Annotated in this window: 53 protein-coding genes and 1 tRNA gene (1 of these 54 only partly in view); 23 read left to right on the forward strand and 31 right to left on the reverse strand. The window is 69.8% G+C overall.

Translation table 11 applies throughout. From position 1 onward, the window contains the following. Positions 1–306 precede the first annotated feature (306 nt). The 3 genes from ORV05_RS35660 (at position 307) to ORV05_RS35670 (ending at position 8,052) form a co-directional block, all read left to right on the forward strand. Positions 307–2,856 carry an ATP-dependent Clp protease ATP-binding subunit gene (locus tag ORV05_RS35660; protein ID WP_268756259.1) on the forward strand — a complete coding sequence of 850 codons (2,550 nt, stop codon included), beginning with the start codon at positions 307–309 and terminating at the stop codon, positions 2,854–2,856. A 135-nt stretch (positions 2,857–2,991) separates the two neighbouring features. Then, positions 2,992–4,887, forward strand: coding sequence for an Hsp70 family protein (locus tag ORV05_RS35665; RefSeq protein ID WP_268756261.1), 1,896 nt, complete (start codon positions 2,992–2,994; stop codon positions 4,885–4,887). A gap of 24 nt (positions 4,888–4,911) precedes the next feature. After that, positions 4,912–8,052 carry a BTAD domain-containing putative transcriptional regulator gene (locus ORV05_RS35670; RefSeq protein WP_268756263.1) on the forward strand — a complete coding sequence of 1,047 codons (3,141 nt, stop codon included), beginning with the start codon at positions 4,912–4,914 and terminating at the stop codon, positions 8,050–8,052. Between the two features lie 16 nt (positions 8,053–8,068). On the opposite strand, the gene ORV05_RS35675 is transcribed toward ORV05_RS35670, so the two are convergent. Both ORV05_RS35675 and ORV05_RS35680 read right to left on the reverse strand, forming a co-directional pair. Continuing rightward, positions 8,069–8,869 carry an ABC transporter permease gene (locus ORV05_RS35675; protein ID WP_268756264.1) on the reverse strand — a complete coding sequence of 267 codons (801 nt, stop codon included), beginning with the start codon at positions 8,867–8,869 and terminating at the stop codon, positions 8,069–8,071. Continuing rightward, a complete protein-coding gene (locus ORV05_RS35680) occupies positions 8,866–9,816 on the reverse strand; it encodes an ATP-binding cassette domain-containing protein (RefSeq protein ID WP_268756265.1) in 951 nt (316 codons plus the stop codon). The genes ORV05_RS35675 and ORV05_RS35680 overlap by 4 nt, the downstream gene beginning before the upstream one ends. A 208-nt stretch (positions 9,817–10,024) precedes the next feature. On the opposite strand from ORV05_RS35680, the gene ORV05_RS35685 reads away from it, so the two are divergent. Further along, positions 10,025–10,939 (forward strand): endonuclease/exonuclease/phosphatase family protein, encoded by a 915-nt coding sequence (locus tag ORV05_RS35685; RefSeq protein WP_268756266.1) that lies wholly within the window; start codon positions 10,025–10,027, stop codon positions 10,937–10,939. On the opposite strand, the gene ORV05_RS35690 is transcribed toward ORV05_RS35685, so the two are convergent. Continuing rightward, the gene (locus ORV05_RS35690; RefSeq protein ID WP_268756267.1) at positions 10,926–11,750 is read right to left on the reverse strand and encodes an SIR2 family NAD-dependent protein deacylase; all 825 of its coding nucleotides are present in this window, start codon (positions 11,748–11,750) and stop codon (positions 10,926–10,928) included. The genes ORV05_RS35685 and ORV05_RS35690 overlap by 14 nt on opposite strands. Further along, positions 11,747–12,061, reverse strand: coding sequence for an antibiotic biosynthesis monooxygenase family protein (locus tag ORV05_RS35695; protein ID WP_268756268.1), 315 nt, complete (start codon positions 12,059–12,061; stop codon positions 11,747–11,749). Before ORV05_RS35695 ends, ORV05_RS35690 begins: the two co-directional genes overlap by 4 nt. A 67-nt stretch (positions 12,062–12,128) precedes the next feature. Here ORV05_RS35695 and ORV05_RS35700 point away from each other — a divergent pair, with 67 nt between their 5' ends. Further along, on the forward strand, positions 12,129–12,902 hold the full coding sequence (locus ORV05_RS35700) for an alpha/beta fold hydrolase (protein ID WP_268760047.1): 774 nt from the start codon (positions 12,129–12,131) through the stop codon (positions 12,900–12,902). Positions 12,903–12,964: 62 nt separating this feature from the next. Here ORV05_RS35700 and ORV05_RS35705 read toward each other — a convergent pair whose 3' ends face one another. Continuing rightward, the gene (locus ORV05_RS35705; protein ID WP_268760048.1) at positions 12,965–13,825 is read right to left on the reverse strand and encodes an HhH-GPD family protein; all 861 of its coding nucleotides are present in this window, start codon (positions 13,823–13,825) and stop codon (positions 12,965–12,967) included. A gap of 70 nt (positions 13,826–13,895) precedes the next feature. Next, positions 13,896–14,489, reverse strand: a complete 594-nt coding sequence (locus ORV05_RS35710) for a TetR/AcrR family transcriptional regulator (protein WP_268756269.1) — start codon at positions 14,487–14,489, stop codon at positions 13,896–13,898. A gap of 153 nt (positions 14,490–14,642) precedes the next feature. Between ORV05_RS35710 and ORV05_RS35715 the strand changes: the two genes are divergently transcribed. Then, a complete protein-coding gene (locus tag ORV05_RS35715) occupies positions 14,643–15,776 on the forward strand; it encodes an MFS transporter (protein WP_268756270.1) in 1,134 nt (377 codons plus the stop codon). A 392-nt stretch (positions 15,777–16,168) separates the two neighbouring features. Here ORV05_RS35715 and ORV05_RS35720 read toward each other — a convergent pair whose 3' ends face one another. Together ORV05_RS35720 and ORV05_RS35725 are read right to left on the reverse strand one after the other, a co-directional pair. Continuing rightward, positions 16,169–16,660, reverse strand: a complete 492-nt coding sequence (locus tag ORV05_RS35720; RefSeq protein ID WP_268756271.1) for a beta-class carbonic anhydrase — start codon at positions 16,658–16,660, stop codon at positions 16,169–16,171. A gap of 78 nt (positions 16,661–16,738) precedes the next feature. Beyond that, the gene (locus tag ORV05_RS35725) at positions 16,739–17,839 is read right to left on the reverse strand and encodes a LacI family DNA-binding transcriptional regulator (RefSeq protein ID WP_268756272.1); all 1,101 of its coding nucleotides are present in this window, start codon (positions 17,837–17,839) and stop codon (positions 16,739–16,741) included. Positions 17,840–18,034: 195 nt separating this feature from the next. Between ORV05_RS35725 and ORV05_RS35730 the strand changes: the two genes are divergently transcribed. The 3 genes from ORV05_RS35730 to ORV05_RS35740 are packed head-to-tail and all read left to right on the forward strand — an operon-like array spanning position 18,035 to position 20,615. Continuing rightward, positions 18,035–18,940: a metal ABC transporter solute-binding protein, Zn/Mn family gene (locus ORV05_RS35730; RefSeq protein ID WP_407652650.1), complete on the forward strand. Its 906-nt coding sequence runs from the start codon at positions 18,035–18,037 to the stop codon at positions 18,938–18,940. Continuing rightward, positions 18,937–19,731 carry a metal ABC transporter ATP-binding protein gene (locus tag ORV05_RS35735; protein ID WP_268756273.1) on the forward strand — a complete coding sequence of 265 codons (795 nt, stop codon included), beginning with the start codon at positions 18,937–18,939 and terminating at the stop codon, positions 19,729–19,731. The genes ORV05_RS35730 and ORV05_RS35735 overlap by 4 nt, the downstream gene beginning before the upstream one ends. Next, the gene (locus ORV05_RS35740) at positions 19,731–20,615 is read left to right on the forward strand and encodes a metal ABC transporter permease (RefSeq protein WP_268756274.1); all 885 of its coding nucleotides are present in this window, start codon (positions 19,731–19,733) and stop codon (positions 20,613–20,615) included. Before ORV05_RS35735 ends, ORV05_RS35740 begins: the two co-directional genes overlap by 1 nt. 39 nt (positions 20,616–20,654) lie before the next feature. Here the strand turns inward: ORV05_RS35740 and ORV05_RS35745 are convergent, their stop codons facing one another. Next, positions 20,655–21,875 carry a DUF445 domain-containing protein gene (locus ORV05_RS35745; RefSeq protein WP_268756275.1) on the reverse strand — a complete coding sequence of 407 codons (1,221 nt, stop codon included), beginning with the start codon at positions 21,873–21,875 and terminating at the stop codon, positions 20,655–20,657. Between the two features lie 33 nt (positions 21,876–21,908). After that, positions 21,909–23,084 (reverse strand): DUF445 family protein, encoded by a 1,176-nt coding sequence (locus ORV05_RS35750; protein ID WP_407652817.1) that lies wholly within the window; start codon positions 23,082–23,084, stop codon positions 21,909–21,911. A gap of 291 nt (positions 23,085–23,375) precedes the next feature. Between ORV05_RS35750 and ORV05_RS35755 the strand changes: the two genes are divergently transcribed. The 3 genes from ORV05_RS35755 (at position 23,376) to ORV05_RS35765 (ending at position 27,194) form a co-directional block, all read left to right on the forward strand. Next, on the forward strand, positions 23,376–24,581 hold the full coding sequence (locus ORV05_RS35755) for a hypothetical protein (protein WP_268756277.1): 1,206 nt from the start codon (positions 23,376–23,378) through the stop codon (positions 24,579–24,581). A gap of 133 nt (positions 24,582–24,714) precedes the next feature. Further along, positions 24,715–25,344 (forward strand): TMEM175 family protein, encoded by a 630-nt coding sequence (locus tag ORV05_RS35760; protein WP_268756278.1) that lies wholly within the window; start codon positions 24,715–24,717, stop codon positions 25,342–25,344. Between the two features lie 224 nt (positions 25,345–25,568). After that, positions 25,569–27,194 (forward strand): APC family permease, encoded by a 1,626-nt coding sequence (locus ORV05_RS35765; RefSeq protein WP_268756279.1) that lies wholly within the window; start codon positions 25,569–25,571, stop codon positions 27,192–27,194. Here the strand turns inward: ORV05_RS35765 and ORV05_RS35770 are convergent. After that, the gene (locus ORV05_RS35770; protein WP_268756280.1) at positions 27,183–27,626 is read right to left on the reverse strand and encodes a hypothetical protein; all 444 of its coding nucleotides are present in this window, start codon (positions 27,624–27,626) and stop codon (positions 27,183–27,185) included. The genes ORV05_RS35765 and ORV05_RS35770 overlap by 12 nt on opposite strands. A 94-nt stretch (positions 27,627–27,720) precedes the next feature. Here ORV05_RS35770 and ORV05_RS35775 point away from each other — a divergent pair, with 94 nt between their 5' ends. Beyond that, entirely contained in the window at positions 27,721–28,083 is a 363-nt protein-coding gene (locus tag ORV05_RS35775; RefSeq protein ID WP_268756281.1) for a MerR family transcriptional regulator, read from the forward strand. Positions 28,084–28,089: 6 nt separating this feature from the next. On the opposite strand, the gene ORV05_RS35780 is transcribed toward ORV05_RS35775, so the two are convergent. Together ORV05_RS35780 and ORV05_RS35785 are read right to left on the reverse strand one after the other, a co-directional pair. Beyond that, complete coding sequence (locus ORV05_RS35780; protein WP_268756282.1) at positions 28,090–29,004, reverse strand: aminoglycoside phosphotransferase family protein; 915 nt, start codon at positions 29,002–29,004, stop codon at positions 28,090–28,092. After that, the gene (locus tag ORV05_RS35785) at positions 29,001–29,297 is read right to left on the reverse strand and encodes a PASTA domain-containing protein (RefSeq protein WP_268756283.1); all 297 of its coding nucleotides are present in this window, start codon (positions 29,295–29,297) and stop codon (positions 29,001–29,003) included. Before ORV05_RS35785 ends, ORV05_RS35780 begins: the two co-directional genes overlap by 4 nt. A gap of 165 nt (positions 29,298–29,462) precedes the next feature. Between ORV05_RS35785 and ORV05_RS35790 the strand changes: the two genes are divergently transcribed. Further along, positions 29,463–30,710, forward strand: coding sequence for an alpha/beta hydrolase (locus tag ORV05_RS35790; RefSeq protein WP_268756284.1), 1,248 nt, complete (start codon positions 29,463–29,465; stop codon positions 30,708–30,710). Positions 30,711–30,734: 24 nt separating this feature from the next. Here the strand turns inward: ORV05_RS35790 and ORV05_RS35795 are convergent, their stop codons facing one another. Beyond that, positions 30,735–31,229 carry a cupin domain-containing protein gene (locus ORV05_RS35795; protein ID WP_144586810.1) on the reverse strand — a complete coding sequence of 165 codons (495 nt, stop codon included), beginning with the start codon at positions 31,227–31,229 and terminating at the stop codon, positions 30,735–30,737. Positions 31,230–31,281: 52 nt separating this feature from the next. Here ORV05_RS35795 and ORV05_RS35800 point away from each other — a divergent pair, with 52 nt between their 5' ends. Genes ORV05_RS35800 through ORV05_RS35810 form a run of 3 tightly spaced genes read left to right on the forward strand, consistent with a single transcriptional unit; the run spans position 31,282 to position 33,351 of the window. After that, positions 31,282–31,458, forward strand: a complete 177-nt coding sequence (locus tag ORV05_RS35800; protein WP_268756285.1) for a CopG family transcriptional regulator — start codon at positions 31,282–31,284, stop codon at positions 31,456–31,458. Continuing rightward, entirely contained in the window at positions 31,458–31,799 is a 342-nt protein-coding gene (locus ORV05_RS35805) for a VOC family protein (protein ID WP_268756286.1), read from the forward strand. Before ORV05_RS35800 ends, ORV05_RS35805 begins: the two co-directional genes overlap by 1 nt. 4 nt (positions 31,800–31,803) lie before the next feature. Continuing rightward, positions 31,804–33,351 carry an MFS transporter gene (locus ORV05_RS35810; RefSeq protein ID WP_268756287.1) on the forward strand — a complete coding sequence of 516 codons (1,548 nt, stop codon included), beginning with the start codon at positions 31,804–31,806 and terminating at the stop codon, positions 33,349–33,351. Positions 33,352–33,408: 57 nt separating this feature from the next. On the opposite strand, the gene ORV05_RS35815 is transcribed toward ORV05_RS35810, so the two are convergent. From ORV05_RS35815 to ORV05_RS35860, 10 genes are all read right to left on the reverse strand, one after another. Next, positions 33,409–34,071, reverse strand: a complete 663-nt coding sequence (locus ORV05_RS35815) for an HD domain-containing protein (protein ID WP_268756288.1) — start codon at positions 34,069–34,071, stop codon at positions 33,409–33,411. Between the two features lie 129 nt (positions 34,072–34,200). Then, positions 34,201–34,617, reverse strand: a complete 417-nt coding sequence (locus ORV05_RS35820; RefSeq protein WP_268756289.1) for a DUF3885 domain-containing protein — start codon at positions 34,615–34,617, stop codon at positions 34,201–34,203. 517 nt (positions 34,618–35,134) lie between these two features. Then, positions 35,135–35,464 carry a hypothetical protein gene (locus ORV05_RS35825; protein WP_268756290.1) on the reverse strand — a complete coding sequence of 110 codons (330 nt, stop codon included), beginning with the start codon at positions 35,462–35,464 and terminating at the stop codon, positions 35,135–35,137. A 289-nt stretch (positions 35,465–35,753) separates the two neighbouring features. After that, on the reverse strand, positions 35,754–37,187 hold the full coding sequence (locus ORV05_RS35830) for an MBOAT family O-acyltransferase (RefSeq protein ID WP_268756291.1): 1,434 nt from the start codon (positions 37,185–37,187) through the stop codon (positions 35,754–35,756). 147 nt (positions 37,188–37,334) lie between these two features. Next, positions 37,335–38,291, reverse strand: a complete 957-nt coding sequence (rlmB, locus tag ORV05_RS35835) for a 23S rRNA (guanosine(2251)-2'-O)-methyltransferase RlmB (RefSeq protein ID WP_268756292.1) — start codon at positions 38,289–38,291, stop codon at positions 37,335–37,337. Positions 38,292–38,297: 6 nt separating this feature from the next. Further along, positions 38,298–39,689 (reverse strand): cysteine--tRNA ligase, encoded by a 1,392-nt coding sequence (cysS, locus tag ORV05_RS35840; RefSeq protein ID WP_268756293.1) that lies wholly within the window; start codon positions 39,687–39,689, stop codon positions 38,298–38,300. A 34-nt stretch (positions 39,690–39,723) separates the two neighbouring features. Then, the gene (locus tag ORV05_RS35845; protein WP_268756294.1) at positions 39,724–40,410 is read right to left on the reverse strand and encodes an HAD family hydrolase; all 687 of its coding nucleotides are present in this window, start codon (positions 40,408–40,410) and stop codon (positions 39,724–39,726) included. Between the two features lie 107 nt (positions 40,411–40,517). After that, the gene (gene ispF, locus ORV05_RS35850) at positions 40,518–40,988 is read right to left on the reverse strand and encodes a 2-C-methyl-D-erythritol 2,4-cyclodiphosphate synthase (protein WP_268756295.1); all 471 of its coding nucleotides are present in this window, start codon (positions 40,986–40,988) and stop codon (positions 40,518–40,520) included. After that, positions 40,985–41,650, reverse strand: coding sequence for an IspD/TarI family cytidylyltransferase (locus ORV05_RS35855; RefSeq protein ID WP_268756296.1), 666 nt, complete (start codon positions 41,648–41,650; stop codon positions 40,985–40,987). Before ORV05_RS35855 ends, ispF begins: the two co-directional genes overlap by 4 nt. Before the next feature lie 102 nt (positions 41,651–41,752). Continuing rightward, positions 41,753–42,244: a CarD family transcriptional regulator gene (locus ORV05_RS35860; protein WP_144586914.1), complete on the reverse strand. Its 492-nt coding sequence runs from the start codon at positions 42,242–42,244 to the stop codon at positions 41,753–41,755. A gap of 294 nt (positions 42,245–42,538) precedes the next feature. Here ORV05_RS35860 and ORV05_RS35865 point away from each other — a divergent pair, with 294 nt between their 5' ends. Together ORV05_RS35865 and radA are read left to right on the forward strand one after the other, a co-directional pair. Next, positions 42,539–43,102 (forward strand): copper chaperone PCu(A)C, encoded by a 564-nt coding sequence (locus ORV05_RS35865; RefSeq protein ID WP_268756297.1) that lies wholly within the window; start codon positions 42,539–42,541, stop codon positions 43,100–43,102. A 54-nt stretch (positions 43,103–43,156) separates the two neighbouring features. Then, positions 43,157–44,515, forward strand: coding sequence for a DNA repair protein RadA (gene radA, locus ORV05_RS35870; RefSeq protein ID WP_144586912.1), 1,359 nt, complete (start codon positions 43,157–43,159; stop codon positions 44,513–44,515). Between the two features lie 63 nt (positions 44,516–44,578). Here radA and otsB read toward each other — a convergent pair whose 3' ends face one another. From otsB to ORV05_RS35890, 4 genes are all read right to left on the reverse strand, one after another. Continuing rightward, entirely contained in the window at positions 44,579–47,110 is a 2,532-nt protein-coding gene (gene otsB / locus ORV05_RS35875) for a trehalose-phosphatase (protein WP_268756298.1), read from the reverse strand. Between the two features lie 48 nt (positions 47,111–47,158). Continuing rightward, positions 47,159–48,637 (reverse strand): alpha,alpha-trehalose-phosphate synthase (UDP-forming), encoded by a 1,479-nt coding sequence (locus ORV05_RS35880; protein ID WP_246127627.1) that lies wholly within the window; start codon positions 48,635–48,637, stop codon positions 47,159–47,161. 54 nt (positions 48,638–48,691) lie between these two features. Continuing rightward, positions 48,692–50,212, reverse strand: a complete 1,521-nt coding sequence (locus tag ORV05_RS35885) for a threonine/serine exporter family protein (protein WP_268756299.1) — start codon at positions 50,210–50,212, stop codon at positions 48,692–48,694. Between the two features lie 128 nt (positions 50,213–50,340). Continuing rightward, a complete protein-coding gene (locus ORV05_RS35890; protein ID WP_268756300.1) occupies positions 50,341–50,778 on the reverse strand; it encodes a MarR family winged helix-turn-helix transcriptional regulator in 438 nt (145 codons plus the stop codon). A 212-nt stretch (positions 50,779–50,990) separates the two neighbouring features. Between ORV05_RS35890 and ORV05_RS35895 the strand changes: the two genes are divergently transcribed. Beyond that, positions 50,991–51,066, forward strand: a tRNA-Thr gene (locus ORV05_RS35895). A gap of 63 nt (positions 51,067–51,129) precedes the next feature. On the opposite strand, the gene ORV05_RS35900 is transcribed toward ORV05_RS35895, so the two are convergent. After that, positions 51,130–51,258 carry a hypothetical protein gene (locus tag ORV05_RS35900; RefSeq protein WP_268756301.1) on the reverse strand — a complete coding sequence of 43 codons (129 nt, stop codon included), beginning with the start codon at positions 51,256–51,258 and terminating at the stop codon, positions 51,130–51,132. 286 nt (positions 51,259–51,544) lie between these two features. Between ORV05_RS35900 and ORV05_RS35905 the strand changes: the two genes are divergently transcribed. The 3 genes from ORV05_RS35905 (at position 51,545) to sigJ (ending at position 54,808) form a co-directional block, all read left to right on the forward strand. Further along, the gene (locus ORV05_RS35905; protein ID WP_268756302.1) at positions 51,545–52,573 is read left to right on the forward strand and encodes a WD40 repeat domain-containing protein; all 1,029 of its coding nucleotides are present in this window, start codon (positions 51,545–51,547) and stop codon (positions 52,571–52,573) included. Between the two features lie 127 nt (positions 52,574–52,700). Then, positions 52,701–53,891: an NAD(P)/FAD-dependent oxidoreductase gene (locus tag ORV05_RS35910; protein WP_268756303.1), complete on the forward strand. Its 1,191-nt coding sequence runs from the start codon at positions 52,701–52,703 to the stop codon at positions 53,889–53,891. After that, positions 53,888–54,808, forward strand: a complete 921-nt coding sequence (gene sigJ / locus ORV05_RS35915) for an RNA polymerase sigma factor SigJ (protein ID WP_268756304.1) — start codon at positions 53,888–53,890, stop codon at positions 54,806–54,808. Before ORV05_RS35910 ends, sigJ begins: the two co-directional genes overlap by 4 nt. 85 nt (positions 54,809–54,893) lie before the next feature. On the opposite strand, the gene ORV05_RS35920 is transcribed toward sigJ, so the two are convergent. Continuing rightward, the gene (locus tag ORV05_RS35920) at positions 54,894–55,862 is read right to left on the reverse strand and encodes a hypothetical protein (protein WP_268756305.1); all 969 of its coding nucleotides are present in this window, start codon (positions 55,860–55,862) and stop codon (positions 54,894–54,896) included. A gap of 55 nt (positions 55,863–55,917) precedes the next feature. Then, a protein-coding gene (locus tag ORV05_RS35925; protein ID WP_268756306.1) for an RNA polymerase sigma factor crosses the window boundary here: on the reverse strand, positions 55,918–56,276 show its 3' portion. Its footprint extends 961 nt past the window's final position; the window shows 359 of its 1,320 coding nt (coding positions 962–1,320); its start codon lies beyond the right edge, outside the window; the stop codon is at positions 55,918–55,920.

Genomic DNA, 56,276 nt, shown 5'->3' on the forward strand with positions numbered 1-56,276 from the left:
ACTGTTAGGTGTGCCTTACCTTACTAGGTTTCCCGGCGGCGCTCAGCGGGGCGCCAAGGTCGTGTTCGCGGTGAGCGGACAAAGGTCGTCCGGGGAATCCGGAAGGCGGGGAGTGCGTTGTCCCCAACGTCAGTTACCAGCGAAGACGTCGGGCCGAAGGATGGTCGGCGCACTGACTTCTGTGAGCTAATCCGCCCTGGTGGTCCTCCGGTGGGACCGGTTGGCTACTACAGTGGACCTACGGTGCTGGATCCATCGACCTCGTGATGGAGAATCACCGCCGGCGCAGCAGTCGAGGGAGTGGGAATGTTCGAGAGGTTCACCGACCGCGCGAGGCGGGTGGTCGTTCTGGCTCAGGAAGAAGCCAGGATGCTCAACCACAACTACATCGGCACCGAGCACATCCTCCTGGGCTTGATCCACGAGGGTGAGGGTGTCGCCGCCAAGGCGCTCGAATCGTTGGGCATCGCGCTGGAGGGCGTCCGCCAGCAGGTCGAGGAGATCATCGGCCAGGGCCAGCAGGCTCCGAGCGGGCACATCCCCTTCACTCCGCGGGCCAAGAAGGTGCTTGAGCTGTCCTTGCGCGAGGCGCTGCAGCTCGGCCACAACTACATCGGCACCGAGCACATCCTCCTCGGCCTCATCCGTGAGGGCGAGGGCGTGGCCGCTCAGGTGCTCGTCAAGCTCGGCGCGGACCTCAACCGCGTGCGCCAGCAGGTGCTGCAACTGCTGTCCGGCTACCAGGGCGGCAAGGAAACCGCCGAAGCCGGTGGCCGCAGCGAGGGCACTCCGTCCTCGTCGCTGGTGCTCGACCAGTTCGGCCGCAACCTCACCGCCTCCGCCCGTGAGGGCAAGCTCGACCCGGTCATCGGGCGCAGCAAGGAGATCGAGCGGGTCATGCAGGTGCTTTCGCGCCGCACCAAGAACAACCCCGTGCTGATCGGCGAGCCCGGCGTGGGCAAGACCGCCGTGGTCGAGGGCCTGGCCCAGAACATCGTCAAGGGCGAGGTCCCCGAGACGCTGAAGGACAAGCAGCTCTACACGCTGGACCTCGGCTCCCTGGTCGCGGGCTCCCGCTACCGCGGTGACTTCGAAGAGCGGCTGAAGAAGGTCCTCAAGGAGATCAAGACCCGCGGCGACATCATCCTGTTCATCGACGAGCTGCACACGCTGGTCGGGGCCGGTGCCGCCGAGGGCGCGATCGACGCGGCCTCCATCCTCAAGCCGATGCTGGCCCGCGGCGAGCTGCAGACCATCGGTGCCACCACGCTCGAGGAATACCGCAAGTACATCGAGAAGGACGCCGCACTGGAACGCCGCTTCCAGCCGATCCAGGTGGGCGAGCCCTCGCTCGAGCACACCATCGAGATCCTCAAGGGTCTGCGCGACCGGTACGAGGCGCACCACCGGGTGTCGATCACCGACTCCGCGCTGGTCGCCGCCGCCACCCTGGCCGACCGCTACATCAACGACCGGTTCCTGCCGGACAAGGCGATCGACCTGATCGACGAGGCGGGCGCGCGGATGCGGATCCGCCGGATGACCGCTCCGCCGGACCTGCGCGAGTTCGACGAGAAGATCGCCGCGGTGCGGCGCGACAAGGAGTCCGCGATCGACGCGCAGGACTTCGAGCGGGCCGCGCGGCTGCGTGACGAGGAGAAGACCCTGCTGGGCCAGAAGTCCGAGCGGGAGAAGCAGTGGAAGGACGGTGACCTGGACGTCGTCGCGGAGGTGGACGACGAGCAGATCGCCGAGGTCCTGGCCAACTGGACCGGCATCCCGGTGTTCAAGCTCACCGAGGAGGAGACCACGCGTCTGCTCCGCATGGAGGACGAGCTGCACAAGCGGATCATCGGCCAGGAGGACGCCGTCAAGGCGGTCTCGCAGGCCATCCGCCGCACCCGTGCCGGCCTGAAGGACCCGAAGCGCCCGTCCGGTTCGTTCATCTTCGCCGGCCCGTCCGGTGTGGGTAAGACCGAGCTGTCCAAGGCGCTGGCGAACTTCCTGTTCGGCGAGGACGACGCGCTCATCCAGATCGACATGGGCGAGTTCCACGACCGCTACACCGCCTCGCGGCTGTTCGGTGCCCCTCCCGGGTACGTCGGTTACGAGGAGGGCGGCCAGCTCACCGAGAAGGTGCGCCGCAAGCCGTTCTCGGTGGTGCTCTTCGACGAGATCGAGAAGGCGCACCAGGAGATCTACAACACCCTGCTGCAGGTGCTGGAGGACGGTCGCCTCACCGACGGTCAGGGCCGCACGGTCGACTTCAAGAACACGGTGCTGATCTTCACCTCGAACCTGGGCACCCAGGACATCTCCAAGTCCGTGAGCCTGGGCTTCTCTTCGGGTGGTGACGAGCGTTCGCGCTACGACCAGATGAAGCAGAAGGTCCACGAGGAGATGAAGAAGCACTTCCGGCCCGAGTTCCTCAACCGGATCGACGACATCATCGTGTTCCACCAGCTCACCCAGGAGCAGATCATCCAGATGGTGGACCTGATGATCACTCGGGTGGAGAACCAGCTGAAGGCCAAGGACATGGCCATCGAGCTGACCGACAAGGCGAAGGCGCTGCTGGCCAAGCGCGGCTTCGACCCGGTGCTCGGTGCCCGTCCGCTGCGCCGGACCATCCAGCGGGAGATCGAGGACCAGCTGTCCGAGAAGATCCTGTTCGGCGAGGTGCAGCCGGGTCAGATCATCATCGTGGATGTCGAGGGCTGGAGCGGCAACCCCGAGGACAAGGACGACAAGGCGCACTTCACCTTCCGCGGCGAGCCGAAGCCGCTGTCGGTGCCGGACGCCCCGCCCGTGTCGATCGGTGCCCGCCAGGAGCCCGGCGAAGCGGACGCGGACTGATTCCGCGCCGCGTGTAGCGCATGGCCGAACGCCCCCAGGAGCCTCCCGCTCCTGGGGGCGTTCGCATGCGCATGCCGCCATGGGTGTGGGGCCGTGGCGCGGTGTGGGACTCTGGGCGCTCTGGAGGGGAGTCGGATGAATGTCCTGGGGATCGATTTCGGTACGTCGAGCACCGTGGCGGTGCTGTCCGCGTTCGGGCGGGGGCCGCGCGCGATCGAGGTCGACGGATCGGTGACCATGTCGTCGGCGGTGTTCGCCAACGAGGACGGCATGCTGGTGGTCGGGCAGGACGCGGAGCGCCGCGCCCGGCTCGATCCCGCACGGTTCGAGCCGAACCCGAAGCGGCGGATCGACGAGGGCACCCTGCTGCTGGGCGACGCCGTGATCGAGGTGACCGACGCGCTGGCCGCGGTGCTGCGGCGGATCGGGGAGGAGGCCGAGCGGCAGCTGTCCGGCCGACCGGACCAGGTGCGCATCTCGCATCCCGCGCGTTGGGGCAGCACCCGCCAGGGGGTGCTCCGGCAGGCCGCCATCAAGGCGGGGTTCGGGCCTTCGCCGATCCTGATCCCGGAGCCGGTGGCGGCGGCCGCGCACTACGCGTCGATCAGCTCGCAGGCGCTCGCGCCGGGCAACGCGCTCGCGGTCTACGACCTGGGGGCGGGCACCTTCGACTGTGCGGTGGTCGAGGTGACGCAGCGCGGGTTCACGGTGCTCGCCGACAACGGCCTGCCGGACCTGGGCAGCCTCGATATCGACCAGGCCCTGCTGGTGCACATCGGCAGGCAGATCTCCCACGCCGATCCGCGGCAGTGGCAGCGGCTGCTGCGTCCGGAGACGCTGGCGGATCGCCGGATGCGCCGGGGGCTGCTGCAGGACGTCCGGGACGCCAAGGAGACCCTGTCCCGGCACCCGCACACCGAGATCCCGATGCCGGAGCCGTTCGATGACGTGCTCGTGACCCGCCTCGAACTCGAGGCGCTCGTGCGGCCGAACCTGTTGCGCAGCGCGGAACTGCTGGCCGCCACCATCCGGGACGCCGGGCTCGCGCCGCAGCGGCTGACCGGCATCTACCTGGTGGGCGGGCCGAGCCGGATGCCGCTGCTGGCGAGTCTGCTCTCCGACCAGCTCGGCGTGCTGCCCACCACCCAGGACCAGCCGGAAACGGCGGTGGCCTTCGGGCTGCACCACGTTCCGGTGGAGTTGCCGCGGTCCGGCCCGGTGGTGGTTCCCCAGGCGGCCCAGGCGATCCCGTCGGCACCGCCGATGCCTGTCGATCCGTCGGCCCGTACGGTGCCCGCGATGCCGCCGGTGACCCCGCGCGTCCCGCCGTCGTGGCCGCCCGCTCTCCAGCCCGTGCCACCGGCACCGGTCGCGAAGACCGGGAAGAGCATGAAGAAACCGCTGCTTGCCGGAGCGGCGGTGCTCGTCCTCGTCGTCGGGCTGGTGACCATCCTCATCCTGGCCAACCGCGGCGGTGACACCCCTGCGGCCGCCGGAGCGAGGGAGACCGCGACGCCGAGCGGGGACGCGAAGGCCACCGCGTCCTCCGACCTGGCGCGGACCGACGGTGGCGGTTCCTGCGGCCCGAAGGACAAGCAGGGCTTCACGACCTGCCTGCGGCGGCTGGCCGGGGGACTTCCGCAGCGCATGCCCTGCACCGCCGGCCTCGGCGGTCTCGGCGCCGACGACCTGGGGGCCGCCGTGGTGGTGAGCTGTGTGCTGCCCGCCGAAGGCCAGATCGCGACGAAGAAGGTCGCGTACTACCAGGACATCCCCTACTCGACGATGCGGTCCGCGCTCAGCAGCGAGCTGGGCAGCCCCGGTCAGGTGCTGGAGGGCACCTGGTCGGGCAACGGGCTGTCGGGCAAGTACGCGGCCGGAGTGGGCAGCCTGGGCGGCTTCGTCGTCTTCGGCACGGACGACCCGAAACTCTGCGGAATGCTGATTTCGGTGAACCTCGATTCGGAGGTACAGCAGAAGTCCGCGGAGCTGGTCGACTTCTTCAAGAAGAACATCAAACCGGGGAACTGAAACCGGTTCTGGAAGGTTGGGCGGGTGCGGGTACTGCTTCTCGGTCCGGTGGAGGCCGTGGCGGGCGACGGTGCGGCCCTCGGCATTCCCGGCACCCGTCTTCGCATGCTCCTGGCCCGGCTGGCCCTGGAGGCCGGGCGCCCGGTGTCCGTCGACGCACTGGTGGACGGACTGTGGGGGACGGAACCGCCCACGGACGCGGTCAACGCGCTGCAGTCGCTGGTTTCCCGGCTGCGCAAGGTCGTCGGTGTGAACCGGCTGGTCTCGACCGCGGGCGGATATCTGCTGCACGCCGATGAAGTCGACGCGACGAGCTTCGAGGAACTCGCCGCGGAGGGCAGGCGCGCGCTGACGGCGGGCCGTCCCGCCGAAGCTCTCGCCTGCTTGACGGAGGCCCTGGGCCGGTGGCGTGGCGACGCCCTGTCCGGCGTGCTCGACGCGCCGTTCGCCTCGGCATCGGCCGCCCGCCTGGCCGAACTGCGGGTGACAGCGTTGGAGGACCGGTGCGCGGCCGGGATCGCGCTCGGGCGGCACGCTGAGGTTCTCGCCGATCTCGAAGACCTGAGTGCGGCCCATCCCCTCCGGGAGCACCTGGCGGTCCTGCGGATGCGCGCGCTTTCCGCCTCGGGACGGCAGGCCGAGGCGCTCGCCGTCTTCGAGCGGACCCGTTCGGCGCTGGCCGGGGAGCTCGGGGTCGATCCCTCCACCGAGCTGACACGGGCGCATCTGGAGGTCCTGCGTGGCGCGCGGCCCGAGTCCCGGCCGTCGACCGGTCAGCTGCCCGCGCCGCTGACCAGTTTCGTGGGCCGCGGGTACGAGCTCGACCTGCTGGCGGACGCGCTGGAGACGGCGCGACTGGTCACGCTCGTCGGGCCCGGCGGTGCGGGGAAGACCAGGCTGGCCACCGAGGCCGCGGTGCGTCATCGGGCGCACGACCGGGGCCGCGCGTGGTTCGTCGCCCTCGCGCCCGTCCGCGACGCGCGGGATGTCGCGGGCGCGGTCCTGACCGCGCTCGGCTCACTGGAACTGGGGTTTCTCGACGCGGCGACGCGACGAGTGGGTGACGCGCTGGACCGGATCGTGGCGCAGCTCGGTACCGGTGAGGCACTGCTCGTGCTGGACAACTGCGAGCATCTGGTGGACGAGGCCGCCGCGCTCGTCGACGAACTGCTGACCCGCCTTCCGGCGCTGCGGATCCTGGCGACCAGCCGGGAACCGCTGGCGATCACCGGTGAGGTGCTCTGCCCGCTCGGCCCGCTGCCGGGCGCCGAGGCGGTCCGCCTGTTCGCCGAGCGGGCGGCGAGCGTCCGGCCGGGATTCTCACTGGACGAGACGACCACCACGAGCGTCCGCGAGATCTGCCGCAGGCTGGACGGCATGCCGCTGGCTGTGGAGCTCGCCGCGGCCCGGTTGCGTTCGATGTCCGCGGCGCAGATCGCGGAGCGTCTCGACGACCGGTTCCGCCTGCTCACCTCGGGCAGCCGGTCGGCACTGCCCCGGCAGCGCACGCTGCGGGCGGTGGTCGAGTGGAGCTGGGACCTGCTGGAGAAACCGGAGCGTGTGCTGGCGCGCCGGCTGTCCGTCTTCACTGCGGGGGCAACGCTTTCCGCGATCGAGGCGACCTGTGCCGACGAGTCGCTGGACGCGGCCGAGGTGGTGTACCTGCTCGGTTCGCTGACCGAGAAGTCCATTGTGGACGTCATCGGCGGGGTGGCCGCGAGCCAGCCGCGATACCGGATGCTGGAGACCCTCCGCGCCTACGGCGAGGAACGCCTCGACGAGGCCGGTGAGCGGGAGGCACTCGACCGCCGGTTCGCCGCCTACTACCTGGAACTGGCGGAGCGGCATGAGCCCGCCCTGCGCGGCTCCGGTCAGCTCCCGGCCGTCGCGGTGTTCGAAGCCGAATACGACAACATGCTTACCGCGCTGCGACGCGCCATCGAACGCGCGGACGCCGAACGCGCCTACCGGTTCGTCGCGGCACTCATCTGGTACTGGGTGATCCACGGTTTCAACCATCAGTCCCACGAGTTCATCCCGCGCGTCCAGGACTTCGGTGACCTGATCCCGGACCACGCCCATACCGCCCTCACGGCGATGTACCGGTTGCTCAACGCCCTGCCCGCGGTCGGGGAACCCGACGAACTGCGCCGCATCGTCGACGACTGCGTCCGCACCGGCGCGGTGGACCGTTACCCGTCGCTGGCGTTGATCCTGCCCGTGCTGGCCTTCCTCTCCCGCGACGGGGAACTGTGCGATCGCGAGCTGCGGAGGGTGCGGTCGCACCCGGATCCGTGGGCGCGGGCCTGTGCCCGGATCGTGGAGGCGCTCGTGCTCGACGACCGGGGTGACCTCGACGGCAGCGAGCGGGCACGGGACGAGGCACTGACGGGTTTCCGCGCCGTGGGCGACCGGTGGGGGATCGCGATGGCGCTCACGCTGCGGGCGAACGCCCACTCGCTCCGCGGTGACCACGCCCGCGCGATCGCCGGCTTCCAGGAGGGGCTGGTGGTGGCGAGGGAACTGTCGTCGGCCGACGACGTGGTGCAGAACCTGTGCCGGCTCGGCGTCGAGCGGATGCGGGCGGGCGACTCGGCGGGAGCCTGGCGGGAGTACGAAGAAGCGGCGCGGTTCGCGGAGGAATCGGGCGAGGTCCGGCTCGAGGCCGTGGTGCGGTTCGGGGAGGCGGAACTGGCCCGGCGCGACGGCGATCTGGAGCGGGCACGCCGCGCTCTGGACTGGCTGGGGCGAATGGCGTCCCGGATCGCGCTGCCCGCGCACCTGGTCGAGGAATGGCTCGCCCGGTATTCGGTCTCGTTGCTGGTCGACGAGGGCAGGACGGCGGAGGCGCGGGTGTTGCTGCCGGACGTGCTGGCGGGGGCGTATGCCCGGCAGGACATGCCGGACGCGGCACAGGTGGCCACCGACGCCGCCCGGTTGTTCGCCCGGGAGGGCCGTCCCGAGCGGGCGGCGTGGGCCGTCGGCACGAGCGAGGCGCTGCGGGGCGTGTTCGACGAGGGCGACCCGGAACTCCGCGCGCTGGTCGTGTCGCTCGCCGCCGAACTCACCGAATCCGGGTATCGGGCGGCCTACGCGCGGGGCGCCGGCCTCAGCCGGGAGGACGCCTTGGCCGCGCTTCTCGCCGAGCTCCGGCGAGAAGCGTGACACGCGGCCCTGGCCGTCAGCCCATGCGGCGCCGGTAGGCCCGCATGGCCAGCGGGAAGAAGACCACCGCCACCCCCGCCATCCACACGAGTCCGCCCGTCAGCGGTCCGGCCACCTCGCCGCCCACCAGCAGCCCCCGGGTGGCGTCGGAGAGCAGGCTGACCGGACTGATCTCCGACCAGGCCCGCAGCCAGCCCGGCATGGTCGCGTTGGGCACGAACACGTTGCTGCCGAAGGTGAGCGGGAGCATCAGCGCGACCATGACGCCCTGGAGTGAGGCCGGGGTGGGGACGAGCATCCCGACGAACACGGTGATCCAGCAGAAACACAACCCGGCCAGCACGAGCACGGCGACCGCCACGACCAGGCCCGCCGGAGAGGCGTGCAGGCGGAAGCCCATGACCATGGCCATCAGCAGCAGCACCACGAGCGCGACCACATAGCGCACGACGTCGGCCAGCACCGCACCCAGCAGCGGGGCGGAACGGGCGATCGGCATGCTGCGGAACCGGTCGAACACGCCCTTGCTGACATCGGTGTTGAGCGCCACCCCCGTCGCCATGCTGGCCATCAGGATGACCTGCACCATCAGGCCCGGCGCCAGGGTTTCGAGGTAGGCGCCGGTGTTTCCGGCGACGGCGCCGCCGAACAGGTAGCCGAACAGGACCAGGAAGAGGATCGGCTGGAGCGTCACGTCCAGCAGTTGTTCCGGGTTCTTGCGGATCTTGAGCACCCCGCGCCAGGCCAGTACGGTCCCGTGCCGGACGGCACTGGCGGGCCCGAAGTGGCGGGGCGGGGTTGCGACGGCGGTGGTCATACCAGTGCCTCCTCGGCGGGCTTTCCGGTCAGGGCAAGGAAGACTTCGTCCAGGCTCGGCAGGCGCAGCGCGAGTTCGTCCGCCACGATTCCCGCCTCTTCCAGCCTGCGGACCACGGCCGACAGGAGCACCGGATCGGAAACGGGCACGGTGAGCAGCCCGGCCGAGGTGTCACGGGCCGGGGTGATGCCGGTGAGCTCGCCGAGCAGGGCCGCCACGGTGTCCAGCTGACCGGCCACCGCCGGGCGGATCTGCAGCGTCTGACCGCCGATACGGCGCTTGAGTTCGTCGGCCCGGCCGTCGGCCACCACCCGGCCGTGGTCGATCACCGTGATGCGGTCGGCCAACTGGTCGGCCTCTTCGAGGTACTGCGTGGTGAGCAGCACGCTCGCGCCGTCGTCGACGAGCCGCCGCACCACGCGCCACACCTCGTTGCGGGCGTGCGGGTCCAGGCCGGTGGTCGGCTCGTCCAGGTAGAGCACGCGCGGCCTGCCGACCAGGCTGGCCGTCAGGTCCAGCCGCCGCCGCATACCGCCCGAGTACGTTTTCGCCGGGCGCCCGGCGGCCTCGGTCAGTTCGAACTGGGCCAGCAGTTCGGCGGCCCGTGCCCTGGCTTCCCGCCTGGCGAGCCCGAGCAACCGGCCCAGCAGCACGAGGTTGTCGGTGCCCGACAGGTCCTCGTCCACCGAGGCGTACTGCCCGGTGAGGCCGATGACGGACCGCACGCGCACCGGGTCGGCCACCACGTCGTAGCCGCCGACCGTGGCGTGCCCGGCGTCGGGCCGCAGCAAGGTCGCCAGAATCCGCACGGTGGTCGTCTTCCCCGCCCCGTTCGGCCCGAGCACGCCGATCACCTTCCCGGTCGGCACCGCCAGGTCGACCCCGTCCAGCGCGAGGGTGCCCCCGAAGCGTTTCACCAGGCCCTCCGCCTGGATCGCCAGCGACATTTCGTCCTCCTTGTGGTCGCTTTCCGGCGAAACGGTGCCGGAGCGCGCTGTCAGCGCACGCACAGCGCGCTGACAGCGCGGCCAGGCGTTAACAGCGGCCGTAACGGTTCGCTGCTACAACGGGGCTGTGCACATCGCCGACCCGGCTGACAGCCCGGAAACAGCACCGGCTCAGCCGCAGATCGGCGCGAGGCCGAAGAGCGTCCGTGTGATCCTGCTGTTCGTCATGGCTCTGGCGTTCGTCTACCTGGCCGCGTTGCGGCTGCTGGGAGTGGACGGCAACCGCTTCGTCGCCGCGCTGATCGCCCTCACCCCGTACTGGGCCGTCGCGGGACTCGTGCTGGGTGTGCTGAGCCTGGCGTTCCGGCACTGGTGGATCGGCGGCATTGTCACCGTGGCCGCGCTGGCGCTGGCCGGGGTGGTGGTGCCGCGCGTGATCCCGTCGGCCCAGCCGCAGGTCCACGGCGCCACCCTGAGGGTGATGTCGTCGAACCAGTATCTGGGGCACGCCGATGTGCAGACGATCGTGCGGCTGGTGCGTGACAACCACGTCGACGTGCTCAACCTGCTGGAACTGACGCGTCGCGAGGCGGCCGAGTTCGAGCGGGCCGGGCTGTTCGACCTGCTGCCGTACCGCGTGTTCAAACCGCAGGGTGGCGGCGCCGGTTCCGGTATCGCCTCGCGCTACCCGGTGACGGAACTGTCCCTCGCGGGCCCGTCGATGATGGAGCAGCCGAGCGCGCGGATCGAGGTCGGCGCGACGGCGGTGGAGATCGTCGCGGTCCACCCGGTGCCGCCGACGACCTCGGCCCTGATCTGGCGGCAGGAGATGGGCGGGCTGCCCAGGGCGCCCGGCAGCGGGCCGGTGCGGATCCTCGCCGGGGACTTCAACTCCACGCTCGACCACGCCACCTTCCGGTCCCTGCTGGACTCCGGCTACACCGACGCGGGCGAGAGCCGCGGCGCGGGGCTCGTCCGCACCTGGCCGTCCTCACCGTTCCCGCCGCCGGTCACCATCGACCACGTGCTGGTGGACGCGCGGGCGGCCGTGCGGGACTACCGGGTGCTCGACGTGCCGAAGTCCGACCACAAGGCGGTGTTCGCCGAGCTCACGCTGCCGTGAGCAGCCCGTCGATCGCGGAGAGCGCCTCCAGGGCGCCGCAGGCCAGGGAAAGACCGCGGCCGTGGCGGACCTCCGGCTCCCGGGGGTTGATCCGGATCAGCGCACCGGTGGCGGCGCTGGAGAGCTCGCTGTAGCGGCGGACGGTGGGGACCGCGGTACCGGCGCCGAGTTCGAGCACGACCAGGCCCGGGCGCTCGCGCCGCCAGGCGTTGAGCGCGGCCAGTTGCTCGTCGCTGCGCCGGGAGAGCCAGTCGTGGTCGCCGAACATCAGGATGTTGGGCCGGGCCAGGCGGCCGCAGCCGGGGCAGGCTGGCAGGGGCGGGACCGCCCGCATCGAATCCTCGTCGATGGGCACGCCGGTCTCCCCCGCGGACCAGATGGCGGGCCCGCAGGGCACGGTGCACTGCAGGTGGTGGATCGATCCGTGCACCTCGGCGACCAGCCCGAAACCCGCCTTCTGAAACTGACCGTCCACATTGGAGGTGAACACCGCGATGCCGCCGGGGGTGGCCTCGCCCCAGCGCCGTAGCAGCGCGAAGCCCTCGTGGGGCACGGTTTCCCGGTACAACCGGAGGCGGTGGCCGTAGAAACCCCAGGCCAGCTCGGGATCTCCGGCGAAGTGGCGAGGGTCGGCCAGCTCGGCGAAGCGCAGGCCGAGCCGCGCATACGGTGGGTAGGCGCGCCAGAATCCGGCATCCCCGCGGAAGTCGGGCAGCCCGGAGTCCACGCCCATACCGGCGCCGGCGCACACGAGCAGCGCGTCGGCACCGGCGATCAACTCGGCCGCCCGCTCAAGGACGGCCCGGCTCATGCTTCCTTGGCGATCTCGTCCAGCGGGACGACTTCGAACTCCAGCAGGCTGGCACCGCTGGCCACCGGCTTGGCGCGCTCACCGGCGTGCGCTTCGCGGGACGGGCCCTTGGCCCAGGCCTGGAAATCCTCCTCGGTCTCCCACTTCGTGTACACGAAGTAGCGGTTCTCCCCGGAGACCGGGCGCAGCAGTTCGAAACCGAGGAAGCCGGGCTGCTTGTCCACCGCGTGCAGCCGGTGGGCGAACCGCTTCTCCAGTTCGGGTCCGGCGCCCTCGGGCACCTCGATTGCGTTGATCTTCACGACTGCCATGTGGGTCAGGGTACCCACCATGCCCGGCCGCTGGCCTCGCCGCGAGTGGGTGTGCGAGGCTGCCGGAATGGGGAACTCGCCGCTCACCCGCCCCGGCGTCGTCGACTTCGGTGGCGAAGGCCCGCCGATCGTGCTGCTGCACGGACTGATGGGGCGTGCCCGCACCTGGTGGCCGGTGGCGCGCTGGCTGACCGCCTACGGTCACGTGGTCGGACTCGACGCCAGGGGGCACGGGCACGGCCCGCGAGGCGGACCGTGGACCACGGAGCAGTTCGTCGAGGACACCGCGTCCCTTCTGCGGCGCTTCGACGAACCCGCGGTGCTGATCGGGCATTCGATGGGCGGCCTGCACGCCTGGGCCGTGGCCGCGACCCACCCCGGGCTGGTGCGGGCCGTGGTGATCGAGGACATGGCCCCGGACCAGCGCGGCCGCACGGTGGAGACCTGGCGGGGATACTTCGAGTCCTGGCCGGTGCCCTTCCAGTCGCTCGCGCACGTGAAGGAGTTCTTCGGCACCACCGGCGACTACTTCATCGAGTGCGTGGCCGAGCGGGAGGATGGCTACCACCTGCTGGCCGATCTGCGCGATCTGTACGAGATCGCGGCCGAATGGGGCCGCCGCGACTACTGGTCACTGGTGGACGCGGTGAAGTGCCCGCTGCTCGTGATCGAGGCGGAGCACACCGCGATGCCTGCCGGGCAGCAGGCCGAACTGGCCGCACGCGTACCCGACGGGCGGCACGTGGTGGTGGCCGGCGCCGGGCACGTGGTGCACCGGGACGCTCCGTTGGAGTACCGCGGCGCCGTCGAGGCCTTCCTCTCCGACGTACTCGGCCGCTGAGGCCACGGCACCGGTCGGTCGTTGGCCGTGAAGGGACCGGGTCGCTGCGGGGAAGTGGGGAGTCAGCGGTGCTCGCCGGGCAGGGCGAACCGGCCGTCGGGGATCTGCTCGACGAGGCCGTCTTCGAGGAGCGAGCCGAGGCAGCGGTCACGGCGACCCGGGTCCTCCGGCCACACCACGTCGAGGCTGTCCTTCCACACCGGCTCGGGCGTGTCCCGCAGCACGTCCAGGAGCAGCCCGCGGATCTGCCGGTCGGTCCCGGCGTAGCGCTGGGTCGCCTTGACCGGCCCCGTGTAGGCGGGGCGGCCCGCTCGCTGCCAGGCGCAGCCGTCGTAGACCGGGCAGTCGGCACAGCGGGGTGCTCGAGCGGTGCACACGAGCGCGCCCAGTTCCATCAGCGCCGCGGAGAAGCGGGCGGCCTCGGCCTCGGCGGCCGGGAGCATCGCCTCGACGTCGGCGAGATCGCGGGTGGTCGAGGGCGGCCCCGCCTCGGCTTCCCCGTGCACAGCCCGCGCGACGACCCGGCGCACGTTGGTGTCCACGACCGGGGCCCGTTTCGCGTAGGCGAAGGCCGCGACGGCCCGTGCGGTGTAGGCGCCGATCCCCGGCAGGGTCAGCAGTGTGTCCACGTCGGCGGGCACGACGTCGCCGTGCTCGGTGGCGATCACCGTGGCCGCCGCGTGCAGGCGCAGGGCGCGGCGCGGGTAGCCGAGCTTGCCCCAGGCCCGCAGCACCTCGCCCTGGCTGCTCGCGGCGAGCGCGGACGGAACCGGCCACCGGTCGAGCCACTCACGCCAGATCGGTTCCACCCGCGCGACCGGGGTCTGCTGCAACATGATCTCGCTGACCAGTACGCCCCAGCCGGTGCAGTCGGCGCGGCGCCACGGCAGGTCCCGGCGGGCCCGGCCGAACCAGTCGATCATGATCTCGGCGTCGATAGCCACCCGGACAGGGTAGTAAGGCGGATATCGCGCGAGATTTCAGCGGTCGCCGTCATCGGGGCGCGGGGGACGCGAGTCGCGCTGCCGCGCGCATCAGGGCGGCCTTCGGGGTTTCCGCGTCCGCCGGCTTGTCCGCGTGCATCATGCGCGCCATCTGGGGGACCGCGTACCACCAGCCGGCCAGTGCCAGCGTGAGGAAGGCCAGGTCCGCCGCGGGAAGGTCGTCGCTGATCAGTCCGGCCCGCTGCGCGGTGGCGAACGCGGCGACCTTGGTTCGGTAGTAGTGGGTGCGGGTCGCCTCGTCGGGCACTTCCGGTAGGTCGGCGAGGCCCTCCCAGAGCAGCAGGCGGGTCAGTTCGGGGTGTGCGGCGTGGTAGTCGTAGACCGCTCCGGCGTACTCGGCGACGGCCTCGGGGCCGTCGAGGTGGTCCAGCGGGACAGCCGCGGCGACCTTGTTGAGTTCGTCCGCCAGGACGGTGGCGAAGAGCCGGGTCTTGTCGCCGAAGTAGTTGTACAGACGCTCCTTGTTGACACCGGCCCGGCGCGCGATGCGCTCCATCGTCGTGCCGCCGAGGCCGAAGGTGGCGAACTCGGCGACGGCGGCCTGCTTGAGCTTTCGCTTGGTCTCCTCGGTGTTCCACGCCATGGCGTCGAGCATATCCAACGGATGCGTTGCAATTGCCCGTAGGTGCGGCTACGCTCGTTTCCAACGCTCCCGTTGGAAACGAGGAACCACATGTCGGCCACAACGGTCATCGCACCCAGTCCCCTCCGTCACCTGGGCCCGAGGCGTGGGGCGGTGCCCGTGCTGGTCACCGCCGCGCTGGCGGTGCTGATCCAGCTGTACGTCTCGATCCCGCTGCACGGGCCTGTCGCCGACGAACTCGGTTCGGAAGGGGTCACCGGAGCGCTGGCGGCGGGTTACTCGCTGTGCTATGCGCTCGGCTTCCTGGTCTACGGGCCGCTGTCCGATCACGTCGGTCGGCGTTGGGTGCTTGTCCTCGGCTTGGTAGCGCTGACGGCGGCGACACTGGGCGTGGGGTTCGCACCGTCGATGTCGGCGTTGGGTCTGCTGCGAGCGGTGCAGGGGGCCGCCGCGGCCACCTTCGCTCCGACAGCCCTCGCCTACCTCGGTGAATCGTTGCCGCCCCGGCGCCGTGCCGCCGCGTTCGGCGCGATGTCGGTCGCCTTCCTGACCGCCGGGATCATCGGCCAGATCGCGGCCACGGCCGTCGCGGCGATCGCGGGCTGGCGGTGGGTCTTCTTCCTCGGCTCGATCGTCCTTGCCGCCCTGACCGCAGCGGTGCTCAGCGTCGTCGACGAACCCGACGTCGATCGGCCGCGCCAGCCGCTCCTCAGCCGGTACGCCGGTCTGATCCGCTTCGCCCTCCGGCCGAACTCCCTGCTCCTCGCGCTGGGTCACCTGATGGTGCTGGGCGGCTTCGTCGGCCTGTACACCCTGCTCGGGCCGCATCTGGCCGGTCAGGGTCTCAGCACGACCCAGATCACCATCGTGCGCGCGGCCGGTCTGCCCGCCATGTTCTGCTCGCTGGTCGCAGGGCCGCTCGCCGCCCGCTTCGGCATCGCCCGGTCCGCCATCCTCGGCTTCCTGATCGCGTCCGCCGGTCTTGCGGCCGGTGCCGCGCTCTCGGCAAGCGTCGTCGGTTCGGCGGCCGCCAGCGTCGTTTTCGTTGGCGGAGTGGGGATCCTCGTGCCGACGATGATCACCTTGTGGGGCGAGGCCACCCAGCCCGCGCGGGGTGTCGGGATGGCTCTCAACGGCTTCGTTCTGTTCCTCGGCGCGAGCCTGGGCCCGTACGCCACAGCCCTGCCAGGCGGCTTCGCCGGATCGCTGGCCGTGCTCGCCGCGCTGTATCTGGTCGCCGGGCTTCTCGTTCAGCTCGCGACGCGGCTTTCCCGGCCCCGGCATTGACCAGCCCGAGCGCTGTGAAGGGTCCCTTCACACAGCACATACGCCCAGGGACCCGGCAAATTCCGGTCGGCTCGGGTCCACCGGGCGAGTCCCGCGCTGGGGCCGGGGCGGAATGCCCTGAAGGTCGCCTTCAGAGTCATAAACGCCCTCAAGGCCACCGTGAGGGCGCACCCCTGTCCCGGGAGTTCCCCTCACGGGACAGAACGCCAAGATCCCGGCGCCAGCCCGCTTCCCTGCTCATCCAGACCGAACGTGGAACTCAGGCCACCGAAGGTGGGACACAAGCGCACGAAGGTGGGACTCGCGCGGCGGAGCGACACGACTTTGCCCGGGGCCCTGGTCGATACGACTGTGAAGGGACCCTTCACGGCTGCCCTTGACCGGGATCCGCGCTACTCGACCTCGGTGAGGATGCCGGTTTTGACGTCGTACACGAAGCCGCGGACGTTCTCCGTGTGCTCGAGGAAGGCGCTGCGCTTCACGCGCTGGACGGAGGTCCGCACGCTGTCCTCGACCTCGCGGAAGGCCTCGACCGCCCAGGTGGGCCGCAGTCCGGTCGCCTGCTCGAGTTCGTCCTTGAAGTCGTCCTCGGTCACCAGCGACAGGCCGCAGTTGGTGTGCTGGACGATCAGCACCTCGCGCGTGCCGAGCTTGCGCTGGGACAGTGCGAGCGAACGGATCGCGTCCTCGGTGACGACCCCGCCGGCGTTGCGCAGGATGTGCGCCTCGCCCTGGATGAGGCCGAAGATCTCGAAGACCCGGATCCGGGCGTCCATACAGGTCAGGATTGCCACGTGCAGTGAGGGATTGGGAGACGACCGGTCGCCCGGCAGCGTGTCTTCACCCTCTTGGTAGCGCTTCAACAGCACGTCGATCGCGGTCATGCGGCCCCTCCGGCGTTTCTGTCAGGTCACCCTATTTGACCCGCTGTTATGCGGCGGGGCAATCCCCAGGGGTGAACGTCACGGTCCGAACCAGTGCTCTTCCATGGTGCGGGGTGGAGCGGAGGTGGTGCCGATCCGCAGTTCCGTCTCCAGGGTGATGATGCGGGGTTGCGTGTGGTCGGCGGAGGCGAGCAGCAACTTGCCCGCCGCGCGCCCCTTCTCCAGCACCGGCTGGCGCACCGTGGTCAGCCCGACGCGCTCGGCGTCGGCGATGCCGTCGAAACCGGTGATGGTCAGGTCCGCGGGTACGCGTAGGCCGCGCCGGTCCGCCTCGGCGAGCGCGCCGAGCGCGAGGATGTCCGAGGTGCAGATCAGGGCGGTGACCTGCGGGTACGCGGTGAGCAACTGGCGGGCGGCGGAGGCGCCGTCGTCCACCGTGTGGTCGAACCGCTCGACCACGGGCACGCTCGCCCAGTCCACCCCGGCCTTGTCGAAGGCCTTCGCGAGCGCGTCGAGGCGGGTCCGCTGGACGTGGAAGTGTGCGCTGCGCTGGCGGTCCAGCGAGACGAAGTCGTCGTTGCGGTCGCGCCCCAGCCGCATGCACAGCACGCCGACCTGGCGGTGGCCGAGACCCACCAGATGCTCGGCGAGTTCGGTGATCGCGGCCGCGTCGTCCGGGCCGACCCGGTCCACGCCTTCGACCTGCGGCTGGTCGATGATCACGGTCGGCACCGGGCGGGCCAGCACGGCGGCCAGGTGCGGATCGTCGTCGGGGACCGAGTACACGACGAAGCCGTCCACCCCGGCGCGGTGGACCGCGGCGACGTCGTCGCGGCCGGGGCTCGCGGGGACGAGGTGGAGCCCGACCCCGGCGTCCTCGCAGGCGAGGGCGAGCCCTTCGAGCACGCCGATGGCGGCGGGGTCGCGGAAGGCGTAGGAAAGGTTCTCGGTGAGCAGCAGCCCGACCGCGCCCGCCTTGCGGGTGCGGAGCGAGCGGGCCACCGGGTCCGGTCCCGGGTAGCCGAGCCGGCGTGCGGTCTCCAGCACGCGCCGCCGGAGTTCGGGTGAGAGCTGATCGGGCCGGTTGTAGGCGTTGGACACGGTGGTCCTGGACACACCGAGTTCCGCGGCGAGCGACGCCAACGTCGCCTGCCGCCTCATGCGGATAGGACGCCCCATAGGGGAACCGTAACGGTTCAGAACGGAATCCAGAAGTCGGCAGATCGCCGGGGAGCGTCTTCACGCCCGCAACCGGAAGTTCAGGGCCGCTTAACCCGTCCCGGCAAGATCATCACCCGATAGCGTAAGATGAACTCGAAAACCGTTTCCAATAACTACGGACAGTGCTTCTACCTGCCACGATCGGGAGAAAACGTGCCCAGATTTCGTCGCTTCCCCCGCCTGTTCGCGGTGACGGCCACCGCCGCCACCGTCTCCTTCGCGCTCGCCGCATGTGGCGGTGGTAACACCGGGGGTGACACCGGCGGCAAGATCGGCGCCGTGGCCTCCACGGACGTGTGGGGCAGCGTGCTCGCCGCCGTCGGCGGGGATCAGGTGCAGGTGACCTCGATCATCCACGACCCGGCCGCCGACCCGCACTCCTACGAGACCACCCCCCAGGACGCCATCGCCGCCCAGAAGGCGCAGCTCACCCTGAGCAACGGTGGCGGGTACGACGACTTCTTCACCAAGCTCGCCGACATGGCTTCCGGAGCACACAAGCTCGTCGCCTACGACATCGCCGCCACCGGCGACGAGAACGAGCACGTCTGGTACGACCTGCCGGGCGTGGAGAAGGTCGCCGACCAGGTGGCCGACCAGCTCGGCAAGATCCGCCCGGCCGCGGCCGCGACCTTCACCGCCAACGCGGCGGCGTTCAAGGCGAAGGTCGGGCAGCTCGCGAACACCGTCGGCCAGGTGGGGGCCGCCCACCCGGGCACCAAGGTCATCGCCACCGAACCCATCGCGCACTACCTCCTCGAGGCCGCGAAGGTCACCGACGTGACGCCCCCCGGGTTCTCCAAGGCCGTCGAGCAGGAAAGCGACGTCCCGCCGGCGGCCTACGCCGAGGTGAACGCGCTCGTATCCGGCAAACAAATCAAGGCCGTGGTGAACAACGCGCAGACGGTGACCCCGGCGACCAGGGCACTGGTGGACAACGCGAAGAAGGCGGGCCTGCCCGTGGTCGACGTGACCGAGACACTGCCCGCCGGGACCACGGACTACATTGCGTGGATGACCGGCCAGGTCACGGCATTGGCAGGAGCGCTGAACTCTTGAAACCGGCTGTCGAAATCTCTCGGGCGAGCCTCGCGTTCGGTTCGCGCACCCTCTGGTCCGGGCTCGACCTGACCGTCGCGCCCGGGGAGTTCGTCGCGATCCTCGGCCCCAACGGCTCCGGCAAGACGAGTCTGCTCAAGGTCCTGCTGGGCCTGCAGAAACTGTCCTCGGGCAGTTGGCGGATCAACAGCGACCGCCCGGTGGGCTACATCCCGCAGCAGCGCGCCATGCAGGAGGCGCTGACCCTGCGCGGGATCGACCTGGTCGGCCTCGGCCTGGACGGGCACCGATGGGGCGTCGGCCTGCGGGGCATGGCGGAGCGGCGCCGTCGGGTGGCGGAGGCGATCTCCTCGGTCGGCGCCGAGCGGTACGCGAAGTCGCCGGTCGGCAGGCTTTCCGGCGGGGAACAGCAGCGGCTGCGCGTGGCACAGGCCCTCGTCGGAGCGCCCGACGTGCTGTTGTGCGACGAGCCGCTGCTTTCCCTCGACCTCGGACACCAGCGCGCGGTCAGTGAACTCATCGACCGGCGCCGACGCGAGGCGGGCACCGCGGTGCTGTTCGTGACCCACGAGATCAACCCGATCTTGTCCTTTGTGGACAGAATCGTGTACCTGGTGGACGGCCGGTTCCGGATCGGCACCCCGGACGAGGTGATGACCTCCCAGACGCTGTCCGAGCTGTACCGGAGCAGGGTGGAAGTCATCCGGGTCGGCGGCCAGATCCACGTCGCCGGCGCGCAGAGCGCCTTGTGTGAGGACGAGCCCCACCACGTCGACGAGCGGGTGTCGTGATGGACAGGATGTTCGACTTCGGGCTCACCGCCCAGCTGCTCGCCCAGCCCTTCGTGCTGACCGCACTGCTCGCGGCCGGGGTGCTCGGGCTCCTCGCGGGCATGCTCGGCCCGCTCATCGTGACCCGCCGGATGTCCTTCGCCGTGCACGGCACCGCCGAACTCGCCTTCACCGGCGCGGCCGGGGCCCTGCTGCTCGGCGTGGGCATCGAGTACGGCGCGCTGGCCGGGGCGGTGCTCGCCGCGCTGCTGCTCGGTCTGCTCGGCGGGCGCGAGTCCGAGCGCGATTCGGTGATCGGCGCGATCCTGTCCTTCGGGCTGGGTCTCGGCGTACTGCTGCTGTGGTTCTACCCCGGCCGCGCGGCCAACAAGTTCGGCATCCTGGTGGGTCAGATCGTCTCCATCGAACCGACCAACGTGCTGGTGCTGGTCTGCGCCGCGGTGGCCGTGCTGCTGGTACTGGCGCTGATCTACCGCCCGCTGCTGTTCGCCAGCGTGGACCCGCACGTCGCCGCCGCCCGCGGCGTGCCCGCCCGGACCCTGTCCGTGGTGTTCGCGGTGCTGGTGGGGGTGGCCACCGCGCTCGGCGTCCAGATCGTCGGGGCGCTGCTGGTGGTCGCGCTGATGGTCACTCCGGCCGCCGCGGCCACGAGGATCACCGCCAGCCCGTGGCTGGCCACGCTGCTCACCGTGGTGTTCGCCGAGACCGCCGCACTGGGCGGGATCATCCTGTCGCTGGCTCCCGGCGCGCCGGTGAGCGCGTTCGTCACCGCGATCTCGTTCACCATCTACCTGGTCTGCCGGCTGATCGCCTACCTGCGGGACCGCGCGGGGAAGGTCACCGCCACCGGACCCGCCGCCGCAGCACCGGCACCGGTGCCGTGAGGGGTCCCCTCACGGCAGCGCGCGGCCCCCGCACGCGCCCTAGTGCAGCATGAGCAGGACCTGGAGTTCGCCCACCACGAAACCGATCACCCCGCCGACCGCGATGAGCTTCCACTCCTCTTGGCGGAAGGCGGGGCGCAGCAGGCCCTCGTACTCCTCGGGGGTGAGGGCGAGCATGCGCTGTTCGACCATGTTGGCCACGTCCATCGCCGCGGTGAGGTAGCCCTCGGCGTGCCGCACCGTGTCCGGCAGGGCCTCCAGCGCCCTCGCCGCCGCCCGCTCCTTCATCTCGCGGAGCCGGGCCGCGCCGATGGTCGCAGTCACGAGGCGGCCCGACTGCTCGTCCACCGCCGCCGACACGATGCGCCGCACCATGGCCACCAGCCGGTCCGAGCGGGGCCCGCGCAGCACCGCGTCGAGCAGGTTCGGCAGGGTGAGCACCTCGTGCGCGATCAGTTCGCCGTACTGCCGGGCCACTTCGGCCCGCCGCCGCTGGAACTTGCCGTGCAGGGTCACAAACGGCAGCAGCCGCACCGGTTCCCGCGGTACGAAGATCAGCTTGATGGCGAGCCAGTCGGTCAGCAACCCGATACAGCCGCCGAAGGCGGGCAACACCCACGGGTTCTTCGTCAGCGCCCACACCACGGCCTGGACCAGGCCGAGGCCGAAGCCGAAGTAGATGCCGCAGCGCGCGATGAAGGCCATCTCCGGGCGGGTCGTCTCGCGGATCAGCCGGACCAGCAGCGCCTTGTCGCGCGTGAGGTCCTGCACGATCATGTGCTTGACGTCGAGCACCTCGTCGACGTTCTCCCGCAGTTCGGACATCAGTTCGCGTACGAGCCGGGGCGCCGCGGCCTGCACCTGCTTGATCACCAGCGCCTGCGCCATCGGCGGCAGCGACTCCCAGATCCGGGGCTGGTACTCGGCGAGCACATCCCGTGCGATGTCGTCGATCGCCCGCAGCAGCGGTTGCTCGATCTCGCGGGTCAGCCGGGCCGGGTCGATCCTGGCGAAGATCTCCCGCAGGTCGAGCAGATTCGAGGTGAGCAGGTCGGTGGCGATCGCCGCCATCCGGCCGCCGTGCCGGGGCACCACGCCCTGCCAGCCGAGGAAGGTGCCCGGGACGCCGAGGAACTCCAGCGGCCGGAACATCATCTCGATCGCGACCCGCTTGGTGAGATAACCGATCAGGGCGGCGACGAACGGGATCGCGGCGTACAGCGGCCAGTGCTCGGCGAAGTCGGCCAGGACGCTCCCCACCCCGACCTCCTTCCCCGCAGTCCTCCCGGAAGGTTAATGCAGCATCAGCAATACCTGAAGTTCCCCCACCAGTCCGCCGATCACGGCGCCGACCGCGATGAGCTTCCATTCGTCCTGCCGGAACGCGGGGCGCAACAGCCCCTCGAACTCGATCGGGGTGAGCTGCCGCATCCGGTCGACGATCGTGTTGCGCACGTCGAGCGCGTTGATCGCGTAGTCCTCGGCGTGCCGGACGGTGTCGTGGACCCGTTCCACCGCCTTCGCGGCCGCGATCTGCTTCATCTCCTGGAACCGGCGCGAACCGACCGCGAACACCACAAGCGGTTTGACCAGACCGGCCTGTTCGTCGATGGTGCGCCGCACTTCGCGGGTGATCAGCTGGAACAACCGGTCGGACTTCGGGCCCCGCAGCACCGCTTCGAGCAGGTTCGGCACGGTGATGATCTCGTTCGCGATCATCTCGCCGTAGTCGGCGGCCACCTGGTCGCGACGCTTCTGGAACACGCCCTGCCAGGTGTAGAGGCCGAAGAACCGGCGGGGCTCCCGGGGCAGGAAGATCATCTTGAGGGCCAGCCAGTCGGTCAGCCAGCCGATGCCGAGGCCGAACAGGGGCAGCACGACCGGCGATCTGGTCAGGGCCCACACGGCGAGTTGCACGAGCCCGAGCGTGAACCCGAACACCAGCCCGGAGCGGGCGATGAAGCGCATTTCGGGCCGCGAGATGTTGCGGATCAGCCGGTTCAGCAGCGCCTTGTCGCGCACCAGGTTGGTCACCACCATGTGCTTGAGGTCGAGCACGCCGTCGATGTCGTACGCGATCTCGCGCATGATCTTGGTGATGAGCTTGGGCGCATCGGCCCTCACGCGCTTGAGCAGCAGTTCGCGGGCACGCGCGGGCATTCCCTCCCACAACCCCGGCCGGTACTGCTCGAAGACCTCACGCGTGACGTCCTCGACGACCCGCAGCATCGGTTCCTCGATCTCCTTGGCCACCTGCGCCGGATCGAGCCGGGAGAAGATCTCCCGTGGCTCCACCAAATTGTTGATCAGCATCTCGGTCGCGGTGGTCGCCATCCGCTCGGCGTTGGCCGGCAGTACTCCCTGCCAACCCAGGAATGGCCGGATCCCGACGAATTCGATCGGCCGGAACATCATCTCGATGGCGACGCGCTTGGTCACGTAGCCGATCAGCGCCGCGACGAGGGGCATGCTGGCGTAGACCGGCCAATGCGTGCCCAGGTCGGCGACGACCCGCTGCCAGTTCACCCTCCACCTCCGCGACTCCCGGGCAGGACGTTATCCCAGCCGCGCGCCCGTGCCGAAGCGCCGTCGCGGAAGGGGTGGCGGGGGAAGCTTCACCCGCTGTTCGCGCGGAGTTGACCCGATGATCGCCCGCTGATCCGTTACGGAGGCCGGTCGATTACAATCAGCCGTCCACCAAGCGTAAAGAGTCTGGATGGCGGTATGGAAACCGGCGTCCGGACGCACTAAGGTCGCCGCATGCCTCCTGCCCAATCTCCCAATCAACCCACCGATCCCCAGGCCGGTAACGCCAGCTTCCCCCTCGTTTTCCGTGGCTACGACCGGGCTCCGGTCGACGAGCGCCTCAACCAGCTCGCCGCGGAGATGAAGGAACTCTCCCAGGCCCGGGACGACGCCGTCTCCTCCGTCTCCGAACTGACCAAGGCGCTCAGCTACGCGCAGCAGGAGCTGACGGAGACGAAGGCCGCCCTTTCGCGGATGGCCAGCGATCCGTCGAGCGCCACCACGATGACCGAACGCGTGCGCAGCATGATGGCGCTCGCCGAGGAAGAAATCGCCGAGCTGCGGGAGCAGGCCGAACGGCAGGCCGCGGAGATCCGCGCCGGGGCTGACAAGTACGACCTCGACACGCGCAAGGCCACCGACCTGTGGGTCGCCGACCGCGAGGCCGAGATCGCGCAGCGCCGCGAGGCCCTGGAGGCCGAGTACCAGGGGCTGACCGAGAAGCTCCGCGCCGAGCACGAAGACCTGATGAACAGCGCCAAGGCGGAGATCGAGCGCCTCAACGCCGCCGCGCAGGCCGAGCGGGACCGCCTCGACGCCGAGTCGAACGAGCGCCGCGCCGAGGCCGAGCGCGAGGCCGAGGCCGAGCTGGCGAAGAAGATCGCCGCCGCCGAGGAAGCGCTGGACCATAAGGTGCGGACGACCGAGGAGGAGCTGGCGAGCAAGGTCGCCACCACCGAGGAAGCGCTGGCGAACAAGGTCGCCACCACCGAGGACGAACTGCTCACCAAGGTCCGCACCACCGAGGAAGCGCTCGCGAACAAGGTCAGCACGACCGAGGAGCAGCTGGCGAACAAGGTCACCAACACCGAGGAAGCGCTGGCCAACAAGGTTCGCACCACGGAGGAAGAGCTGGCGAACAAGGTCGCCCGCACCGAGGAGGAACTGGCCAACAAGGTCCGTACCACCGAGGAAGAGCTGGCGAACAAGGTCGTCACCACCGAGGAGCGGCTGGCCAAGCAGACCTCCGAAGCCGAGGAGCGCGCCGCCGTCCTGGTCGCCGACGCGGAGCGTCAGCTCGCCGAGGCGGAGACGAACCGTACGCAGGCGGCCGAGTACAAGGCGGAGGTCACCGCGCGGCTCACCGCCACCAACGAGGTGCTCCAGGAAGCGTTGAAGCGGCTGATCCCGGCCGACGACGACAGCAAGGTCCCGGCCTGATCGTCGGCCGATTCGGCCCGAATCAAGCTGATTTCACCGTTCCGCCAGTGTCCTCCTCCGCTCGCCGGAGGAGGACACTGGCATTCGGGGTGATTGCGTGCCTCGCCGCGCGCGCGGCCGCTAGGTTCTCGGTGTGACCGAGACCGACCGCACGAGCGAAACCGGCCGCACCGAAGCGTTCAGCGACGGCGTGTTCGCCATCGCCATCACGCTGCTCGTCCTGGAACTCAAGGTGCCCACCGTGCACGACGGCCAGTCGCTGTGGGCCGCACTGGGCGCGCAGTGGCCGTCGTACGCCGCATACGTGGTGAGTTTCCTTGTCATCGGCATCATGTGGGCCAACCACCACACGTTGTTCTCGTTCATCGCCCGGGTCGACCGGCTGCTGATGTTCCTCAACCTGATCCTGTTGCTGGTGCTGGCCGCGCTGCCCTGGCCCACCGCGCTGATGGCCGAATACCTGAACGAAGGCGGCGAAGCCTCGCATGTGGCCGCCGTGGTCTACAGCGGGTTCATGGTGGCGCAGGCATTGGCGTTCCAGGCGTTCTGGTGGCATGCGACCCGCACCGGTCGCCTTCTGCACGAGCACTACGACCACGAACTGGTCAAGCGCACCAGATCCCGTTTCGCACTCGGTTCCCTCGCGTATCCGGTGACGGTCGGGCTCGCCTTCGTCTCGGCACCGCTGACGCTGGCCGTGCACGGTCTGCTCGCCTTTTACTACGCGTTCAACCAATTGCGGGTGCCGAAAAGCCAGGGATGATTCGTCCGCGACCGGGTCGATAAGACGACAAGGCGTCGTGGCGCCTTTCGTGATCACGTGGTTCCAGCGTGCGAAACCAGCCCGTAACTCCCGCGCGATCCCGAGTTTCCGTAGACTTCGCCATTAATTCCCGTGCTGGCCGCTCTGATTCCGTAACAGAGCGGTCCAAAACGGACAAAGGTTACGCCCGAAATCGGGGATCGGAGCGTTTGATGGTGAATCGCATGCAATCGACAGGTGTGGGCACGACGCAACCGAAGCTGGACAGGTCGGTCGGCTTCTACGGATTGATGTTCGTTTCGCTCGGTTCGATCATCGGGTCGGGCTGGCTGCTGGGCGCCCTGACCGCGGCGAAGGTGGCCGGCCCGGCTTCGCTGGTCTCGTGGGTGCTGGCCGCGGTGATACTGGCGGCGCTGGCGCTGATCCACGCGGAACTGGGTGCGGCCTACCCGGTGGCCGGGGGCACCGCCCGGTTCCCGGCGCTGGCGTTCGGGGTGCTGGCGGGCTTCACCGGCGGCTGGGTGGCCTGGTTGCAGGCCGTGGCGATCGCGCCGATCGAAGTCGAGGCGAGTCTGGCCTATCTGGACAACATCGTCTGGGTGCGCGAGCACCTGAACCTGCTGCACGCGGACGGCACGCTGACGGTGAGCGGGTTCGCGTGGGCGAGCCTGCTGATGGCGCTGTTCACCGTGGTCAACATCGTCGGCGTGAAACTGCTTTCCGAGAGCAATTCGGTGACGGTGATCTGGAAGGCGCTGGTTCCGCTGGTGACCGTGGCCGTGCTGCTGTCACTGCGGTTCCACTCGGGCAACTTCACCGCCGGCGGCGGGTTCGCTCCCGCTGGTGCGCATGGCATCTTCGCCGCGTTGCCGCTCGGGGTGGTGTTCGCGCTGCAGGGTTTCGAGCAGGCGGTGCAGATGGGTGGCGAGGCCCGCAACCCGCAGCGGGACGTCTCGCGGGCGGTGATCACCGCGATGATCATCGGCACCGTGATCTACCTGCTGCTGGAGGTCGCGTTCATCGGCTCGCTGGATCCCGCCGCACTGCTGAAGGGTTGGAGCAACCCGATCGAAAAGGGCGCCTTCGGCCCTTACGCAACCCTGGCCGCACTCGCCGGTGCCGGTTGGCTTTCCTATGTCCTCTACGCGGATGCGTTCGTTTCGCCCGCGGGGACCGGCCTGGTGTACGTGGGGACGTCGTCGCGGTTGTCCTACGCGCTGGGGCGGGAGAACATGCTTCCGCGCGGGCTGGGGAAGCTCACGGTGCGCGGCGTTCCACTGTGGTCGATCCTCCTCTCGTTCGTGGTGGGGGAGATCGCGTTCCTGCCGTTCCCGAACTGGAAGTCGCTGGTCGAGGTGGTGACCTCGGCGACCGCCATCATGTACGCGTTCGCCCCGGTTTCCCTGGCGGCACTGCGCAAGCGGGACCCGGGGCGTCCGCGCCCGTACCGCCTGCCGGCGCCGAAGGTGCTGGCCCCGGCGGGCTTCGCGGCCGCCAACCTGGTCATCTACTGGACCGGGTTCGCGATCACCTGGAAGATCATGATCGCGATCGTGGCGGGTTTCGTGCTCTTCCTGATCGCCCGGCTGACCACACCGGAGGCGGAACGCCCGCCGCTGGCCCTGCGCTCGGCGGTGTGGATCGCGCCGTGGCTGGCGGGGGACACCCTGATCGGTTTCCTGGGCCGATACGGGGACGGCGGCAACCTGAACTGGCTGCCGGAATGGGTGGACCTTCTCGTGGTGGTCGTCTTCAGCCTGGTGATCTTCTACTGGGCGGTCGCTCTCGCGATGCCTGAGGAGCGCGTGAAGGCAGCCGTGGAGCGTGAGTCCGCCGAGCTAGCGCTCTAGCTGAATCGCAGGTGGTGTGGTCCTCCCGATTCCGCGTGACAGCCAGGGCGCGAGCTGGAGGATGCCGAACAGCGCCTCGACGGCGAAGAACAGCCACAGGAGCCGTGTGGTGTCGTGGGAAGCCGCGTATGCCTGCCACAGGGCGAACAGTGCGCGTGCGGTGCCGTCGAGCAGCCCGTAAACGGCGAGCGGCCGTGCGATCCGCAGGGCGGACCACACCACCACGATCGAGCCCATCAGGTTGGCGTACAGGGTTTGCATCGGATCAGCCGCCGGAAGGGCGCCAAGGCCGAGCATGCGGCCCAGTGCCGACAGGGCGTCGTGGAGCAGGAGGTACGTCCACGGCGTCACGAATCCCACCGTGACGACGAGGTCGTACCAGGCGCTCGCGCGGACGATGCGGCGGTATCCGGGACTGGCGAGACCGAGCACGGTGAAGCTCTCCTTTTGCTGCTGGCGAAAGTGACCAGCCGACGGTAAACAGTGGAGTGCACTCCAAGGTCAAGTCCAGCGAGAGCGGGATGTCATGCGAATCGGAGAACTGGCCGCACAAGCCGGTGTCAGCAAGGACGCGGTCCGCTTCTACGAGAAGATCGGGCTGCTGCAAGGGCGGCGGTTGGGCAATGGCTATCGGGATTTTCCGCCGGAGACGCTGGAGTGGCTCCGCTACATCCGCACCGCACAGGTGCTCGGGTTCTCGCTGTCCGAAATCGCGCGGCACGGTGCGCAGTTGCGCGACGCACCCGACTCGGCGGAGGCCTTGTCGGCCCTGTTCCGGGACAAGATCGAGGTCATCGACGCGCGAATGGGAGAACTCGCCGCGCTGCGGGCCGAGCTCGAAGCGCGCGTCGACACGGGATGTCCACTGCGGGCGGCCGTGAAGGCGTGAGCCGGCTCAGGGGACGAGGGCCAGCAGAGCATCCACTGTGGAATCCTTCGGGACGTACCGCAGCCGTGCGATCGCCAGGATCACCGCGGTGGCCCGGCACCACGCGCTGAGCCTGTCGGCCTCCACGGCGGGTAAGTCAGCCGCCACCATCCTCGCGCGAGCGTCCAGTGTGGTCACTTCCACCCGGTCGGCCGGGCCGGTGGGGCAGAGCACCCAGTCGATGAGGTCGGAGGCGGGGTCGCCGAGGCACGGACGCGGGTCGATGACCACCAGCCCGCGCTCCGGCCCGGCGTCCAGCACGTTGCCCGCGTGGAGATCGCCGTGCAGCAGCACCTTCTCGCCATCCTCGGCGAGGTCCAGCGCGGCCCGCCTGGACCGGCGGACGTGCTCCGCCGTGACGAACCGCGCGGCCTGCGAACCGGTCCGCCGCTTCTCGGCGAGCTGAAACAGGAAGTCCATGCGTTCGGCCAGCGAGGGAAAGTCTTTTCGCGCCAGCCGGAGGTGCAGCTGCGGCACCAGGATGGCGAGCTCGGCCAAGGTGATCTGCCGCCGTGAGTCCATCAAGGGGGTGCCGGGGCTCAACCCCTCCAGCAGCAACGCGCCGTGCTCGAGGTCGGCGTCGAGCAGCTTCACCACGCCCGGCGCGGAAGACCAGATCCTCAGCGCGGCGATCTCGGTGGCGGCCATTTCGGGCTCGGGCACCAGCTTCAGCACGGCGGAACGGCCGTCGGCGGTCCGGCAGCGAAGGGTTCGAGAGCTGTTGCCGCCGGGCAGGGCGGCTTCGACGGTAAACCCCCACCGTGCGCTCAGCAGGTCCACGAGGCCGGGAAGAGCATCGCACCAGGCGTCGGTCCCGTCCCCGAACCGCGCGGCCAGCCGCTGCCGGGTGGGGCCGTCCAGCACCAGCTCCGGGTCGATCATTCGGACCCTTCCCCGCGGGGTGCCTCCTGTTCGCTCGCGCCATTTTGCTCGGTCCACACCATCACCCAGTGGCAGACACCGAGCGGGCGCCCCGCCTCCGGATGCTGGCGCACGACCATTCCGTGCTCGGCCAGGAGCGGACGAGGATCATCACCAGGCCCGGCAGCCACTACCGGAACACCCGCACGTGCCGAGGCCGCCAGCGCCGAATCGGCCGTCAACCCGACCAATTTCGGCACCGGCTGCCGAGAGCCCCCGTAGCTCAGCTTCCGTGACACGTTGTCCTTGGCCATTCTCCGACGATAGCGTGATCCCCGACCGTCCGGCGGCGGAGCCTTTCGGCCGTGTCTCGACTGCTTCGTCCGCGCGCCCGTCGTGGAGAGGTAGGGGCAGCCCTACCGGGAAGAATCGGGTGTTCCGGCCTGTCCGCCAGGTTGTTCCTTCGTAGGGTCCACCGCATGAAGATCTTCACCCTTTCCCGGCGGGTGATCGCCGGCGTCACCGCGGGCGCGGTCGCCCTCGGCGCGCTGGTGGCCACGCAAGCCCCGGCCTCTGCCACCACCGATGGCAAGCGCGGCCAGTTGGTATCGACGCGATACATCAGCGGTCTTTCCACCTCTCAAACGAAAACCGCGCTCGACCAAGCCCACTTCGACTCGGACGCGGTCACCTACGGTGTGGACGCCTACCAACTCGTGTACAGCACGATCGACGCCACCGGCCAACCGACCACGGCCAGCGGCCTGCTCGTACTGCCCCGCAGCCGCGCTCGTACATTGTGGACGGTGTCCTTCGACCACGGCACCCAAAGCTACCGCCCGGACGCGCCGTCCATGATGCAGCCCGACGGCTTCGCATCCTCGCCTGCCATCACCTATGCCGCGGCCGGTTTCGCGGCCGTGGAACCCGACTACCTCGGTCTCGGCGTGGGCCCCGGTACCCACCCTTGGATGGATGTGCCCTCGGAAACCACCGCCTCGCTGGACATGTTGCGCGCCGCTCGCGCCTTCGTGCAGAGCACCGGCCGAAGGCTCGCCCCCCAGGTCATGATCACCGGCTTCTCCCAGGGCGCATCCGCCGCACTCGGCCTGGCCAGGGCCATCCAGTCCGGCGCCGATCACCGGTTCCGGGTCGCCGCGCTCGCCCCCATCAGCGGCGCGTACGACTTCCAGCACAGCGCACTCCCGGCCGCGTTCGACGGTCGGATTCCCGGGAAGATGGCCGTGGCCTACACCACCTACCTGCTGGTCGCCTGGAACCGGCTGCACCATCTCTACGCCACGCCGGGCGAGCTGTTCCAAGACCCCTACGCCGGCCGAGTCGAAGCCCTGTTCGACGGCAACACCCCGGGGGAGGACATGCTGGCCGCGTTGCCGGACACCGTCGGGCAACTCCTCACCGCTCGGGGTGTCGACCTGCTGCAGCACCCCACTGGCCCATTCCTCGCCGCGCTGCGCGTCGCCGACAGCGTCTGCACCGACTGGACGCCCCGCGTCCCCATGCGGCTGTACGAGGCCACCGACGACGAACAAGCCTTGACCACCAACACCGACAGTTGTCACGCGGCCCTGGCTGCCCGGGGCCTCGAGGTTCCGATCGTCAACCTCGGCACGCCCGACTACGACGGTTCACGGCATCTCGGCTCCGCCGTTGCCGGTACCGCGGCCACCGTGCGCTGGTTCGGCCAACTACACGAGCGGGGCTGAACTCGCGCCGGGAGGGCGTGTGGCTCACTCTCGTCGGGTGCTGCTGTTCGCACGCAGGTGTGCGGCCCAGATCTCGCTGTCGAGGAAGAACGTGTCGTAGCGCTCCTGGTGTGCGTCCAACGCGTCCGGGGCGGCATGACCGGTGCGGATGGCCTCCACGGTCCGCAGGTACTCGAACCGCTCCACGCCGGGGGTGATGACGATCAACACGTCGGCGTTGCGGTCCGCGGCGGCGGCGAACGCGTGGGCACTACCGGGTGGGACGACGACGAGATCGCCGGCGGCGGCACTGAGCACGGTTCGGTCGACGAGCACGTCGAGGGCGCCGTCGAGCACGAAGAACAGTTCGCTGCCACGGTCGTGCCGGTGCGGTCGGGCTCCGTTCGCGCCGCGGGGCAGCGTCACGCGGTGGCTGCTCAACGCGCCACCGGTGGCGCTGCTGTCCGCGAGCAGGTGGTGAGCGATCGCGGGAAGGTATTCGGCATCGTCGGCACGAACGACGACGGGCAGATAGGTCATGGCAAACCCCCTTGTCGGCACGGCTAGTTGACTAGAATGCTAGCATGCTCGCATGGCTGCCAGCGGTGTCAAACAGTTCAACGTCTATCTGCCGACCGAGCTCGTCCAAGAGGTCAAACACCACGCGGTCGACACCGAGCAGTCGCTGTCGGCGATCACCGCCGCCGCACTGCGCAGCTATCTGGACGCGGCCGCGAAGCGGTCGCACGAAGACGAGAAGGGGAATTGATGACGACCGAGGGCATCGAGGCCGTGTACCTGGAGACGCACAACTGGGGAAAGTCCGCCCGGTTCTTTCAGGCGTTGGGCTACACGCTCGACTTCGAGACCGACCACAACTCGGGGCTCCTGCGCAACGGGTCGGGACCGTACCTGTTCATCGCGGAAGTACCCGAGGAAGCCCCGGTCGGCATGCAGTTGGTGCTGCGCGCGTCCAAGACCTCGGACGACCTCGACCCCGTGGTCGAGGTCGTCTCCCCGTTCGAACGCACCCACCACGGCGCCGTCGAGATGACCGTGCGCGACCCTGACGGCCGCACCTGGACGGTGCAGGTCCCGGCGGAGGGGTGATCCCATGACGGAACCCGACAGCCGCGCGGACGCGCCCGCGGCACTGCGGCGATGGCTGCCGCTGGTGGCGATCTGCATCGGCTCGGCGATGCTGCTGATCGACGTGAGCATCGTGAACGTGGCTCTGCCGCAACTCACCAACGGGCTGGACGCGTCCATGTCGGCGTTGCAGTGGGTGATCGACGCCTATGCGCTGGCGCTGGCGGCGCTCCTGCTCGGAGTCGGCGCGCTGGCCGACATCGCCGGTCACCGCCGGACCTATCTCGCTGGGCTGGTCGTGTTCGCCACGGCATCTCTGGGCTGCGGACTGGCGCCCACGGTCGCCGTGCTGGACGTGGCCCGTGGCGTGCAGGGCGCGGGGGCCGCCGCGATGCTGGCCTGCACGACCGCACTGCTCAACAGCACCTACCGCGGTGCCGAGCGGGGTGTCGCGTTCGGACTGTGGGCCGCGGTGTCCAGCGCCGCGACCGCCGTCGGGCCCGTGCTCGGCGGGCTGCTGGTACAGACCGCGTCGTGGCGCTGGATCTTCATCGTCAACGTCCCGCTCAGCGTCGTCGCGATCACGCTGACCCTGCGCTTCGTGGCGGCCGACTCCTCGCGCGCCCGCCGAGCGGTCGACGTGCCCGGGATGCTGACGTTCACCACGTTCGCGGCCGCGCTCACGTATGCGTTGATCCACTTCGGTGAGCACGGCGCCGCGACAGCCACGACCTGGGCGTACGTCGGTGTCGCCGTCGTCGGCCTGGCCGCGTTCCTCGTGATCGAAACCCGCCGGGCGCGCACCGGGACGGCGATGTTCGACCTCGCCCTGTTCCGGCATCGCGTGTTCACCGCGGCCATGATCGCGTCAGCGGTCTCGACGCTGTGCGCGTTCGCCGCGCTGACCTACTCGACGATCTGGCTGCAGACCGTCGTCGGTCTCACGCCGATCGAGGCCGGGCTCACCGGACTTCCACTGGCCGCCGCGTCGTTCGTGGTATCCGTGTTGGTCGGCCCCCGCCTGCAACGTCGGCCGGGGTCGGTGATCGCGGTGGGGATGCTGCTGGTCGGCGCCGGTTCGCTGCTGGACGCCGGGTTGCTCACCGGCTCGGCGAGCTGGCCGCAGCTCATGCCGGGGACCGTGCTGACCGGGCTTGGCGCCGGTCTCGTGCTGCCCACCCTGACCGCCGCCGCCATGGGTGCGGTCGAACCCCGCTTCGGCGGGATGGCCGCGGGGGCGCTGAGCACGGTCCGGCAACTCGGCTTCGCCATCGGAATCGCCGCATTGGGCAGCCTCGTCACGGCGCGCGCGGCGGACCGGCTCGCCGCTGACGGGGTGACCGGCGCGGACGGGCTGGCCCGTGCCCTGGTCTCGGGCCAGGCACACTCGATAGCGCCCACTGCGCCGGTGTCGGAGCTTCACCTTGCGGCGCTCGACGGCCTCGACTCCGCGTTCCTGGTCGCGGGCGTCCTGGCCTTCGTGACGGCAGGCGTTGTCTACCTGCTTGCTCGCCCCCGGGACGAAACAGCCGATCCGCGCGCGAAGCCCGCACCCACCCCGACAGCTTCCTGACCCCGGCGCGAATGCGATCGACCCCCGGCGACCTTCACCGCCGCCACTCGACGGACCTCACCCGGTCGAGACACCGCGACCGGGCCGCGACCAGCCCCGACGTTCGCCCTCATCGATCAGCTCACGGCCGGCCGCCCACAAGGAAGCCGAGGCGTCCCCGATCACCGCCTTGCGTGCCCGGACGTCGTCCGCGGTCACCCCCGGCGTCCGCCACGTCCCACCGCGGGCCATCCAGTTCAGCAGCAGCGGCTCAAGACGGTCCATGGCCTTGGCGAAGCGGGCTTCCGGAGTCCGCCTCGCCTCGAACTCGTCCCACCGTGCCCGCAACCGTGTCGCCTGGTCCGCCGGCAACAACCCGAACAACGCCTCGGCGGCGACCACTTCGCGTTCGGCCTGATCGACGCCCATTTCCACGTCGTAGAGCGGCGTGTCCCCGGCATAGATCTCCACCAGGTCGTGCACCAGGACCAACTCGACCGTGCGGCCGACGTCGATCTCCTCGTCCGCGTGCTCGGCCAGGATCACGACCATCAACGCCAGATGCCAGGAATGCTCCGCGTCGTTCTCCCGCCGGTCCACGGCCGCGAGCGGCGACTGCCGCAAGACCGTTTTGAGCCGGTCGACCTCGATCAGGAAGGAGAGCTGTTGCCGCAACCTCGCGTCGATCGTTTCCGGCAACGGGTTCGTGTCGGCCAGCAGCCGCACAGTGTCAGAGTCCACGACCTCACTGTCGCATCCGTGCGGCGGAACCGCCCACGGATTTACGATCACGACACGCTCAGCCCCGCACCACGGCGGTCTCGTCAGCTTCTGCTTCGAAGATGAGTGTCCGGCCGCCCGAATTGCGGGCTACAGCCCCAACGGGTGGGCGGACAGCCAGTCCCGATGGCGTTCGCGCATCCGGTCGCGCTCGTCACGGTCGGCCAGCAGCACGTCGGCACCGCCGTCGTAGGGATGGTGGACCCGCCGCATCATCGCATCGATGATCATGACACCGGCCGTCCGATCGTCGGCGACCGCACGCAGCAGCACGTCCACGCAACCGACCTCCCAGCGGACCCGGCTGACGTAGAGGTGCGTGTACACCTCGTAGCCCGGGTCATCACACCTGCAGACCGAGGTCCAGAACCTGGCCCCAGGATGCCAGCGCTCGTGATCGGCCGGACGCGGATCCGGAACCGGGTGGTCGTTCCAGTCCGGGGTGATCACGTACACGTCCTGACCGGCGAACAGTTCTTCCAGCACCGTGTTGTATCGGGAGAGCACACCCACTGTTCCGGGAAGGCATGTGGGGCGCACCCAGGCCCAAGACTCTTCCCAGAGTTCGAGTAGATCCCGCTCATTCACCGCGTGACGATATCCGGCCGCTCACCAAGGCGGCCCACGCGTTCACCCTTTCAGAGACCGTGAATGCCGTTCGCCAGCCGCGCTGGTGCAACAGCTCTCCTACCTCGGATTCAGTAGCCACTGGTGTGAGGTTAGCTGTCCGATCAGGACGTTGGTGCGCCGGCGTTCCATGGCTTGGGCTGGCCGCTTCGGCGTCGAACCCTTCATGCGTAAGGTCGTGGCGGCGAAAGTCAGGCCATAAATCGGTGTCACAAACGCGTTCTTCTTTGCCGAATTTGGCTCTCTGGGATCAAGGGCGGCGCGCGTGCGCGCCGCGGCCGGTGGCCGCTCGGCCTGCCGCTCCGCTCCGGCCGGCGGCCCCGGCACACCGTGGGCCGTGGCCGTCGATTCCGGGGCGCACTCACCCTCAGCTAGCTCGTTCCGGGGCGCGGTCGCACTAGTTCTCCTCCGGTCCCAACTCGACGTCAAGTCGTGTCGGCCAATCGTCATACGCGAGCCCGCCGTCCACGAGCACGTCGCGCCAATCTCTCCAGGCCAACCGAGCTGCTTGGTCGAAGCGGTTCAGGTCGCCGCGTGCCATGAGCACCACGGCCGACAAGATCCGCTCGACCGCGCGGCTGTTCCGCGTGTCGGAGGGCGGAAGATCCAGGTCCGCGAGGATTTCCAGCACCAGATCGGCGTCTGCCCCAAAATCCGCCCGAATCCGGCGAGTGAGGCGCCCGGAAATATGAAGCACCCAGCCATCATCGTGCAGCAGGCCGCCCACCCCAGTCACGAAACAGACACAAGATCGACGGCCACCAGCACGCGACTGGACTTCGAACGGCCCCGGTCAACCACGGTCAACAGAGGTACCCGAGGCACACCCTCCAACGCAGGTCAACGGCGGTTTCCAGGCACATCACCCCTGGTTCCCAAGCTGAGAACGCACCCGGCCGTCTACAGGCCGTCAAACGTCGGGTAGGGGCGAGAACTCGCGAGAACTGCCAATCAGCAAACCCGCAGCTCAGAAGGGCACATGGATCTACAAACGCCAGCTAGCCAGGAACGGCCCGTCAGAACTGGTAGTACAAGAACGGGCTGAAGGTGCCGTTGGCGACGAGGATGGCGGCGTAGGCCAGGCCCGCGGTCATGATGCCGACGCGCAGGCCGGTGGCGGTGCGGCCGCGTGAGGACTCGAGCAGCGGGCCGGTGACCGGGTGTGCGGGCAGCAGCACGACGATCAGCGCGGCCAGCAGGATCACCAGCCGCTGGTTGGTGAGCGCCGCGTTCACGACGTCGGTGAGGCCGGAGAAGTCGGGCAGGAACAGGTGCCCGATCATGGTCAGCGCGTGGCCGATGTCGGGGGAGCGGAAGAACACCCAGCCGACCACGACGAGCACGAGGGTGAGGGCCCGGCGGGCGATCCGTGCGGGGCGGTGTGCGGGGGTCTCGTCGAGGCGGAAGGCGCGTTCGATGATCAGCAGCGCCCCGTGGTAGCAGCCCCACACCAGGAACGTCCAGTTCGCGCCGTGCCAGAAACCGGTCAGTACGAAGACGATGCACAGGTTGCGGTAGGTCTTCGCCGCGCCCCGCCGGTTGCCGCCGAGCGGGATGTAGACGTAGTCGCGGAACCAGCGGGACAGCGACATGTGCCAGCGGCGCCAGAATTCGGTGACGGTGACCGAAGAGTAGGGGCGGGCGAAGTTCTCCGGCAGCCGGAACCCGAGCATGCGGCCGAGGCCGATCGCCATGTCGGAGTAGCCGGAGAAGTCGAAATACAGCTGCAGCGTGTAACCCACGGCACCGAGCCAGGCGATGCCGAAGGACATGGTGCCGTTCGGGGTGCCGAAACACGCCTCGACCATCGGGTTCAGCGAGTCCGCGACGATCGTCTTCTTGCACAGGCCGAGCGCGAACCGGGGGAAACCGGCGGCGATGTCGTCGAGGCGGTGCGAACGCGTCTGGGGCAGTTGGTCGGCGATCTCCCGGTACCGCACGATCGGCCCGGCCACCAGCTGCGGGAACATCGCGATGTAGGTCACGAACGAAATGGGATTCCGCAACGCGGGCCGCTCACCCCGGTGGATGTCGACCACGTACGAAATGTGGTGGAACGTGAAGAACGAGATTCCGATCGGCAGCGCCAGGTGCACGACGGGAAAGTCGCCTCCGAACAGCTTCGCGAAGAAGTCCAGCTGTTCGGTGGCGAATCCGGCGTACTTCCAGATCACCAGTATCGCCACGTCGAAACAGATCACGGCGATCAGCAGCCTGCGTCGCCGGTTCGGCTTCATCCCCCAGGCGGTGGGCTCCAGTGCCCGGCCGGCCACGAAGTTCACCACCATGCAGGTGAGCAGCAGCAGGGTGAACGCCCCGGCCCCGCTGGCGTAGAAGAACAAGCTGGCCACCGCGATGATGCCGTTGCGCCACGTCCTGGGCAGCACCAGCAGAGCGAGCAGCAATGTCGGCATGAAATACCACAGGAAAAGTGGTGAAACGAACGACATCGGTGCGCGGGCCCCCCATCAGGATCAGCGCACTGACCTTAACCGACCGTGCCGCTGCCCCGGCCGGATATCGACAAGCCCGTGAGAACGGCCGGTGCCCGGGGTTTGCTGGGGCGACCGATGTTCGAGGCCGCCCCAGCGGATGTCCTAGACGCGACCCGACTGCCGCCGCCGCCGGGCGACCTCGGCGAGCAGGACGGCCGCGGCCACGGAGGCGTTGAGGGACTCGACACCGGCGGCCATCGGGATGGACACCGTCACGTCGCAGGTCTCCCGCACCAGCCGGGACAGGCCGCGGCCCTCGGAACCGACCACGATCACGAGCGGATCGGCGGCGAGGTTCAGGCCGTCGATGTCGACCGAACCGTCGGCGTCCAGCCCGGCGATCATCAGGCCGTCGTCCGCCCACGCCTTGAGCTGGCGGGTCAGGTTCGTGGCCACCGCGATCGGCAGCTTCGCCGCGGTGCCCGCGCTGGTCCGCCACGCCACCGCCGTGATGCCCGCGCTGCGGCGCGCGGGCAGCAGCACGCCGTGCGCGCCGAAGGCGGCCGCGGACCGCACCACCGCGCCGAGGTTGCGCGGGTCGGTCACGCCGTCCAGCGCCACCAGCAGCGGCGGCTCCCCGGAGTCGCGAGCGGTGGCGAGCAGGTCGTCGGGGTGCACGTACTCGAACGGCGGCACCTGCAGGCCGAGGCCCTGGTGCACGGCGCGGTTGGTCTTGCGGTCCAGCTCCTCGCGCGGGATCTCCAGGATCGAGATGCCGCGGTCGGCGGCGAGCTGCACGGCCTCGTTGACCCGGTCGTCCGCGTCGATGTTCAGCGCGACGAACAGGCTCGTGCCGGGCACACCGGCGCGCAGCGCCTCGACCACCGGGTTGCGCCCGGCGATCACCTCGGGGCCCTCGTTCTTGCGTTCCCGGCTCCGCTCGGCCTTGGCCGCCGCGGCGGCACGCCGCTGCGCGGGGTGGCCGGGGCGCATCTCGGCGCGCGGCGTCGGGCCCTTGCCTTCCAGCGCCTTGCGCCGCTGGCCGCCGGAACCCTTGACGGCACCCTTCTTCGAGCCGGGATTGCGGATCGCACCCCGGCGCTTCGAATTTCCAGCCATGATCTTCTAAGCGTCCTTTACGGTCCACAACGGACCATCTGGAGTGTCTTCGACCGTGATTCCGGCCTTGAGCAGCCGATCTCGCACCGCGTCGGCACGGGCGAAATCGCGTGCCGCGCGGGCTTGTTGGCGTTCGGCCAGCATGTTGTCGACCAGATCGGTCAGCGCCTGCCTGGCCGGTGTCTCGACGCCGGCGCCCTCCGCCCATTCGGGGGCGAGCGGGTCCAGGCCGAGCACACCCATCATGGCCCGCACCGAACCCGCGGCCGTCCGGGCGGCCTCGTCCTGCCCGGCGTCCAGTGCCGTGTTGCCCTCGCGGACCACGTTGTGCACGGCGGCGATCGCCGCCGGGGTGGCGAGATCGTCGTCCATCGCGGCCACGAACTCCGGCGCGAGTTCGCCGGGGCCGACCACACCCGACCGACCGCCCGCCCGCCGCAGGAACTGCTCGATCCGGCGGTAGCCCTGGGCGGCCTCGGAGAGGGCGCCGTCGGAGTACTCGATGGTCGAACGGTAGTGCGGCTGGATGAGGTAGTAGCGCAGTTCGGCGGCCCGGTAGTCGCGCAGCATCGCCTCGATGGAGACCACGTTGCCCAGTGACTTCGACATCTTCTCGCCGGAGAGGGTCACCCAGGCGTTGTGCAGCCAAAACCGGGCAAACGGGTCGCCCGCGGCCATCGACTGGGCCCGCTCGTTCTCGTGGTGCGGGAACACCAGGTCGACCCCGCCGCCGTGGATGTCGAACTCGGCGCCGAGGTACGCGGTCGCCATCGCGGAGCATTCGAGATGCCAGCCGGGGCGTCCGGGGCCCCAGGGCGTCGGCCAGGACGGCTCGCCCGGTTTCGCCCTCTTCCAGAGCGTGAAGTCGCGGGGGTCGCGCTTGCCTTCGCCGAGGCTCTCGCCCTGCTGGACCTCGTCGAGCTTCTGGCGGGACAGGGCGCCGTAACCGTCGAACGTGGCCACCGAGAAGTACACGTCGCCGCCGGCCGCGTAGGCGTGCCCGGCGTCGATGAGGCGCTGCATGAGCTCCACCATCTGACTGACGTGACCGGTGGCGCGCGGCGCGATCGACGGGGGGAGGCAGCCCAGCGCGGTGTAGGCGTCTTCGAAGGCACGCTCGTGCTGGAAGGCCCACTCCCACCACGGCCTGCCGTGGTCCGCGGCCTTGGCGAGGATCTTGTCGTCGATGTCGGTCACGTTGCGCACGAACAGCACGTCTAGTCCACTGTGGACGAGCCAGCGGCGCAGCACGTCGTAGTTCAGCGCGCCGCGGACGTGCCCGATGTGCGGGATGCCCTGCACGGTCGCCCCACACACGTACACGGACGCCGTTCCACTACGGGCGGGATGGAACTCCCGCACGCTCCTGGTCGCGGTGTCGTAGAGGTGAAGGGCCACCCTGAAATGGTACGGGGCTCGCCCGGAAGAGGCGTTACAGCACCCCGTGCCCGCGCAGAACGGTCAGCAGGCCGTCCACCCGCACGTCCGTCGGCGCCGGGTCGACCAGGGCGAAAGCACACCCCAGCTCCCGGGCCCCGCCGTCGGCCTCCTCGCTGTCCCCGATCATGAGGGCCTCGCCGGGGGCCACCCCGAGGCGGTCGAGCAGGATCTCGAAGATCACCGGATCGGGTTTGATCGCGCCCTCCTCGTAGGAGAGCACGAACTCGTCGACGTGCTGGTCGAGGCCGTGCGCACCGAACGCGGGGCGGATGTCGAAGGCGATGTTGCTGAGCACCCCGACCTTCGCGCCCCCGGCCGCGACGCCCTTCAGCGCGGCCGCCGTGTCCGGATAGGGCGTCCACTCGCCCGGGTCGACCAGCCGCCGGTACAGGGCCTCGGCCTGTTCGGGCCGGGACAGGCCCGACTTCCGGAGCACCTCGAGATAGATCTTGCGGTGCAGTTCCGGATCGAGGTCCCGGTTGTCCCAGGCGTGCTGGTATTCCTCGTCCAGTTCCACGACCGTGCCGCTCGGGGCGGTCATGCGGCGCATGAGCTCGGTCTGCGCCTCGAGGTCGAGCGGTTCACCATCGCCGTCGGTGAGATCGCTCAGCCAGGTCTCGTCCTGCTCCAGCCGGAACAGCGTGCCGGAAAAGTCGAACATCACGGCTCGAATCGCCACGGCCCCAGGTTATCGGGGAACGAGGTGCCGGGGGTGGCCGAAGTGATGTTCGGCTCGTCGCACGGTCAGCGATCACAGGTAGTCGAAGAAGCGGATCCACCAGGTCGCTAAGCGTCCGCGGGGAGCAGGAGGGCGGTGGCGATCGCGGCCACACCTTCCCCGCGGCCGGTGAGCCCCAGGCCGTCGGTGGTGGTGCCGCTCACGCTGACCGGCCCGCCCGCCGCCTCGCTCAGCACCGCCTGAGCTTCCGTGCGCCGGGTGCCGACCCGGGGTGCGTTGCCGATGACCTGGACCGAGGCGTTGCCGAGCCGCCAGCCCTCGGCCGTGATCAGCCGCCGGGTCTCGGCCAGGAACTCGCCGCCGTGCGCGCCCGACCAGCGCGGATCGCTCGTGCCGAACACCGCGCCGAGATCGCCGAGCCCGGCCGCCGACAGCATCGCGTCACAGAGCGCATGGGCGACCACGTCCCCGTCCGAGTGCCCGGCGCATCCGGGCACTCCCTCCCAGTACAGCCCGGCGATCCAGCATTCCCGGCCCTCTTCGACGGGATGCACGTCCACCCCGGTGCCGACCCTCAAGCTCGCTCCTCGAGTAGTAACGCTTCCGCGACCGCCAGATCGAACGGCGTCGCGAGCCGGATCGCATGGGGATGCCCGGCGACGGTCCGCACGGTAGCGGGTGGGTCGGCCAGGGGATCGAGGCCGCGCTCGCACGCGTCGCGGAGCACGGATTCGGTGAAACCGAAGGGGGTCTGCACCGTGCGCAGGCGCGAGCGGTCCTCCGTCGCGACGACCACGCCCTCGCCGTCGACGAGTTTGACGGTGTCTGTGACGGGTAACACGGGGGCGGCTGCCTCCGCCCCTCGCAAGACCGCCTCGACCACCGTGCGCACGGTGGCGGGCGGGACGAACGGCCTGGCCGCGTCGTGCACCAGGATGGCGTCGTGGGGTACGCCCCCGGCGTCGAACGCGTCGAGGGCGTCCAAGGCGAGCCGGATCGATTCGGCGCGGTCGGCGCCACAGGGAAATACCCGGCACCGCTGCCGGGCGCCGGGTATCTTCCCCACGATCTCGGAGCAGGCTTCGAGCCCGCGCGCCGAGGCGGCGACGACCACGCGATCCACGCAACCCGCTTCGAACAGACCCCGCAGGGTGTGCGCGAGTAGTGGCTCGCCATGGACGCGGACAAGGATGTCCGGCCCCTCGGTATCGGAGATGACTAGTGCGGCGATCTTCGTCATGGTCACCGGTGAACCTACGGGCTCGTGCACCGGGTCACCCACGCGGCCACCCTGCCGAGTGCGCCCGGACACGAGCCGTGCGCGGCAGGGTGGGGGGTGACGCTAAACCGCCGCGGTTTCCAGGACCTCGTCGAGGAGCGTCTCCGCCTTGCCCTCGTCGGTGCCCTCGGCGAGGGCAAGTTCACTCACCAGGATCTGCCGGGCCTTGGCCAGCATCCGCTTCTCACCAGCGGAAAGGCCACGGTCCTTCTCTCGCCGCCAGAGGTCGCGCACCACTTCGGCCACCTTGTTCACATCGCCCGAGGCGAGTTTCTCGAGGTTGGCCTTGTACCGACGAGACCAGTTCGTGGGCTCTTCGGTGTGGGGAGCACGCAGCACGTCGAAAACACGGTTCAGGCCATCCTGGCCGACGACGTCCCGGACACCGACGATCTCGGCGTTATCCGCGGGAACGCGAACCGTAAGATCCCCTTGCGCGACCTTGAGGACGAGGTACTGCCTCTCCTCGCCCTTGATCACGCGGGTCTCGATGGCTTCGATGAGTGCGGCACCGTGGTGCGGGTAGACGACGGTCTCTCCGACCTTGAAAACCATGTGTCCTCTGCCCCTTTCGCTGCCTCCATGGTAGCACGTTGCGAGGGAACCCACCTAGTGGGCTGAGATCGTCCTCGCAGGTCAGGGCCCTGCCGGGAGGGTCGAGGGGGTTGACAAATCCATTTTTGGCGTGCTCATGCAGGTCCTCCGCCGATTGCCCGGGAGTCCACTGTGGACGGCTCCGGGGCCACAATGCCACCGGGTGCCGGGGCGCGTTCGGCACCGGGTTACTCTGCCCACTGGTAAGGCGGGCTCTAGGAGGGACTGAAGACCGTGAGGCTGCAGAATCGTCGTGTGCTCACCACGGGTGTGCTGGGCGCGGGTGCCGCCCTGGTGCTCGCCGGGTGCGGTGCGGGTCAGATCACTCAGACCGACACCATGCCGCCCGCGGTCAACGGCGCCTCCGTCAAGGCCGGCGCGATCTCCGTGCGCAACGCCGCCGTCGTGAACAACAACCAGTGCCTGCAGGCCTACGCCTCCGGCGACAGCGCGCCGCTGACACTGACCATCGCCAACGACGGCAACCAGGCCGACGAGCTCCTCTCCGTCAGCTCGACCGGTGCCTCCGGGGCGACCGTCGCGGGTGACAAGACGATCGCCGGCGTGAGCCGCGTCGTGGTCGGCCCGGCGAACCAGGCCGAGTCCGCCGCCGCCGCGAGCGCCACCCCCAGCACCGCGCCCGGCGTCGGCAGCGCGTCGATCGTGCTGCAGGGCCTGAAGGCGCCGCTGTGGCCGGGCCAGCTGATCCCGGTCACCTTCACCTTCCGCAACGCCGGGGCGGTGAACGCCGATCTGCCGATCGCCGCCCCCACCAAGACCCTCACCTGCGAGACCACGGTCGAGAAGCCCCGCGGCTGACGGGGCCGGGGCGGCCACGGAAACTGTCGGTGGCTGCCGCTAACGTCTCCAGCCGTGGTCAAGAAGGGCATCAGCTACCGCTGCGCCGAATGCGGGTACGAGGCCGCGAAATGGGTCGGACGGTGCCCGGAGTGCCAGGCATGGGGCACCGTCGAGGAACGGGGCGACGCGCGCCCGGCGATCGCCAGGGTCGCCGCGGGGGCGCCCAGTGCCCCGGCCAGGCCGATCGCGCAGGTCGATCTCGAGGCGGCCAGAGCCCGGCCCACCGGCGTGTCCGAACTCGACCGGGTGCTGGGCGGCGGACTGGTGCCCGGAGCCGTCGTCCTGCTGGCGGGTGAGCCCGGGGTCGGCAAGTCCACCCTGCTGCTCGAAGTGGCCTACCAGTGGGCCGCGGGCGAGCGGGGCGCGGCGCTGTACGTGACGGGCGAGGAGTCCGCGGGCCAGGTCCGGCTGCGTGCCGAGCGCACCGGGAACCTGCATGAACAGATGTTCCTGGCCGCCGAGAGCGATCTTTCGGCCATCCTCGGCCACGTTGACGCGGTGCGGCCGGGGGTGCTGATCGTCGACTCCGTGCAGACCATGGCCTCTCCGCAGGCCGAGGGTGCGCCCGGCGGGGTCACCCAGGTCCGCGCGGTGACCGCGGGCCTGGTCGCGCTCGCCAAGGAACGCAACCTCCCGATCGTCCTCGTCGGCCACGTCACCAAGGACGGGTCCGTGGCGGGCCCGCGCGTGCTGGAGCACCTCGTCGACGTGGTCCTGCACTTCGAGGGCGATCGGCATTCCACCCTGCGCCTGATCCGCGGGGTGAAGAACCGGTTCGGCGCGGCCGACGAGATCGGCTGCTTCGAGTTGCGTGACGACGGCATCGTGGGCGTCCCCGATCCGTCGGGCCTGTTCCTGAACCGGCATGCCGAAGCCGTCCCGGGAACGGCCGTCACGGTGACCGTGGAGGGCAAACGGCCACTGCTGTGCGAAGTGCAGGCCCTGGTGTCCAAGAGCAGCCTGCCGCAGCCGAGGCGGGCGGTGAGCGGCCTGGACGCGGCGCGGGTCGGCATGGTGCTGGCGGTACTGGAGAAGCGCGCCGGAGTGCGGTTCGGCGAGCAGGACGTCTACGCCGCGACGGTCGGCGGGATGAAGGTGACCGAGCCCGCCGTCGATCTGGCGGTGATCCTCGCCATCTCGTCCTCGCTGAGCGACGTGGCGCTTTCGCCGCGACTGGTCGCGGTCGGGGAGGTCGGGCTCGCGGGCGAAATCCGGCGGGTCACCGGGGTCGGGCGCAGGCTGGCGGAGGCGGCCCGGCTCGGGTTCACCCACGCCATCGTCCCGCCGGATCCGGGCAAGCTGCCCGACGGCATCCGGGTGCTCGAGGTGGGCAACGTCGCCGACGCGCTCCACGCCGCGCACCGGGCCTGAGCCGGCTGTGCTCCGGGAGTGTCATCCCGGAGCACAGCGCACAGCTCCCGGTCGCTGTCCTGCCTACTGCTGGGCCAGGAGTTTGGCGCAGCGGATCAGGCCGATGTGGGAGTAGGCCTGGGGGTGGTTGCCCAGGGATCGTTCGGCGATCGGGTCGTACTGTTCGGGCAGCAGCCCAGTGGGGCCGGCCGCGTCCACCATCTGTTCGAACAGTTCCTCGGCCTCGGTGCGCCGTCCGGTGAGCAGGTAGGCCTCGATGAGCCACGCCGCGCACAGGTGGAAGCCACCCTCGTCGCCGGGCAGCCCGTCGTCGCGCCGGTAGCGGTACACGGTCGACCCGCTGCGCAGTTCGGCTTCGATCGCGGTCACGGTGGACTGGAACCGGTCGTCGGAGGGGTCGAGCAGCCCCGTGAGCCCGACGAACAGCGAGGCCGCGTCGAGGTCGGTGCCGTCGTAGGCGGTGGTGAAGGCCTGCACCTCCTCGTTCCAGCCGTTCTCGAGCACGTCTCGGGCGATCGTGTCGCGCAGTCCGTGCCAGCCTTCCGGGATTTCACGCTCGTAGATCTCGCCGAGCTTGATCGCCCGGTCGATGGTCACCCAGCACATGACGCGCGAGTACACCCGGTGCCGGGGGACGTGCCGCTCCTCCCAGATGCCGTGGTCGGCCTCGTACCACCGGCGCGTGACCGCTTCGGCCATCGCGCGGACCAGTTCCCAGTCCTGGTCCCGGAGGTCGCCTCGTACCTCGGCCACCGAGCAGACCAGTTCGACGACGGGGCCGAACACGTCCAGCTGTACCTGGTGGTTGGCGAGGTTGCCCACCCGGACGGGGCGGGAACCGGCGTAGCCGGGCAGCGTGTCGATGACGGCTTCGGCGCCGAGCGGGGTGCCCGCCAGCGTGTACAGCGGGTGCAGGCGCTCGGGCCCGGCGAGGGTGCCGAGCACGCCGTGCAGCCACTGCAGGTAGCCGTCGGCCTCGGTGAGGGAGCCCAGACCGACCAGCTCGCGCACGGTCATCGCGGCGTCGCGGATCCAGCAGTACCGGTAGTCCCAGTTGCGGACCCCGCCGATCTCCTCGGGCAGCGAGGAGGTGGCCGCGGCCAGCACGCCACCGGTGTCGCTGTTGCACAGCCCGCGCAGTGTCAGCGCGGAGCGCAGCACCAGATCGGCCTCCACACCGGGCAGTTTCAGCCCGGCGGCCCATTCGCTCCAGTACCTGCCCGCCCTGGCCCGCCGGTCCACTTCGGACAGCTCGTGCGGATGCAGGTCGTCGGTGCCGCAGCGGAGTTCGAGCACCACCGGCGAATCGGCGGTCGGCTGCACGACGGCGGTGGCGGTGTCGTGGAGACCGTCGTTGCTGATCTCCCATTCCACGCCGGGAGCCCGCAGGACATACGGTTCCGAGGTGCCCATGACGCGCAGGCCGTCGGCCTCGCGCACCAGGTTCACCGGGACCGCGCCGAACTCCGGCCGTGGCGCGAACACCACCGAGGCCATCGCCGTTCCGGAGATCACCCGGACCAGATCGGTGCGGTGGGCGGGTCCGTGCGGTTCCAGGTAGTCGGTGACCAGCAGGCGGGACCAGCGGGTCTCGACGGTCATGGTGTTGGGCAGGTAGCGCTGGCCGAGGGGCAGGCCGCCCTTGTACGGGCCGATCGAGAAGTGCCCGGCGGCGGTGCCGCCCAGCAGGTCGGCGAACACCGCGGGCGCGTCCGGCCCGGGATGGCACAGCCAGGTGAGCCGCGCGTCGGGGGTGATCAGCGCGACGGACCGTTCGTTGGCGAGCAGGGACAGCCGCTCGATGGGCGGGGCCTGCTCGCCATAGAGCCAGTTGCGCCGCTCTTCGAGCAGGAACGCCAACACGGTGGCGACGTCCTCGGTGCCATCCACGCGGTAGTCCGCCAGGGACTCCCCGTCGCCGACCTTGATGCCGAGGTCGGGACCGGACAGCCGCGCGAACACCTTCTCGTCGGTCACGTCGTCGCCGAGGAACACCGCCGCGGTCGCCCCGACCTGGTGGCGCAGCGTGTCCAGCGCCTTGCCCTTGTCGGTCTGCACGACGGCGAGTTCGACGACCTCCTTGCCGTCGGTGGTGGAGACACCGGCCCACCGGCACGGTCCATTGTGGACCTCGTCGAGGATGCGGCGCGCGTCCTCGCGATCGGCGCGGCGGACGTGCACCGCGATGCTGGCCGGTTTGACCTCCAGCTGCGCGCCGGGCACGTCCCGCACCAGCTCTTCGAGCTCGTGCTCGAGACGGCGGTGCAGATCGCGGGCTTCGGCGTCGAGCGCGTGCACGAAACCGAGATCGAATTCGGAACCATGGCTGCCGACCAGGTGCACTTCGGACGGAAGACGGGACAGGATCGCCAGATCCCGCAGCGCCCGCCCGGAAATCACCGCCGTGGTGGTCTCATGCAGTCCGGCCAGCGAACGGAGCGCACCCACCGACTCGGGCAGCGGGCGCGCCTCGTCCGGGTTGGTCACGATCGGAGCCAGCGTCCCGTCGTAGTCGCACGCGACCAACAGTCGCGGCGTGCGGGCGATCTGCACGATCGCGCGACGCAGCTCGGCGGGCAGGGACTCGGCGGTCAACACTCCTCCTTAAGGAGCTCAAGCGTCAATGAGGGACAGTCGGCTGATTCAGGAAGCCGGTTCGGACCCGAGCGCCTCGAGGAACGAACGTGCCCACCGGTCTACGTCGTGGGTGAGGACCTGGCGGCGCAAAGCACGCATCCTACGCCGGCCCTCGGCAGGGTCGAGCGTAATGGCAGCCTCCAACGCGTTCTTCACCCCGTCGAGGTCGTGGGGGTTGACCAGGAACGCGCTGGTCAGTTCGGCGGCCGCACCGGCGAACTCGGACAGCACGAGAGCGCCGCCGAGGTCGTGACGGCAGGCGACGTACTCCTTGCAGACCAGGTTCATCCCATCTCGCAGTGGTGTCACGACCATGACGTCGGCCGCGGAATAGAACGCGGCCAGTTCGGTCCGGCTCACCGACTGGTGCAGATAATGCACCACAGGCCGGCCCACGCGCGCGAATTCCCCGTTGATTCTGCCGACCATCTGCTCGATGTCGCTGCGCATGCGCTGGTAGTGCTCGACCCGTTCCCTGCTGGGCGTGGCAAGTTGCACGAAAGTCACGTCCTCGGGCCGGATCCGGCCTTCGTGCAGCAGTTCGTGCAGCGCCTGCAGCCGCAGGTCGATGCCCTTGGTGTAGTCGAGACGGTCCACACCGAGCAGCACCGTGCGGGGGTTGCCCAGATCGCGGCGGATCTCGGCGGCGCGCTCACTCACCTGTTTCGTGCGAGCGAGCCCGTCCAGTCCGGCCGCGTCGATCGAGATGGGGAAGGCGCCCACCCGCACGGTGCGGTTGCCGACCTGCATCATGCCGGGCCGGGACCGGACGCCGACCGCACCGCGGCTCGGCTCCAGCCCGACCAGGGTGCGCGCCAGCCACAGGAAGTTCTGCGCCCCGCCCGGCCGGTGGAACCCGACCAGATCGGCCCCGATCAGCCCGCGCACGATCTCGGCGCGCCAGGGCAGTTGCATGAACAACTCGACCGGCGGGAACGGGATGTGCAGGAAGAAACCGATGCGCAGGTCGGGACGCAGTTCCCGGAGCATGCTCGGCACCAGTTGCAACTGGTAGTCCTGGACCCACACCGTGGCGCCCTCGGCCGCGACGCTCGCGCTGGCCTCGGCGAACCGGCGGTTGACCTTGACGTAGCTTTCCCACCAGCGCCGCTCGAACACCGGCGGGGCCACCACGTCGTGGTAGAGCGGCCAGAGGGTGGCGTTGGAGAAACCCTCGTAGTAGTCGCGGACCTCGTCGCCGCTCAGTGTCACCGGGTAGAGCACCAGGCCGTCGTCGGCGAAGGGATCGACCTCGACCCCCGGCACGCCGGGCCAGCCGACCCAGGCGCCCTTGCGGGAGCGCAGGAAGGGCTCCAGTGCGGACACCAGCCCGCCGGGACTCGCCGTCCAGCGCTGAGTGCCGTCGGAGGACCGGTCGAGGTCGACGGGAAGCCGGTTGGCGACGACGACGAAATCGGCCGAAGCCTTCCCGATACCTGGTTCGCTCACGCTAGCTGCTCCCTCGCTCGTCGGGCGCGGCACCATGAACACTATCTCGTCGCCATGCGGCAAGATCGACCGCGCGGTGGCTTCAACCGATTACTCCAGGCGACGTTGCGACGGCTGCAGTGGGCCGGCCAGCCGGGGACCCGACAGCTTCCGTTCGAGCCGGCCGAGGCCGCTGCGGACCGGCTGGGCGAGGTACTCGCCGAGCACCACGCCCGCGGCCAGCGCGAGGCCGATCGCGACCGCCTTCATCAGGGTGGAGATGTTGCCGTTCGCCTGGGTAGCCAGTTCGTAGAGGCCACGGTACGTGGACAGACCAGGCAGCAGGGGCGTGATCCCGGAAACCGCGACGACGAGGGGCGTCACCTTCAGCCGTCGTGACAGCACCCCGCCGCAGAAGCCGACGAGGGTCGCGGCGACCGCCGAGGAGCTGATGGGGTCGAACCCGGCGAACACCAGCCCGCCGTACACGCCCGCGCCGATGGCCCCGGCGGCCCCGGCCACCAGCAGGGACCGCAGCGTGGAATAGCTGGCGAGTGCGAAGCAGGCGGCGGCCGCGGCACCGGCCGCGGTGACCACGGGCAGGCCGAGCGCGGTCTGCGCGGGCAGTTCCGGGACCACCTGGCCGAATCCGAGCACCTTGGCCGCGTTCAGGGCGAGGGCGACGCCGGTGATGAGCCCGGCACTCATCAACCCGGTTTCCATGGTTCGGCCGGCCGCGGTGACGTTGTAGCCGGTGATGGCGTCCTGGACCGCCGAGACCGTGGACAGCCCGGACAGCAGCACGGTGATCGCGGCCGAGGCGACCAGCGTGGAGAACTTGGTGGGCACCAGACCGGTCTCCACCGCGAGGGTGGCCAGTCCCGTGGCCACGAACCCGCCGAGGACCTGCTGGAAGAAGAACGGCAGGGCGTACTTGTTGAGCTGGCGGCCGAGGCGGTCGACCAGTGCGGAGATGACGAGCGCGCCGAGCGCCACGTCCAGGCCGCCGCCGATGATCAGGGTGACGAAGAAGGCCATGCCGCCCCAGGCCAGGGTGGCGACCCAGCGCGGGTACGGGTGCGGCGCCCGGGTGATCCGGTCCAGTTCGGCGTAGGCCTCTTCGGCACTGAGGTTGCCGCGGTTGATCTGCTGCACCAGCATTTCGGTCGCCGACAGCCGCGTGTAGTCGAGGCCGCGGGAGCGGACCACACGCAGCGCGGTGACCGGGGCCATGCCGGTGCTGCGGTGACAGGTGACGGTGATCGACGTGAAGATGACGTCGACCTCGCAGTGCGGAAGGCCGAGCGCCGAAGTGAGCGACAGGATGGTCGCGGTGACGTCCGAAGCGCCGGCGCCGCTGGCCATCTGCACCTCGCCGATCCGCAGGACCAGGTCGAGGACGAAGTTGACGGTGGCGTCGTCGGGAACCGACGGGCCGTGTTCGCTGCCGGTGGCCGGGGCGGGCCGCTCCCCGATGGGTGCTTCGAGAATCTGCCAGGCCCGCCGTCGTGGACCGGTGGCGCGCCTGCGCCGTTGGGCCCGCTGGTCGTTCGGGTCCCACGGCGGTGCGTCGAGAATGTGCCAGCCACGTCGCCGGGTGATCGGGACCCGGACGTGCTGGTTGTCCTCCATCGGACCTCCACCTCCTTAAGGAAAAGTTCCCGGTGAGCATCGTCGCGCGCCCGCCCGGCGTTGCAAGAAAGCAACCGTGGCGTGCGCCACTTTGTCGAAGATCAACTAAACGTGGGTGGAGCCGGCCGTCAGGGCAGGTTCCCGGCGAGGGTCCGCAGGGCGCGCAGGAAGGACCGGCGGTCCTCCGGGGGGAGCCGGTCGAGCAGATCGTCTTCCCGCCGTCGAATTTCCGCCTGCGCCTTCAGTGCCTTCTCCCGGCCTTCGACGGTAGCCGCGAGCAGCCGTACCCGCCGGTCGGCGGGATCCGGCCGTCGTTCGATCAACCCGCGCTGCTGAAGGTCGTCGAGTACCGGGATGAGTCGCGTCTTGTCCGCCCGGATCCGTTCGGCGAGGGCGCTTTGAGTGCGGAGCGGTCCTTCGGCGAGCGCCGTCAGGACGGTGTAGGCCCACGGGGCGAGGCCGTGCTCGCGCACGATCGGTTCCTCGAGCCGGGTCAGGGCGCGCCCCAGCGGGACGACCATCGCGGCGAGATCGGGTCGGTCGGGCTCGGTGGATGTTGTGTTCATGCTGATCGTAAGCACCAGCTTACCATTACAATCCGTGATCACGCTCGATGATGATCTGTGCTGGTCGGCACGTTGATAACGCGGTTGCGCGGACGCTGCCGGTCTCGGGTTTGTAACAGTCCGTGATGAATGGGTGTCGATGGACTCCGACCGGTCATCCCGTGGCGCGGGGAGGCCCGCCCGGCTCGGCGGATATGATGTGCCAGGCCCATGCCGACATAGCTCAGTTGGTAGAGCAGCTGTCTTGTAAACAGCAGGTCAGGGGTTCGAGCCCCCTTGTCGGCTCCAGCCCGACCAGGGAGTTTCCCGTAGCGGATTGCTCCCTGGCCGGGGCCAGTCTCAGTTTCCGTCTCAGTTGCCCTCGTCAGGCGGGTACGGGGGCGGCCCCCGGCCGCTCCACAGCGAGAAGACGATCGAGCCGCTCGTCCGCGAATTCGCTTCCTGGGCGCGGAAAGCGCTTTCCAGCGTCACTTGAGTCATGCGGCAAGTTCAGGTTTGGCGGGCGCTGTCAGCGGGCTGCGGGCCTTGAGGGCGCCGAGCCAGTGTTGTCGTGTCATCGGAAACTCATCGACCGCCGCTACTGTGGCCGGACGAGCTTAGGTGGCCGCATCGCGCGTGGGCGGCCGGCAGGAACCTGGGAGGACCGAAGGTGACCGATCCGCGACCACAAGCACCACAGCCAGGCCCCGTTGGCGAGGGGGCGCAGGAGCGCGGACCAGAGCAGCCTGGCCATGTCGGCGGCATCCCGCCCAGAAGGTCCTGGAAGATGGGTGTGGTCATCGGTGTCGTCGCCGCGCTGGTCGGCCTCGGCAGCGGGGTCGCGCTGACCCTGGCGCTCACCGGGAAGGACGACGCCGGTCCACGCGCCGGCGGCCGACCTAGCGGCGGCGATGAGCTGCTCTCCGCGCCGCACACCGGCTACTCCGGCATGTTCGCGAGCGTGGCGTTCAGCCCGCACGGCCGCACCCTGGCGGCCGCAACCCCGGACACGAGGGTGCAGTTGTGGGATGCGGCCAGCCGTCAGCAGGTCCGCGAGCTCTCCGGCCACACCAACGTCGTCATGAGCGTGGCGTTCAGCCCGGACGGTCGCACCCTGGCCAGCGGAAGCTATGACACGACGGTGCGGTTGTGGGACGCGGCCCGCCGTCAGCAGGTCGGCGCGCCGCTGACCGGCCACACCGGCATCGTCATGAGCGTGGCGTTCAGCCCCGATAGTCGCACCCTGGCCAGCGCAAGTAACGACGGGACGGTGCGGTTGTGGGATGTGGCCAGCCATGAGCAGGTCGGCGCGCCGCTGACCGGCCACACCGGCTTGGTCGCGAGCGTGGCGTTCAGCCCGGACGGTCGCACCCTGGCCACCGCAGGGGACGACAAGACGGTGCGGTTGTGGGATGTGGCCAGCCATCAGCAGGTCGGCGAGCCGCTGACCGGCCACACCTACTCCGTCAGGAGCGTGGCGTTCAGCCCGGACGGCCGCAGCCTGGCCAGCGGAAGCTGGGACGGGACGGTGCGGTTGTGGGACGTGGCCAGGCATCAGCAGGTCGGCGAGCCGCTCACCGGCCACACCGACGCCGTCTGGAGCGTGGCGTTCAGCCCGGACGGCCGCAGCCTGGCCAGCGGAAGCAACGACGAGACGGTGCGGTTGTGGGACGTGGCCAGCCATCAGCCGCTCGGCGCGCCGCTCGTCGGCAACACCGGCGCCGTCATGAGCGTGGCGTTCAGCCCCGACGGCCGCACCCTCGCCTCCGGGGGCGTCCACACTGGGATGCTGTGGGATGTGACCAGCCGCCGCTGACCAACTGCCACACCGGCCAACAGCCGACAACGGCCCCTCCGGCATGGCCGCGGCCGGTCCCGGTTGCCCGTGCAGTGGTGTGCACCACGTTCTGTTATGCGTCGGCCCCCGGCCGTGTCTCGGGGGCATGACCGATCAGACTCGCACCATCGCCAAGGTCGTCGTCATCGGCGGCGGCTACTCGGGCACCATCGCGGCCAACCGCCTGCGGAAGCGCGCCGACGTCGATGTCGCCCTCGTCAACCCGCGCCCGAGTTTCGTCCAGCGTCTTCGGCTGCACCAGTTCGTGGCCGGTACCGCCGAGGCCACCGCCGACTACGACACGCTGCTCGCGGACGGCGTGCGGCTGGTCGTCGACGAGGCCACCCGCATCGACACCGCCGCGCGGACCGTTCGGCTGGCCTCGGGGGACGCACTCCGCTACGACTACGTCATCTACGCGGTCGGCAGCACCGCGGCGACGCCTCCGTCGGTACCGGGTGCGGCCGAATTCTCTTACCCCATAGCCGAATGGGAGCACGCTCAGCGGCTTCGCGCGGCTCTCGGCGAGCTGGCGCCGGAGGCACCGGTCACGGTTGTGGGCGGCGGGCTCACCGGGATCGAGACGGCCGCCGAGCTGACCGAACAGGGTTACCGCGTCACGTTGGTGTGCGGCGGCGAACTGGCTCCGACCTTCTCGGCACGGGGACGGCGGTTCGTGGCAAAGTGGCTGGCCGGACACGGGGTCGAGGTGATCGAGAACGTGCGGGTGGCCGAGGTCCTCCGTAAGGGCGCGGTGCTGGCCGACGGCACGACGCTGCCCGGCGCGGTCACGATCTGGACCGCCGGGTTCGGCGTGCCGGAACTGGCCGCGAGCAGCGGGCTGCGCACCGACCCGCTCGGGCGGCTCATCACCGACGAGACGTTGACCAGTCTCGACGACGAGCGTGTCCTGGCGGCCGGCGACGCCGCCGCACCGTCGAACCAGCCGCTGCGGATGAGCTGCCAAGCCGCCGGACCCCTCGGCGCGATAGCCGCGGAGACCGTGCTCAGCCGCATCGACGGTGCCGAGCCCGCCAGGCTGGACACGGCCTTCCTGGGATCCAACGTCAGCCTCGGCCGGAAGGCCGGAATAACCCAGGTCGCCCGCAAGGACGACACGGCGGTGGGCTTCTACGTCGGCGGCCGGATCGGTGCGCATATCAAGGAGGCGGCCACCAAGGGCACGATGTGGGGCATCCGCCGCGAGGCCCGTAAGCCCGGCTCGTTGGTCTGGTTCAAGGGCGGCAGGCGGCCCGAGCAGGCGGTATTCGCACCCGGGGAGACCGCGAAGCCATGACCACCCTCGACGAGCACGCCGAGCGCTTCACCCTGCTGCGGCCGCTGCTGTTCACGGTCGCCTACGAAATCCTCGGCTCCGCAACGGAATCCGACGACGTGTTGCAGGACAGCTACCTGCGCTGGTCCCGGGTGGACCTCGCCACGGTGCGCGACACCAAGTCGTACCTGGCACAACTGGTCACCCGGCAGGCGCTCAACGCGCTACGAGCCAGGGCGGGCCGCCGCGAGGACTACGTCGGCCCGTGGCTGCCCGAGCCGTTGCTGCTCACCGATCGGGACGCCTCGGCCGACATCGTGCTCGCCGAGTCCGTTTCGATGGGAATGCTCGTCCTGCTCGAAACGCTCACCCCCGACGAGCGGGCGGTGTTCGTCCTGCGCGAGGTGTTCGGCTTCGACTACGACGAAATCGCCGCGGCGGTGGGCAAATCGGTGGCCGCGGCGCGCCAGATGGCCTACCGCGCCCGAAGGCACGTGCAGGCGCGGCGCAGGCGGTTCGGGCCCGCCGACGCCGCCCGGACCGCGGAAGTGACCGAACGGTTCATGACGGCGGCGGCCACCGGGGACCTGGAAGGCCTGCTGTCGATGCTCGCCCCCGACGTCACCTGGACCACCGACAGCGGCGGCAAGGTCATCGCGATGCGCCCGCTGGAGATGAAGGGCGCGGAACAGGTGGCCGCGGTTCTCCTGACACTGTTCGGTGCGTTCCGGAACAGACCGGACGTGCGGATCGAGCCGGTGGACTGCAACAGCGAACCCGCGATGGCCATCTACACCGGGGATCACCTCGAAGCCGTCTTCCTGCTGGAGATCGTCGACGGCGTGGTCAGCCACGGCTACGGCATCCGCAACCCGGACAAGCTGGCGGCCTTCGGCACCCCGCGCACCATCGCCCGGACGGACACCGCACCCCGGTAGACCGCAGGATTCCCGCGGATCCGCAGCCGTGGACATGCGAGGGGGAGCCGATGTCACCGAACCGGGAGGTGGTCATGGAGACCGCTCACGGGCATTCGTTGGCCTGCGGCAGGGGCTTGCTCGGATCGAAGATGCCGGGGTCGGTGACGACGGGGCCCGATTCGGTGGGGGCGGTGGTTTCCTCGGTGTAGAGCATCGGGGCGAGCTGGTTCTTCCGTATCGCCTTGCAGGCGGCGGCGTAGAAGACGCCTTCGGCCCGGCCGGGCCAGACCCCGATGCTCGTCTTCTCGTACCCCGGCGCCGCCGCGGAGACCACCACGTAGTCGATCTCCTGGCGGAGGAAGGGCTCGATGTCACTGGGGCCGTCGATCTTCCTGTCGCCCGGGTCGAACGCGTAGGCGACCACGAAACTCGCGTGCACCGTCAGCTTGCCGGGATCGCCCGGCCTCGTGGTGAGACTGCCGGTCATCCTCGGCGACACGGGCAGCAGCCGGAATCCGTCGGCCACCGAGATGACCGAGGAACCCTTCCGCAAGCCCTCGGGTGTGATCTCCCAGCGGGCCGCATCGGGCGCGATCGAGGCCACGAAGTGGTCCGGCTTGTGGTCGGCGATGACCTCCCGGTCGAGGAAGGAGGCGGTGATGGTGCGTTTCACCGCCTCCATCGCGTCGGCGGTTTCCCGGGGAGAGAAGGTGCCGACCTGGGAAGCAGGCGGGGTGGTGAGTCCGTCGATGCCTTCGGACCAGTTTTGCGCCGCGGTGTGCTCGAAGGGCTTCGCCAGGTCAACGCGCCCCCGGTCCGGCAGTCCCTTCGGGCCTTCGTTCCGGTCGGCGAGATAGCCGCGGTACGCCGGGATTCCCCAGTAGTACACGAGGGCCCCGCCGCCGACCGCGACGGCCAGCACCGCCGCCAGCGCGACGAAACGCTGCCGCCGTCGCGCACGGCGCCGCTGTGCCGGCAGATCCACCCATGCCTCCTGCTGGGCGTAGCGCCGCCAGTCCGGATCCCGCAGGGCAGGCGCTTCGCCGGGCGGGGTGAAGGCGTTATCGTCCACTTTGGCCGCTTTCTCTTCGGTTGCTGTTCCGGCAATCGGCGGCGGTTGGGGATCGTTACGCCTGGCGGCCGTGTCGGCTGTCACGGCTTTGCCCCAGGTCGGCGAGCTTGCGCTCCAGCACGGCTCGCTCGCGGTCGTTGCCGCACAACCCCACGGCGAGCTCCAGTTCGGCGCGCGCTTCGTCGGTGCGGCCGAGACGGGTGAGCAGTTCACCGCGGACGGTCGGGAGAAGGTGCGAGTGCGGCAGCGACGCGGCGGCCGCCAGTTCGTCCACGATCGGCAGCGCCGCGCCCGGGCCCCGGGCCATGGAGACCGCCACCGCGCGGTTGAGGTCCACCACCGGTGACGGGGCGAGCCTGCCGAGCGCCTCGTAGAGGAGCACGATGCGCTCCCAGTCCGTCTCACCGACCGACC

Origin of the sequence: Amycolatopsis cynarae, assembly GCF_026802195.1 — a bacterium.
Classification (GTDB): domain Bacteria; phylum Actinomycetota; class Actinomycetes; order Mycobacteriales; family Pseudonocardiaceae; genus Amycolatopsis_E; species Amycolatopsis_E rhizosphaerae.

Coding starts and splice junctions, on each gene's coding strand:
- ORV05_RS35660 (WP_268756259.1), top strand. CDS start 307: ATGTTCGAGAGGTTCACCGACCGCGCGAGGCGGGTGGTCGTTCTGGCT.
- ORV05_RS35665 (WP_268756261.1), top strand. CDS start 2,992: ATGAATGTCCTGGGGATCGATTTCGGTACGTCGAGCACCGTGGCGGTG.
- ORV05_RS35675 (WP_268756264.1), bottom strand. CDS start 8,869: ATGACCACCGCCGTCGCAACCCCGCCCCGCCACTTCGGGCCCGCCAGT.
- ORV05_RS35680 (WP_268756265.1), bottom strand. CDS start 9,816: ATGTCGCTGGCGATCCAGGCGGAGGGCCTGGTGAAACGCTTCGGGGGC.
- ORV05_RS35690 (WP_268756267.1), bottom strand. CDS start 11,750: ATGAGCCGGGCCGTCCTTGAGCGGGCGGCCGAGTTGATCGCCGGTGCC.
- ORV05_RS35695 (WP_268756268.1), bottom strand. CDS start 12,061: ATGGCAGTCGTGAAGATCAACGCAATCGAGGTGCCCGAGGGCGCCGGA.
- ORV05_RS35700 (WP_268760047.1), top strand. CDS start 12,129: ATGGGGAACTCGCCGCTCACCCGCCCCGGCGTCGTCGACTTCGGTGGC.
- ORV05_RS35705 (WP_268760048.1), bottom strand. CDS start 13,825: ATGATCGACTGGTTCGGCCGGGCCCGCCGGGACCTGCCGTGGCGCCGC.
- ORV05_RS35710 (WP_268756269.1), bottom strand. CDS start 14,489: ATGGCGTGGAACACCGAGGAGACCAAGCGAAAGCTCAAGCAGGCCGCC.
- ORV05_RS35720 (WP_268756271.1), bottom strand. CDS start 16,660: ATGACCGCGATCGACGTGCTGTTGAAGCGCTACCAAGAGGGTGAAGAC.
- ORV05_RS35725 (WP_268756272.1), bottom strand. CDS start 17,839: ATGGGGCGTCCTATCCGCATGAGGCGGCAGGCGACGTTGGCGTCGCTC.
- ORV05_RS35740 (WP_268756274.1), top strand. CDS start 19,731: ATGGACAGGATGTTCGACTTCGGGCTCACCGCCCAGCTGCTCGCCCAG.
- ORV05_RS35750 (WP_407652817.1), bottom strand. CDS start 23,084: ATGCCCCTCGTCGCGGCGCTGATCGGCTACGTGACCAAGCGCGTCGCC.
- ORV05_RS35755 (WP_268756277.1), top strand. CDS start 23,376: ATGCCTCCTGCCCAATCTCCCAATCAACCCACCGATCCCCAGGCCGGT.
- ORV05_RS35765 (WP_268756279.1), top strand. CDS start 25,569: ATGCAATCGACAGGTGTGGGCACGACGCAACCGAAGCTGGACAGGTCG.
- ORV05_RS35775 (WP_268756281.1), top strand. CDS start 27,721: ATGCGAATCGGAGAACTGGCCGCACAAGCCGGTGTCAGCAAGGACGCG.
- ORV05_RS35780 (WP_268756282.1), bottom strand. CDS start 29,004: ATGATCGACCCGGAGCTGGTGCTGGACGGCCCCACCCGGCAGCGGCTG.
- ORV05_RS35785 (WP_268756283.1), bottom strand. CDS start 29,297: ATGGCCAAGGACAACGTGTCACGGAAGCTGAGCTACGGGGGCTCTCGG.
- ORV05_RS35790 (WP_268756284.1), top strand. CDS start 29,463: ATGAAGATCTTCACCCTTTCCCGGCGGGTGATCGCCGGCGTCACCGCG.
- ORV05_RS35795 (WP_144586810.1), bottom strand. CDS start 31,229: ATGACCTATCTGCCCGTCGTCGTTCGTGCCGACGATGCCGAATACCTT.
- ORV05_RS35800 (WP_268756285.1), top strand. CDS start 31,282: ATGGCTGCCAGCGGTGTCAAACAGTTCAACGTCTATCTGCCGACCGAG.
- ORV05_RS35805 (WP_268756286.1), top strand. CDS start 31,458: ATGACGACCGAGGGCATCGAGGCCGTGTACCTGGAGACGCACAACTGG.
- ORV05_RS35810 (WP_268756287.1), top strand. CDS start 31,804: ATGACGGAACCCGACAGCCGCGCGGACGCGCCCGCGGCACTGCGGCGA.
- ORV05_RS35830 (WP_268756291.1), bottom strand. CDS start 37,187: ATGTCGTTCGTTTCACCACTTTTCCTGTGGTATTTCATGCCGACATTG.
- rlmB (WP_268756292.1), bottom strand. CDS start 38,291: ATGGCTGGAAATTCGAAGCGCCGGGGTGCGATCCGCAATCCCGGCTCG.
- ORV05_RS35855 (WP_268756296.1), bottom strand. CDS start 41,650: ATGACGAAGATCGCCGCACTAGTCATCTCCGATACCGAGGGGCCGGAC.
- ORV05_RS35860 (WP_144586914.1), bottom strand. CDS start 42,244: ATGGTTTTCAAGGTCGGAGAGACCGTCGTCTACCCGCACCACGGTGCC.
- ORV05_RS35880 (WP_246127627.1), bottom strand. CDS start 48,637: ATGGTGCCGCGCCCGACGAGCGAGGGAGCAGCTAGCGTGAGCGAACCA.
- ORV05_RS35885 (WP_268756299.1), bottom strand. CDS start 50,212: ATGGAGGACAACCAGCACGTCCGGGTCCCGATCACCCGGCGACGTGGC.
- ORV05_RS35890 (WP_268756300.1), bottom strand. CDS start 50,778: ATGAACACAACATCCACCGAGCCCGACCGACCCGATCTCGCCGCGATG.
- ORV05_RS35900 (WP_268756301.1), bottom strand. CDS start 51,258: ATGACTCAAGTGACGCTGGAAAGCGCTTTCCGCGCCCAGGAAGCGAAT.
- ORV05_RS35905 (WP_268756302.1), top strand. CDS start 51,545: ATGGGTGTGGTCATCGGTGTCGTCGCCGCGCTGGTCGGCCTCGGCAGC.
- ORV05_RS35910 (WP_268756303.1), top strand. CDS start 52,701: ATGACCGATCAGACTCGCACCATCGCCAAGGTCGTCGTCATCGGCGGC.
- sigJ (WP_268756304.1), top strand. CDS start 53,888: ATGACCACCCTCGACGAGCACGCCGAGCGCTTCACCCTGCTGCGGCCG.